We start from the raw sequence: 57,671 nt of genomic DNA on the forward strand, positions 1-57,671 counted from the left end.
TTCCCAAGCACCAACACAAACGCGCCCTCGTCTTAACGGCAAGAAAACTTGTGCGTCTGGTCGATGTGCTGCTACGCAACGACCAACTTTATACGCCACGGAGGAAGGTGAACAACGCGAAGGGATAACGCCTCCTTTGTCAAAGTCCTTCATGGATTCCCAGTAAAATTCTGGTAAAAAATCGGATTTTAGGCTGGGTCTGATTTGATGCGTCCATTTTTCCTGACTGATCTACTTTACGGCCAAGAAAATTTCCAATTCGATTGAATCAGGGACTTGACATCATACCGCTGGACTTTACAAGTATCCGTTCATCTGCCAGCCTTTCCAGTCAAAGTTTATCATTGCGTGAGTATGATTTCAAATGCAGGCGAATATGCCTCCTCTATGAAAAAGTTGCAGACGGAACGGGAACAACCGGACTTCACACACCTTACCGCACATATTTCCGGTAATCCCTGGGCGTCATACCTTCATGTGTTTTGAACAATTTCGTAAAATAGCTTTGGCTGCAAAAACCGGTCAGCTGCGCAATCTCGCCCGTCGACAGCTTTGAGGAAGCGAGCAGCTGCTTCGAGCGGGTCAGCCTGTACTTGTTGATATATTCGAGTACGGAATAGCCGGTAGACCGTTTGAACATCCGCGAAAAATAATACCGGCTCAAATGTACGGCATCGGCAATCTCCTCCAGCTTGACAGGAGACTGGTAATAATTTTCAATGTATCGGATCGCATCCCGTACCTCGCCGGGATAATCGGCATCGGCATGAGGCGACAGGACGGTATCGCGCTCCATCTTGGAAATGACCATTTCCGCCAAAATTCGGGTAATGAGTGCCGAAGCCGCTACCTCCATTCCGACGGGCCGCATCTGAAACAGCTCGTACAATTCGCGGAACATGGCGCAGACGGCTTGCGAATTTCTCGCCTGGGAGACAGACTGCTCCGCAGCGCCCAGCATGGCGAAATAATCAGCGGCCTGATTGCCGCCGAACCGGACCCAGAGCAGCTCCCACGGATCATCGGGATCGGCGTAATAATGATGCGGACCGTTCAGGTCGAGAAAAAACAGTTCATTCGCTCTCACCTTGTAGCTGCGGTCCTGTCCCATTACGTAGCCGGCGCCCCGAACGACATATTTAAGCTGATATGCATAGAAAAAGCTTCGGTTCACGGCATAGGTCGGGGAGCAGGCGAACCAGCCGACATCCTGGACGAAAAACAGGCAATTTTTGGCCGTCTCGCTTGGGGAGTGAGTGATGGTTTCATAAAAATACCGGTTTTCCGTCACGTTCGTCAACTCCATCGAATCGAGCAAGATTGTTATAAAAATAAGGCATGTTTACTCCAAAAGCTATGCTGCGGTTGCGATATACTTTCTTTATAATGATAGAAAGTATAGTTTTCAGCGGAGCTGAAGCTTTCAATCATTGCAAGAAAACCTACATTTAAATCGCGGTCGCTCATCCTTGAAAGGCCTCGATAAAGGTTTTCTTATAATGATAGAAAGTATAGTTTTCAGCGGAGCTGAAGCTTTCAATCATTGCAAGAAAACCTACATTTAAATCGCGGTCGCTCATCTTGGATAGGCCTCGATAAAGGTTTTCTTAATTATAGCATGTTTGGAAGTCCGGCGAATCAAGAAGCGTAGAGGACTGAATCGTTCCGGAACAGCGCACCGCCAGCGATTTGGCTGAACGAGCCGTCAGCGCAGCGGGTATGTATTCGCCAGGGCTTTTGGACACAATCCAGATAAGGAAAGGCGGTCTTCATGTTGAAGCAGCTTACTGCGGTATTGATAGGCGCGGGCGCCAGAGGCGCAAGAAGCTACGCGCCGTATGCGCTGGACTATCCGCATGAATTGAAGTTCGTCGCCGTTGCCGAGAAGGATGAGGCAAAACGGCGGCAATTTGCTCAAGCTCACGGCATAGCTGTCCAAGACTGCTACGAATCGTGGACGGAATTGCTGAATCAGCCGCAATTGGCGGATATCGCCGTTATTTGTACGCAGGACCGGATGCATTACGAGCCGACGCTTCAAGCGCTGGACCAAAAATATCACGTCCTGCTGGAAAAGCCGATGTCCCCCGACCCGTTGGAATGCATCCGGATGGAAGAGGCGGCAAGCAGGAACGGCCGGCTGCTTACCATTTGCCACGTGCTCCGGTATACGCCGTTATGGACGGCGATCAAACGGGTCATTGCCAGCGGCAGCATCGGCCGGATCGCCTCCATTCAGCTGAATGAAAATGTAGGCTACTGGCATATCGCGCACAGTTTTGTGCGGGGCAATTGGCGAAACGCCGAAGCGTCAAGCCCGATGATATTGGCCAAATCATGCCACGACATGGATGTTCTATGCTGGCTGATGGATCAGACCTGCAGCCGGATCAGCTCGTTCGGCTCGCTGATGCATTTCCATAAGGGCAATGCGCCGGACGGGGCGCCGGCTTACTGTATCGAGGGCTGCCCTGCCGAAGCGGACTGTCCGTATTATGCGCCGCGCTTTTACTTGGGGGAAGGGAAGAGCTGGGCGAAACACTTTACCCAAGAGCTTACGCGCGAGGCGATTGTTCAAGGCTTGAAGGATACGGATTACGGCCGCTGCGTATACCGGTGCGACAACAATGTGGTCGATCATCAGGTGGTCAATCTTGAATTCGCGGATGGGGCTACGGCAATGTTCAGCATGTGCGGCTTTACTCGGCACTCGGAGCGAAGAATTCAAATTATGGGCACGAAAGGCGAGCTGCGCGGCGAGGAGGACCGGATTGTATGGATGGATTTCCTGACGCATGAGGAGCATGAAATTAAAATTCCCGAACAGACGAGCGGACATGGGGGCGGCGACAGCGGTATTATGAAAAGCTTTTTGAACGAGGTGCGCGGTTACAGCGGCAAGGAAAGCTTGACCTCGGCGGCCGCATCCGTCAGAAGCCATTTGCTCGCATTCGCGGCCGAGGAATCGCGCCTGAACGGCGGCAAACCGATTGAGATCGACGCATTTTACCGGAAGCTGCTGCAGGGCTGACCTGTTGCCGGCCGAAAATGCTCTGCAGCGCCTGTTCCCGAATCAACGGCGATTGCGGAGCATTTTTTTGGCATGATAGCCGGAATTTGATCCGATATACATAAGAATAGTACCGGCTGCTCATCGCTGCGTACTGTACCAGTCGACCGCCTACGCACTACTTACGCGCCGTCGTGTTTATTCGATTACGACTTTATCGGGTTAAGACCCCCACCTCTAAGGTGGGCCTTGAATCAGGTGGGGTAGAGTCCCCATCTGATTCCCCGATGTTCAGCAAAGCTGAACGAGTTCACTCGAGTCGCTTGTCGCTTAAAAAGCTGCTGGGTGGGTAGCCCGTCATTTTTTTGAATACGCGGTTGAAGTAGGCCTGATCGCAGAAGCCGGTATAATCGGCGATTTCCCCGATCGACATGGAGGTGGAAAACATCAGCTCTTTCGATTTGTCAATCCGGACATGATGCAAATATTCGATGGGCGTTAATCCGGTTACCTCTTTGAAAATATTCGTAATATAGGTGGGCGTCCGCATAATATGCTCGGAAATATCGACCAGCTTGATCGGCTGCCGATAATGATCGACGATGTAGCTTTTGATCGCCTCGACCAGCCTCATTTTTTTCGACGGAATTTCCTCGTGGGTCAAATCGTGGTTCATGATGCCGAGCATTTCCAAAAGAATGGAAAAACAAAGCGCCGCCTGAAACGAGCTTTTCATCATCCAATGGTGGCACAGCAGGGAAAACCGCTGCTTGAAATAGTCCTCGCGGAGAATTCTGGTTTTGGCATAAGCCGGTTTTCCGAGAATAGGCAGCAATGCTTCCATTCCGCCGCTGCAGCTGAAATGCGTGGCGTACCTCTGATGTCCCTCCGAAGTTACGGATGCGCCTCCTCGAATCGAGCCGGCCGGAATCAGCAGCACATCTCCCCCTTCCAAGCGGACTGTCTCATCATTAACCCAGTAATCGATGCTGCCGTATGTAATGAAGACCAGGACATTATATTGGGATAAGGAATGCTCCATATGCCAATTATCTGAAAATGTATGCTGGTAGCATGAATGCAGCGTGAGCACAGCAACCCCCCCTAAATTTCCTGATTTCCCCGATCGAATTCAAAGCATCTTTTACCCAAGATATTCGGGATGCAACCGTTTTTTCCTCTTTCAGTTGAATAGAAATTATCCTGGGTTGAATAGAAAGCATAAGTTTTATGCTTTGCTTCGCACAACCTTGACAAACGTGCTCGTCCTATAAGGACGGCGAAGCCGTTTATCCTGGGTTAAATAGAAAGCATAAGTTTTATGCTTTGCTTCGCACAACCTTGGCAAACGCGCTCGTTCCCACGGGTAATCCTTGAATTGTCCAAAAGAACATTGATCTGTTAATGGTATTTGCCGGGGGTCCTTTTTACAATAGGGGTAGGCATTTCAACCAAATAAGGGAGATGGATGAGTATGCAGGCAGCGAATCGCGCGGAAATGCCGTGGTATCGGCGGACGTACCGCTGGGGACAGACAAATTTGACGGAGATGGATCCGGTATATTGCGAAATGGCGATGTGGAAAGAATACTGGCGGCGAACGCGTGTTCAGGGAATTATCGTTAATGCCGGGGGGATCGTGGCCTATTATCCGAGCTCTTTCGAGCTGCAGTACCGGGCCGAGGGCTTGGGCGAGCACGATTTGCTGGGCGAATTTGTCGCGGCGGCACGTGAAGAAGGGTTGGCCGTGTTGGCCAGAATGGATATAAACCGGGCGACGAAAGCATTTTACGAAGCGCATCCCGACTGGTTCGTCGTCAATGCCGAGGGTGTGCCGAGCACGGCGAACGGGCGGTACTTTTCCTGTATCAACAGCGGTTACTATAAGGAATACATTCCGGATGTGCTGCGGGAAATTATAACGCGATATCAGCCGGAAGGCTTTACCGATAACAGCTGGACAGGGGTATCCCGCCATACGATATGCCACTGCGTGAGCTGCAGGACGAAGTTTAAGACGGATAGCGGTTTCGAGCTGCCTGCGGCGGCGGATTGGAACGATCCCGTTTACCGGAAATGGATTAAATGGAGCTACAGCTGCCGAACGGAAAACTGGGATTTGTTTAACCGGGTGACACAGGCGGCGGGCGGACCCGATTGCCTGTGGCTCGGCATGATCAACGCGAATCCGGTAAAAACGCACAGCTCGTTCTGCGATTTGAAGGAGGTCGGCGAGCGTTTGCCGATCATGATGTGCGACCACCAGTCCAGGGACGAGCTGAACGGCTTCGAGCAGAACAGTCTGAACGGCAGCCTGCTGCATGGGCTCGCCGGCTGGGATGCGGTCATTCCCGAGAGCATGGCCAACTATATTCGCGGCGAGCGGAGCTTCCGGCTAGGCAGCAACCCGGCGAAGGAGACGCGGCTGTGGATGGTGGAAGGGATCGCCGGGGGCATCTCGCCATGGTTTCATCATATCGGGGCGGTTCACGAGGACCGGCGCCAGTTCAACAATGCGGTTCCGGTCATGCAGTGGCACGAACAGAATGACATGTATTTGTATAACCGGCAGCCTGTTGCGAATATCGGGGTCGTGTGGAGCCAGGACAATACCGAGTTTTACGGCCGTCACGACGCGAATGAGCGGGTCGCGCTTCCATGGCATGGAATAACCCGGGCATTGACCCGCAAGAGACTTCCGTTTGTACCGGTTCATGCCGATCATATCGCAAGGGATGCCGGCGGCCTCGATGTGTTAATTTTGCCCGACCTGGCGGTAATGACCGACTCGCAGTGCGAGGCGGTGCGCCAATTTGTGGAAGCGGGCGGCAGTCTGGTTTTTACCGGCGCCACCGCAACGCTTGACGAGTGGGGCGAGCCGCGCCAATCGTTTCCTCTCGAATCGGTTACAGGCATCCGGCATTTGAACGAGATCGCGGGGGCGGTCGGCAAGCAGCCGGCGGATTGGGCCTACTTTGATGCGCATAACTATTTCAGGCTGCCGGATGAAGGGCGGCATCCCGTATTGTACGGGTTTGAGGAAACGAACATTGTTCCGTTCGGCGGGCATATTCATCGTGTAGAACCGGCGGCGGGATCCGGGATGAAGGCGGTCGCTACGTATATCCCCGCATTTCCGATCTATCCGCCGGAATTCAGCTGGATGCGCGTGCCGCGAACTGATATCCCGGTGCTGCTGGCAGGGGAACATGCAGCGGGCGGACGCATTTGCTACTTTGCCGGTGATGTGGACCGCAGCTATGGCCGCACCCATCTGCCGGATTTGGGCGATCTGCTGGCCAATGCGGTGACATGGGCCGCCAACGGCCGTATTCTGCTTCGGGTCGAAGGGCCCGGCTATTTGGACTGCAAGCTGTACCGTCAGGAAGGGACATACATACTTCATTTGGTTAATCTAAGCGGAGCTAATCAAAGTCCCGGCTATGTGGAGGAGTATTTGCCGGTCGGGCCGATAACGGTATATGTCCGAACGGATGACCTGACTCCAGCGCAGGCGCGCTTGCTTGTAAGCGGTAAAGAACTGCAGCCCGAAGTGAAAGGAGGCTGGACTTCGATCCGGATTGAATCCGTGACCGATCATGAGTGTATCGTCTTGCAATAGAACGAATCATAAAATGCGGCTTCCGGCCGCGGAAGAAGCCCGTCGTAACGAAGCAGGACGGTGCAGGCGGGCTTCTTTCCACTTTTTTTAACAAATTGTTATGAAGCGCTTACATGCCTAAGGCGGGAAATCGTGTCTCCGGAATTTTGAAAAACGGCGAAAGCCGGAAACCTGCTATGGCGGCAAAACCTGAATAAGAGAGAAGCACTTCTACAGTTTTCCAACGCGTGCCAATCTCAAGCATGCCTTGGAAACTGCAAGGGGACGGTCTAACCCCGTTAGATGCGGCATTGATTCGGTCAAGGAAGGAACCTAACCTAAAATCGTATGAATATAGGGGGAGTTCTTTGTGATTTCGAAACGGCAATGGTCAAAAAAGTCAACTATTTGTACGGTCGCCGCCAGTTGTTTGCTGACCGCATTGGCGGGCGGCTGCTCCACTACCGGCGATGGCGGAAGTGCGGACAAAGGGGCTACCGGCGGCAAGCCTCTCGAGATTCAAATTTTCGGCGGTCTGTACAACGAGATGCCCGACATGAACAACCAGTTTTGGACGGAATATCAAAAACGGTTAAACGTCAAGCTGGACGCGAACTGGGTTCCGTCCGGAGACGTCATTACCAAGCTGGATCTCATTCTCGCTTCAGGCGATATTCCCGAGGTGATCGCATATCCGAATCAGGGGCTGACCGTTACGATGATCAACGCTATCCGCAGCGGGGCTTTCTGGGATTTGACGCCGTTCCTGGGCGATATGAGCCAATACCCGAACATTAAAAACAACACGCCGCCCAACTGGACGAAGTTCCTTTCTGTGGACGGCAAAATTTATGCATTGCCTCGGTCCAGATCGCTGATCGATAGTTCCATAAACATCCGCAAAGACTGGCTCGACAAGCTTGGTCTGGCGGTTCCGACGACGCTGGATGAGTACCGCAACGCCTTGAAGCAGATCGTAAACGGAGACCCGGACGGCAACGGCAAGAAGGATACGATGGGAATCGTCGGCACATCTGAAGGGGTGAGCACGTTCGAAGCGGCCTTTGGCGCCTTCACCCCTACCTACGACAGCGAAGGCGGGATGATCTGGCATGAGCTGACGAATCAATATACGGATTTGGTCGATTGGTTCAGACAGCTGTATCAGGACGGAAGCCTGCCGAAAGAATATATGACCATGAAGCGGACGCAAATGGAAGAAGCGATCGGCACCGGGCAAGCGGCGACGTACATCCGGAGCACGAGGTATCATTACGATTTTGAGGTACAGGCGAAAAAGGTGCAGCCCGAAGCGAAAATTATTGCTCTGCCTCCGCTGAAGGGGCCGGGAGGCTATGCCGCCGATTTATCGACCGGTGTGAACGGCGGTATTTTCATCTCGAAAAAGGTGCCAGAGGCGAAGCTCAAGCAAATGCTTCAATACTTTGAAGCGACGGCCTCGCAAGAGCTGACGGATTTTGGCTACAGCGGGATCGAGGGCGTACACTACAAGGTCGTTAACGGTGAAAAGGTACCGACCGAGCTATCCTTGAAGGAGGTTAACACAACGAGCCTCGGGGCGGCGGTGCTGGCCTATGTGAAATGGGGCAAGGTCGATAATCCGGGCGCTCCCAAAGAATACAACGAAGAAAAAAGAAAACAGGTAGCCGATTATGAAAAGCTCGGCGTGTATAACATTTTCACATGGCTTATTTCGGATACATGGGTCAAAACATGGCCGAAGTATACGAACGAATGGAAGTCGATGATGACGAAAGCGATCGTCGGGCAAATTTCGATGGATGAATATAAAGCCTATGTAGCCAAGCTGAACAATATGCCGGATATCAAACAAGCGTACAAAGAGTTTGCCAAAGCATACAGCTATTACAAATAAAAACGAAAAACGGAGGTAGATAGTATGGATGCAGCATGCTTGCAATACGGATTGACCGAGGAAGAACGCCGTACTTTTAACGAAACGGGCTATTTGATCGTCGAAAATGCGCTCGCACCCGAGCAGGTTGCGGCAATGACCCGGGAGGTCGACCGCATCTACGAGCAAAAACTAAACGAGGGCCACGACGCGAGTAAAGCGATGTTTTACACGGATTTCATCAAGGATCATCCGCTGTTTCTCGATCTCGTCGATTACGGAAAAATTTTGCCGAAGGTATGGGGAATTTTGGGCTGGAACATTTATATGTACCATACGCACATGATCGTCACGCCGCCGTCCGGCCAGGCCAAAAGCGATAAGTCGTTCGGATGGCATCAAGACAGCGGCAGAGCGAACCGCGAGATGGAATCTCCGCGCCCGCGCCTCTCGTTAAAAGTCGCTTATTTCTTGTCGGATCTGTCCGTACCGGACAGGGGCAATTTCTGGATCGTGCCGAACAGCCATCTGCAAGATACGATGCCGCTTTCCGCCGACGGTCAAGGTCAACCCGCAGGGGCGATCCCGGTCTGCGTCAAGCCCGGTACGGCCGTATTTTTCGACCGCCGGCTGTGGCATGCCGCCAGCCCGAACTGGTCGGACGTGACGCGCAAGGTGGTGTTCTATGGCTACGGCTATCGCTGGATACGCCGCAAGGACGACATGACAATGGTCGACCGTCTGCTGGAGCAAGCCGGGCCGATTCGCCGCCAAATGCTGGGTGACGGAACGAGCTGCAACGGCTACTACACCCCGACGGACGAGGATGTTCCATTGAGAGAATGGCTGAAGGAGCAAGGCTTGCCGGTGTAATCCTGGATTAACGGCAAGATGGCCCGAGAATGGCGCCGGAGCGAAGAAAGCTGTAAGCTGTTTGAGTAACCCCGCATCCTTCACTCCATACGCATTGCCGCATGAGCCGCAACAACCAAGCCTGGCGGAAAACCTTCCGCCGGGTTTTTCGTGCCCTTTAAGGTTTAAACGTCTGCACAAACCAATTGACGCCCAGAGGGCATGGGTCAAGGTTGTCGGGTTAAGTATTTTTTCAGAATGAACCAACCGGCGAGTAGACAACCCGCTCCGATAAGCAAAAACTTGGTATACTGCTCGACCAGATTGAAAACATACTGCCATTGCTCTCCGAATATATAGCCTATGCCGAAAAAGAAAAGCACCCATAAACCGGCGCCCGTGTAGGCATAGATTATTACGTTACGAAACGGAACGCGGATGATTCCGATGAAATATCCGATGAACTGTCTGATTCCGGGGACAAAGAAAATGAGCAGAAGCAGCTTGTCTCCATATTTGTCGTAATAACGCTTTGTTTTTTCGACTACAGTCGGCTTTAACAGGATGTATCTCCCGTACCGTTCAATCAGCGGCGTTCCCAGCCTATAGCCGAGGTAGTAAGTAACGGTTACTCCGATCATCGCCCCTGCCATCGCCAACATAATAGACGGTAACGTATCTAGCACACCTTGATAAGCCAAATAACCGGTATAGGTTAATGTGCTGTTTCCGGGAGGAATCGGCAAAGCGATAAAATCCAAAGGCAACCCGAGCAGCAGCACAAAGTATCCGTAATGTGCAAAAAGCTGTTCAACCACCTCTATCAGGTTCATATAAAGACCCCCGTAATCTGTGATTTTAAGCGCACTTGCTGTATAAGAAGAGTGGCGGAACCGCTGTCATGCAATGCCGCGCCTCGCGATGAATGCTGCTCGCGGTGCGAAACGTCATCCAGGTTTCTTTAGGCTGAAAAATAATTCGTCATTGCAACAACCAGCAAAGCGGTTCCGGCCCCGATGACTCCGCCGGCTATACAATCGGTCGGGTAGTGGTATCCCCAATAAACGCGGGAAAAGCCGACCAGTCCGGCAAGGGCAAGCAGGAACATAGCGATTCCGGGCGCCGCCGGGAACAGAAAAGGGATGACGAGTGCAAAGGCGGCAGTTGTATGACCGGATGGAAACGAGTAATCCTTAAGCGGAAACCTGCCCACTCTCGCATGCTTCATGATGTGAAACGGGCGGATTCTCCGCATCTTTCTTTTGATGATCACGGCAATGAAATGACTGATCGTCAACGCGGCCAAACTTTGCACGCCAACAGGTCTCCAATGATCCGGAGCAAGCCAAGCGGCCAATACGGCGCATACAATCGTAAATGTTGCGCCGCCCATATGTGTAATGATACCGAATAACCTGTCCAGTACAGAATTGCTTATCCTTTGATTGCACCAGACAAACAAGCTATGATCGACCTTCTTCAACCATTGCATGATTATCTTCCTCCATACGATTGCTTTTACGGTCGGTTGGCTTTTCCTCTAATTGGGCAACGGTCTGTTTAAGTTGCTTCCGATTTCGGATCCGGCGGACCAGCAGCCAGACTGCGGTGATGACGACGCCGGCTACCAGCAGTGTGATGCCAAGAGCCCGGTCAACCATATGTTCCGCCGCGCGTCCGTACATGTAGAATAAAATGCCTACAAGGTAAAATTTTACCGCTCGTCCGATGGCGGCATAGCCAAGCAGCTTCCATAACGGATAGTTCATGCATCCGGACATGATCGTGAATAGCTTGAACGGAATCGGAGTGAAAGATCCGATTAGGATGGCGCTCTCTCCGTGCCGCTGGAACAGCGAGGTGGCGGAATCCAGCCACTTCTTCTTCATGAATTTGCCGAGGACGAGATTTCCTGATGTTTTGCCGATGGCGTAGCCGATTGGCGTCCCGGCCAAACAACCGATGTAGCCAAGCGTAGCCAGCCAAATGGCGTTTTCGGGATTTAGAGCGCTCAAGGATACTTGTAGAAAAAAAGCTGGGATCGGGAAAATAATTGCATCAATCATGGCGTGAATAAATAATCCTGCTGAACCAAAGCTGCGTAAAAACTCCATTACTGCATCCATCAAACCGCTTGCCTCCTCCATAGTTCCGCCCCGTTTCGTTCACGGCTCAGCCTCTCTCCGTCAAGCAGCGGGTAGTCGAAGAGATAACCTTCGTACAACGTTTCAAATGCAGGGTGACGACGAATATCTTCCGGTGTTACCAGTGAGGACGGCCGGTCCCATAAAGAAAGTCCGGTGCTGCGCAATGCCTCCGCCACGAATTGGGAGCAGAAATAAGCATTTTTCTGTTCTATATCGAGATTCACTAGCACGCCTAACAACCCGATCAGGTTATACCGGTAAGCTTGCTGGTCATTCTGAAAAGATTGAATGATCCGAACCGCATTAGTGCGCTGCCGCTTCGAAACGTGCAAACGGAGAAGCTGGCAGCGGGTGCCGGGAAAATGCCGGAACGTGCCTTCGTATACATCTTCTTGGACAAAGCCTGCCGACCAAGGATTCGTCGCCTGCTTGCGGCCGAAGCTGAACAATTCGTTCAGTTCCGCGTCGAGCGCCAGAGAAGCGTGGTTGTAAGGAGCGGCTGTAAACTGTTTGATCAGCTTTGTGAACAAGGTGCCGGTATCGGTCAGCAGCACGTAGATGCTGTTCTCCGAATTTTGGTTTTTTATATATTCAATCATTTCGCTCACCTCATGATATTTGGTTGAATAATTCAGTCAATATATACCGATTTCTTAGCGTCCGCGCACCTGCACTTCCAGTTTCAGCCGGTTTCCCGTTGATTTCGTCCGGTACAAAACTGATTACACCAATTAATTTAACAGAAATGTGCAATATACTTACACTGTCCATGGTTTAGTTTTATACTGGACCTTGGTCTTGGTAGTGATTGCGAAACTATCCCGAACATAGAAGAAAAACGCCTTACGGCGTCCTTGGTGTAGGGTATACGTTTGTGTGCTTGCATTCGCATTCATGTCATCATCCGCTGATAAGGCGAGGCGATCGTTTGAGCGATATTTTGAATGGCCGGATCGGATTGGATGGAGGCGGAGTATACCATGTGGATGTGCCGGATCGGAAAGCGGGGACCGAGTTTCAGCAGCTGAAACGGAAACGGAGCATGGGATTCCAGCTGTAAAATATAGGAGGCAGGCAGCAGACTGTAGCCCATTCCGTTCGATACCATGCTCAGCAGCGCCCCAAGATCGTTAACCTCTTGAATGTCCCGAGGAAGATCGCCCCACAGGCTCGTCAAGATCGTATCCGCCAGCTTGCGCAGTGAAAACCGGGAATCGAACAATATAAACGGCTTGTGCAGCAGTCCTGCATTAGTAAAGCTTTCGCCGATCGTTTCGTCTTGTTTCGGCCCGAGTAAAAGCATTTCATCCTTAAAGATCGGAACCGAGATCAGCTCGGGCCGATTTTCCGTATGTGGCACAATCCCGATATCGATAGCTCCAACAGCTGCCAAATCGAGAATATAGTCGGTGAACTCCGAAATAATGTTACAGCGGAGCATCGGATAATTACGGTTCATTTCAAGTAAAATCGGCGTAACGAAGGAGGCGCATAACGGTCTGGAAATACCGATCGTCAATTTCCCGGGCTTTCTTTCTCCAGACGTATCGTCCGTGCTTTCTTCCCCTTCATAATGCTGGCCGAGCTTTTGCAGCAGCGTGATGCTTTCGTTCATTTCCTGCTTAATTTTGATCGCGCGTATTAGAAATAAGGCACCGAGCCGGTTTAATTCGATACCTTTCCAGTTTCGCTCCAGTAAATATACACCCAGCTCCTGCTCCAGCCTTTTTAACCTTGCAGTTAGCGTCGGTTGGGAAACATGAAGGATTTGTGACGCTTTGGAAATGCTCTTTTCCCGGGCTACCGTTATAAAAGCATGCAAATCGAACCAGTCCACTTCGCTTCACCCTCACTTTGCTATAACGTGCTTATGTCCATCTTATAATATGTTAGATAACCTAACAACATGATTCGAAAAAATGAAGCTTTTGATCTACGATTCACCTGTTTAACGACAAAATGGAACAAAATACTACGAAAAAAACCGATATAGAAATTTCCTATTACCTTTTTGCTGATTCGGGATGATAAAATATGTTACGTAATATGACATAAAAAGAAAAGGAGATGGAAGTTGTGGAGCTCATGCGAAAATCGATTCAACAATTGGCCCCTCTCATTCGAAAAAAAGAAATATCTCCTGTTGAATTGGTAAAACAATGTTTGCAAAGAATCGAGGAAACGGAACCGTCGATCAATGCCTATATTACGGTTATGGGAGACAAAGCGATGGACGATGCGGCGATAGCGGAGCAGGAAATTATGAATGGCGGTTACAAAGGCGCGCTTCACGGCATCCCTTACTCGGCCAAAGATTTGTTTGCGACCAGAGGAGTGAAGACGACCGCCGGCTCCCGTATATTAGCCGACTATGTCCCCGAATACGATGCGACGGCAGTACGGCGGTTGGCCGATGCCGGCGCTATTCTGGTCGGCAAAAACAATCTGCATGAATTCGCGTTCGGGGGAACCAACGAAAACGAGCATTTCGGACCGACTCGAAATCCTTGGAACCTGAACATGATACCCGGCGGATCGAGCGGCGGTTCCGGCGCGTCGGTAGCTGCATCGAGCTCTATCTTCTCGCTCGGCACCGATACGGGCGGATCGATCCGAATGCCGGCGGCCCTCTGCGGCGTCGTGGGCATCAAAGCCACCTATGGCAGGGTGAGCCGTCGCGGCGTGCTTCCGTTAAGCTCCTCGCTTGACCATGCCGGACCGTTAACGAAATCGGCCTGGGACGCGGCGGCCGTGCTCCAGGTCATTGCCGGCCGCGATCCGAATGATGCTTCTTCTTCGGATCGGGAGGTGCCGGATTACTTGGACGCGCTGAGCGAGACCGATACATTCCCGATGAAGGGGACAACGATCGGTATTTGTAAAGAGTATTATTTCGACGGGCTGGATGCCGATATCGAGCAGGCGATCCGGCAGTCGATAAGGCTGTTCGAAGAGCTGGGCGCCACGATTGTCGAGGTGAGCGTACCGTCATTGGCCGAAACGGTCCGACTGCAAGGACTCATTACGGTAGCGGAAGCCTATGCATATCATTCGGGCTATTTGAAGGAACGCCACGCCGAGTACGGCTCCAACATCCGTACAAGGCTCGAAATGGGACAGTATATACCGGCATGGGCATATGTGGAAGCCCAGCGCCTGCGGCAGCAGTATAAGAGAGAGTGGGCAGCCGTTTACAAGCGGATCGACCTTATGCTCGCACCGACGACGGCGATCCCGGCATTTGCGATTGGAGGCGAGACGATAACCCTTGGAGGCAAGGACGTGAATCCGCGGGATCTTGGCGTGTTGGGCAGAACGTCTCCCGGCAATTTCAACGGCTATCCTTCCATCTCCGTTCCATGCGGATTTACGTCGGCCGGTCTGCCGATCGGTTTGCAAATACAAGGCCGTCCGTTCGAGGAAGCGGCGGTGCTGCAAGCGGCGCATGTGTATGAGCAGGCGAGTATTCAGGCGGCGACAAGCAAGCTGGCAGTTTGATTGAATTGTAACATGGAGCAAGCACAAATGAAGAAAGGCGGGAGAGGAGCATGACCGACGTATTGAAAATCGAGAACCTGGTTACGGAGTTTGCCGCCAAGCAGGGGATGGTTGCGGCCGTCCGGGGCGTCTCGCTGAATGTGAAAAAAGGAAAAACGCTGGTCGTCTTAGGCGAGTCCGGCTCCGGAAAGAGCGTGATGCTGCGCTCGATTTTGCGGATCACGCCTCCCGGCGCCCGGCTTAGCGGGTCGATCCGGTTTAACGATGACGAGCTTCTGCAGAGCACGCAAAAGGAGATTCAGGCGATCCGGGGCAACAGAATTGCGATGATTTTCCAGGATTCGCTATCTGCGCTCGATCCTTTATACCGGGTTGGCGCACAGATTGAAGAAACGATACGGACGCATCAGAAGCTTCCGCGCAGCTCGGCTCGAAACCAGGTGGTCGAGCTTTTCGAGAAGGTCGGCATCCCTTCCCCCAAGGAGCGGTCGCGGGTATTTCCGCATGAGATGAGCGGCGGCATGAGACAGCGGGCGGTGATTGCCATGGCGCTGGCCTGCAAGCCTGATATTTTGCTGGCGGATGAGCCGACGACGGCATTGGATGTGACAATCCAGGCGCAAATTTTGAATTTGTTCAAGAAGATTCAGGCGGAATTCGGGATGTCGATTATTATGGTCACCCATGATATCGGTGTGGCCGCTGAAATGGCGGATGAAATTGCCGTCATGTACGCAGGGAAAATTGTGGAACACGGAGCGGCGGATCAAGTGTTATCGAATCCGGCGCATCCGTATACGAAAGGCTTGATGGCGGCAACACCGCGAAAAGGCCAGCGCGGCCGGTTGATGACGATTCCCGGGCAGCCTCCGCTCATCACGAAGATGCCGGCCGGCTGCGCCTTCGCCGAACGATGCCCTGAAGCGCATGCCTCCTGCAGCGATGGCACACCGGATCTCGTAGCCCTCCGGCAAGGGCACCAGGCTGCCTGCATTCATATGGAGCAGGGCGGCCGGACCGCCGTCCAAGCCGCTCAGCGAAAGTACGCCGGCACTCTCTGAACGTCCGGGTTGCCTGGGAGCTGCGCAGCCGTAAAACTCCGATTGCAATGGGCTCCTGTATGGCTGAACGGAGGCCGTCTGGCGGTTAGAGGTCGGAGCCAAGTGCCAGCGCCGGCGTTTCTCCGGACGATTCCGACCTCCGGCTGCATTTTCCCGATTTGAACGATGGCTGCTTGTACAACCGATCGGCAAAACAAACGATAAAAGGAGGTCGCATTCCATGCATCCCCGGACAAGCGGCGGCAATACTAACCGTTACATCAGTTTACTCATCGTTCTCATGCTTCTTTTGACAGCCTGCAGCAAAGCGAATACGACTTCGTCGGGCAAAACGAGCCAGCTCGTTATCGCCATGTCCGCTTCCAACATCCCGCTCCCCGACACGTCTCCGACCGAAGGCTTTGAAGGCTGGAGGTTCGTCGGATTTCAGCTGTATGACGGATTGACCAAGTGGAATCTGAAGCAGGGAGACAAACCTGCCGATGTAGGCCCGGGACTAGCCGAATCGTGGGAAGTTTCCAAAGAAGATCCGACGATCTGGACGTTCCATTTGCGTCAGGGCGTCACCTTCCACGACGGAACGCCGTTCAACGCGGATGCGGTCATTTACCAGCTTGACCGGGTGAAGAAGCAGGACTCGCCGCAATATAACGCACAGGCAGCCGCAGGCATCATCACCTATTTGAAGTATATCGATTCCTATAAAAAAGTGGACGATGCGACCATACAGATCAAAACGAAGGAACCTTACAGCTTCCTTCTGTACGACCTGGCCTTCATCGTATTTCCAAGTCCGCAATCCGTTAAAAAAAGCGGCGCCGATTATGCCAACCATCCTGTCGGAACCGGCCCGTTTCAATTCGTCAGTCTGAAGCAGGGGCAGGAGATGATTATGGAAAAGAACGACAAGTATTGGGGCGGCGCACCGAAGGTGGATCAAATCGTGCTGCGGCCGGTTCCGGATTCTTCTGCCCGCTTGGCGGCGCTGCAGTCCGGACAGGTGAACTGGGCGGAAATTCCTCCGCCGGAATCCGTCCATCAGCTTAAATCCGCCGGCTTCCAGGTACTACTCAACGATTATCCGCATATATGGCCTTACGTACTCAATGTGAAGGAAGGGCCGTGGGCCGATAAACGGGTTCGCCAGGCGGCCAACTATGCGATGGACCGCGACGGGCTGTCCCAATCGCTATTGAACGGCGTGGCCAAACCGGCATCACAGGTTTTGTATCCGGGTCATGCCTGGTATAACGATAAAGCGGTCAAATATACGTATGATCCGGAGAAAGCGAAGAAGCTGCTGGCCGAGGCGGGCTACCCGAACGGCTTCCAGACGACCTTCATCGTACCGACCAGCGGTTCGGGCAATATGTGGCCGCTGCCGATGAACGAGTTCATACAAAAAAATTTGAAGGCCGTCGGCATCGATGTGAAAATCGACGCGATCGAGTGGCAGACGCTGCTGACCCAAATCCGTAAAGGTTTTCCGGACGCGAAAACGGGGGCGTATAATATTTCGCTTGCCCCGGTCGCTCCATCGACGTTCGAACGTTTCTTTGCGACCAGTTCCTTCCTGCCGAACGGAAGCAACTACGGGCAATACTCGAATCCGAAGCTCGACGATTTGTTGGGCAAGGCGCGCCAGTCGTTTACGGAATCGGAAAGAGATGCGTATTTGAAAGAAGCGGGTGGTCTGCTGGCCGATGATTCGCCTTGGCTGTACGTCGTCTATGATTTGAATTTGCGCGTGCTCTCCCCGAATGTCAAAGGGTTCGTGCAGCCGCAATCCTGGTTCGCCGATTTAACGACCATCCATCTCGAGTAAGCGTATGCTTACGAAGCCAGTTTTGCTATGCAAAACTTAGCGTATGCTTACGAAGCCAGTTTTTGCTACGCAAAACTTAGCGTAAGCTTACGAAGCCAGTTTTGCTATGCAAAACTCTTAGGAGGGTTAACCAACCATGCTTCACTTTTTGTTAAGACGTGGGGCGCTAATCGTCCCGACCTTGTTCGGCGTCACGGTGATCGTGTTCCTGATGCTGCAGATCGTTCCGGGAGATCCGGTCAACAGCATCCTGCCGCCGGATGCGTCGCAGGTCGACCGGCAAAAAATAATCGAGCAATTAGGGCTGAACAAGCCGCTTTACATTCAATATTTCGACTGGCTGCTGCACGTCATGCATGGTGATTTCGGAAGATCGATCATCAAGCGGATAGCCGTAAACGAGCTGCTGTTCGAAGGCTTGCGGAATACGTTGATTTTATCGGCAGCCGCCGGCGTCCTGTCCTTCGGACTCAGTATAGTAATCGGGGTGTACAGCGCGTACAGGCCGAAATCGTGGATCGCTTCGCTGGCGAATATTATCGGCTTGACAGGTGTCACGATTCCGAATTTTTGGGCGGCGCTCATATTGGTCGGAGTGTTCTCGGTCATGCTGGGTTGGCTGCCGTCGTCAGGCATGAGCCGGATAGGCGGAGGCGATGCGCTTGATGTGATGTACCATCTGATTCTGCCATCCATTGCAGCCGGAATGACGACGCTCGGCATCATGACGCGAATGGTAAGGAGCACCGTATACGATATTTTGCAGCAGGATTTCGTTACTACGCTCAGAGCGAAAGGAGCGGGTTCGTATACGGTGCTGCTCCATGTGCTGAAAAACGGCGCGCCGACGATTTTGACCGTAGCCGGTTTGCAGTTCGGTTATTTGCTGGGAGGCTCGGTGCTGGTCGAAACCGTATTTTCATGGCCGGGTGTCGGCTCGTTGATTTACCAGGCGATCAGCCAGCGGGATTTTCCGGTCATCCAAGCGGGCGTTCTTGTTATCGCGGTTCTGTTTGTCTGCTTAAATCTGATCGTGGACATGATTCATGGGATGATCGATCCAAGGGTCAGGCATACGGCCTAGGGAGGTGACGCAAACGATGATCCAATCGAATACGGGCGCAGCCGCCAAAAAAACGTTATTCGTGATCAAACCAAGAGAAGAATCGCAGCTGCTCATGTTTTGGGAAGCCTTTTACCGCAACAAGGTTGCCTTTATTTCGCTTATCATTCTGCTGTTCATTATCGTGTCCAGCATCTTTGCGCCGATCATCGCTCCATATGATCCTTTGGCCGGCAAAGTGACGGATCGCCTGCTTCCGCTCGGTACGACCGGTCACTTTCTGGGAACGGACGAACAAGGGCGCGACATTTGGACGAGAATTTTATACGGCGGCCGGCTCAGCTTGTTTGCGGGAATTATGCCTGTGCTCATTGCGGCTTGCATCGGCGGGTTTCTGGGCGTGACGGCCGGTTACTTCGGCGGGTTGTTGAATACGCTCATTATGCGGACGCTCGACATCTTTTACTCGTTTCCGGCCGTGCTGCTGGCAGTAGGCATTTCCTCCGCGCTGGGCCAGGGGATCGATAATATCATCATCGCGATTTCGATCGTCTTCATCCCGCCGGTAGCGCGGATTGCCGAATCGGCTGTGAAGGGGGTGAGAACGGAGGAGTTCATCGAAGCGGCCAAATCGAGCGGGGCCGGCTCCTTTACGATTATCCGCTACCACATTGTGATGAATATTTTCAGTAAAGTGTTCGTTTACAGCACGACACAGATCAGCATCAGCCTCGTCCTCGCTTCCGGCCTAAGCTTCCTCGGGCTCGGGGTATCGCCACCGGCTGCCGAATGGGGCATTATGCTGAACAATCTGAAGCAGCAAATTTTCATCAATCCGATGGTTACGGTCATTCCCGGATTTTTCATCTTTCTTAGCGCGCTGACGATCAATCTGGTGTCCGACGGACTGAGGGATGCTTTGGAAGCGAAGAAATAAGCAAAGGAGTGTCGCCTAGTGGAACCGATCCTGGAAGTTGCAGCGTTAAGCAAATCGTTTCCGGTCAAAGGATTATGGGGAAAGGCTAAGGGAGAGGTGTCTGCGGTCAAGGAAGTTTCGTTCGCGCTGAAGGAGCAAGGGACGCTCGGCATCGTCGGGGAATCCGGCTGCGGCAAATCGACGCTGGCCCGCCTGATTTTGCGGCTGATCGAGCCCGACTTGGGCGAGGTGCGATTTCGGGGACAAAATATCGTAGGGCTGAAGGAAAACGAAATGCGGAAAATCCGGCAAAACATGCAAATGGTGTTCCAAAATCCGTACTCCTCGTTGAACCCGAAAATGACCATTTTGGATAATGTCGCCTTTAACCTGTGGGTGAACGGGGCATCGAAGCAGGAAGCGAGAAAACAGGCGCACAGCTATCTGGATGCGGTTGGCTTGCCCAAGTCGTATGCCGGACGGTACCCGCACAGCTTGAGCGGCGGACAGCGGCAGCGGGTGGCGATCGCGCGGGCGCTTATTGTCGAGCCGGACATTTTGATCGCCGACGAGGCGGTGTCAGCGCTTGATAAATCGGTGCAGGCGCAGGTGTTAAACCTGTTCCAGGATTTGAAAAAGCAATTTTCGCTGTCGCTCCTGTTTATATCCCACGATCTGAATGTCGTCGAGTATATGAGCGACGAGGTCATGGTCATGTACCTCGGTACGGTGGTGGAGAAAGGGCCTGCGGACCGGCTGTATTCGAACCCGTACCATCCGTATACGCAAGCTTTATTGAACTCGGCTCCTTCGATGGAGGTCGGCGTCACGACGCTGAACAAGCACACCCCGATTGCGGGGGAGCTGCCGAGTCCGCTTCACCCTCCGTCCGGCTGCCGCTTCCGCACACGCTGCAAATTTGCCGAGGAACGCTGCACGCACAACGTACCGCGGACAACCGAGGTCGGACAGGGGCATCAGGTCGCCTGCCTATTGTACGAAACCGGCCATGAGGCCCGGGTCGTTTCATAAATTTTAATTATCGGGAGGTAATGAAGGATGAACCAACATTTGGATCCACGGGAATCCGCATTGATTATCGTTGACGTGCAAAATGATTTTTGCCATGAGGAAGGGGCTTGCGCCTCAATGGGCAGAGATGTTTCGGGGGCCCAGGCGATTGTTCCGGCTATCGAAGCATTAATAGGCGAGGCAAGACGGCAGGACATCCCGGTCGTGTTTATCCAGATGACGCAGTCGGAGCATACCGTATCCGAGGCATGGGCAAAGCGTCCGCGCCCTTCGGGACATACGGACCCGCTCGCCATATGCCGGAAGGGCAGCTGGGGGGCTGAATTTTACAAGCTCGTTCCGCAGCCCGGAGACATCATCGTCGAAAAGCACCGGTACAGCGCATTTATCGGGACGGAGCTGGACATGATTCTCGGCAATTTGAACCGCAAATCGCTCATCATTACCGGCGTGGCGACCAACGTCTGCGTAGAATCGACGGCCCGGGACGGATTTATGCTCGATTATCATGTTACGGTAGTCAAGGACGGCTCCGCCGGCTACAGCCAGGAGCTGCATGAATCGACTTTCCAAAACATCGAGGCCTGCTTCGGGCTCGCGCTTCACTCCTCCGAGGTGCTCGAGTATTGGGCCGCTGCAGCCAAGCTGCCGGCCTAACCGTGCCGGGCGATAGGCGCCCACGCTTGTTTGGGAGACGGGTGTGTATCTTACGGACGCGAGAGCCGTTATCCGATTACGACTTTATCGGGTTAAGACCCCCACCTCTAAGGTGGGCCTTGAATCAGATGGGGTAGAGTCCCCATCTGATTCCCCATTTTAATATCGAAAGGATGCTGTGAATCTTATGAATCTTATGGAGCCTATGGAAGCCGAAACGTTGAAACGGTTAACGGAACAATGGAACGGACGCACGCTTTATCCGGAGCTGGAAGGCTGTTTTGCCCAATATGCGAAGGACTTGCACACGATGATGGACGGTGTCTTGAAAGCATCCCGCAGCTTTCCGCTGGATTTGGAGCCTGCACCGATCTTTACGCCGGAGGTCCGATAAGATGGAGATGACAGAGTGGCTTACGATAGCCGAAGCAGGGCGGCAGATCCGAAGCAGGCAGCTGTCCCCCGTCGAGCTGTTCCGCTATTGTATGGAACGGATTCACAGGTACGAAGCGAAGCTCAATACGTTCATTACCGTTCTGGAGGATGCCGCGCAAAAGCAGGCCGAGCAGGCGGAGCGGGATATAATGGCCGGCAATTACAGGGGACCGCTGCATGGCATTCCGATATCGCTGAAAGATATTATCGCATATGCCGGTTGTCCCATGACGAACGGCTCCAGAATCGCCCCGGAATATACGCCGACCGCTCATGCGACCGTTGCGCAAAAATTGGTCGATGCCGGAACCGTCATGATGGGAAAGGCCCATTTGAACGAATACGCGTTTAAAGCGCCTCACCCCCATTACGGCTGGACCCGAAATCCGTGGGACACGGAATCGATTCCCGGCGGCTCCAGCTCGGGATCGGGGTCTGCGGTGCAGGCGGCGCTCGTACTGTGTTCGATCGGTACGGATACCGGCGGCTCAATCCGCAACCCGGCGAGCTACTGCGGCGTCGTCGGCTTGAAGCCGACCTATGGTCTTGTAAGCCGATACGGCGTCAGCCCGTTATCATGGACGCTCGACCATATCGGCCCCTTGACGCGAACTTGCGAGGACGCCGCGCTGATGCTCGGCGCGATGGCCGGGTATGACGAGAACGACGATGGCTCCTGCGCCGCCCCGAATTGGAGCGAGTCGTCATTCGTCAAAACGGATTCCTTGCGGGGCAAAAAAATCGGCGTTCCGTCCAGTTACTTCTACGACAATTTGGCGCCGGACGTCGAAGCTGCAGTCCGCCGGGCATTAAACGATTTGGAGACATTGGGTGCGGAACTGATTCCGGTTGCGATCGAGTCGATGGATGAGCTGCTGGGCGCCCACAGGATTATATTAAACACAGAGGCTTACGCTTACCATCACAACAATCTGCAAGAGCAGCCCGAAGGCTATGGGCCGAAGCTGCGGCTGTCGTTTGAATTGGGTCAATATTTTACGGCGGAAGCATACATAGGAGCACAGAGACTGAGAACCCGTATGCGCGACCAATTCAGCGGCATTTTCGCCAAGGTGGATGCGCTCGTCACTCCGACGACGCCTACCGCAGCGAAAAAAATCAAGCAGTACGAAAATGAGACGTCGCTTGCCATGCAGAGCATGACCTCGACGGCGAACTTTCTGGGGCTGCCTGCTTTGTCGCTCCCATGCGGGTTTACATCGGAGGGCTTGCCGGTCGGCCTGCAGCTGATGGGGCGGCCGTTCGGCGAAGGGGACATTCTGACGATCGGACATTGTTACGAGCAGTATGCCGCCTTGTACAAGAAGCTGCCCGATGAAACGCATTGGGTCGCGTAGACCGGGTAAACCGATCAAACCGGACAGTGTAATGACGAAGAGGCTGTCCCAAAGATCATTTTTGGATTTTCATCCCCCCACTCTGATATGAATTTGCATGTAAAAGCCGCTTCCATCCCCACTTATGTAGTGGCATGGAGGCGGCTTTGCATTTTTTGGGGACCGTATCACCAGTTGATACCGTGGCGGAGAACGCGTCCAAGGATGAGTAGACAGTACAGACGATTGTTAAAAAGCTTCATCCGGGCCGAGGGGGTAGCGATGTACTTGAATCGGCTAACCGCAGCGCAAGCGGTAATCGGGATCAAACGACTTCATTTGTTCAGCAGCACAGATTTTCACGGTCGACTTGCGAAATAATTTAGGAGGTGCGCCAATTCGGTCGCCGCTTTTATTTAGTATGATGAAAACAGAAGAAGGCGCTTCATAACAACTGAATAAAGGTGGAAACGAATATGACATTAAGCGGCAAAAGGCAACGCGGAATTATCGATTGCGACGTACATCCTTACCCGGCTCATCTGGACGAGATCCGGCATTATTTGCGGGAGCCCTGGAAAAGCAGGTATAAAGGCGGCGGCCGGGGCATGTACGATAACCCGGTCAATAACGGAAGGATGGATGCCAGAACCCCGAGCGGAGGACCTGCAGGCTCCGATCCGGCTTATTTAAGGGAACATCATATCGATCTGTACGGGATCGAGCGGGCGATTTTGCTGCCCCGCGCCTTTTGCAATCTGTATCCCGATCCGGATTTCGCCACGGCCGTAGCTGCGGCATTCAACGATTGGCTTGCCGACAACTGGCTTGACCGTAACAACGAGGATAGCTTGTTTAAGGGCTCGATTACGATCGCTCATCAGGATCCGGCGGCTGCGGCCAAAGAAATCGAGCGATGGGCCGGGCATCCGCATTTCGTACAGGTCATGACCGATTCGGGGGCGAGAGCGCCATTCGGGCAGCGCCAATATTATCCGATTTACGAAGCGTGCGCGAAGCATGGCTTTCCCTTGGCGATCCATCCGGGCACGGACGGCGTCGGGATCAACATCCAGGCGACCCCCGGCTATCCGACCCATTTTATCGAATGGCATACGCTGCTGTGCACCAGCTTTATGTCGCATCTGGTCAGCTTTCTCACCGAAGGCGTCTTTGAACGGTTTCCCGAATTCAGGGTTGTGCTTGTCGAGGGCGGCGTTTCGTGGCTGCCGGGATTGATGTGGCGGCTGGATCAAAACTACAAGGCGCTGCGTTACGAAGTCCCGTGGCTGAAAAAGCTGCCGAGCGCTTATTTGAACGACCACGTGCGATTCGCTTCTCAGCCAATCGAACGTCCGAGCAACGACCAGCATTTGCTGCAAATTATGGAGATGATCGACGCCAAAACCATTCTGATGTTTGCGAGCGATTACCCGCATTTCGACTTCGACTCGCCCAAATATGCGTTTCCGAAGCTGCCCGAGGAGCTGCATCAGCGAATATTTAATGAAAATGCGCGTTCATTTTACAACTTATAAAAGGGAAGGATACCGGTTATGGGCAGACATGTGATTGCGAAAGCTGCGGAAATGCCAAAGGGCGCCAGAAAAATCGTTCAGCTCGAAGGGAGGTCGGTCGGCGTATTCAATGTGCATGGCAGCTACTATGCGATGAAAAATAGTTGCCCGCATCAAAACGCTCCGCTGTGCGTCGGCACAGTGACGGGGATGACCATGCCCTGCGAGCCGGGGCAGTACGTGTACGGCCGCGAGGGCGAAATCGTCCGATGCCCGTGGCATGGCTGGGAATTTGACATTACGTCCGGCAAATCGATTTTCGACCCTCATCAGTGTTATGTCAAAACATATGAGGTTGCGGTTGAAGCGGTTGAAACCGTAGCGGAGCCGGAGCCGCCGAGCGTCGAAACGTACCCCGTGAAGGTGGAGTCCGGCTGGGTTGTCGTTTATATATAAGCGATGTAAGCGCAAATGCGGGGCTGTGCCGGAAGCCGCGGTTGTTTTTTCAGCCCCTCGCTCTGAATGAATTTGGATGTGCAAAGCCGCCGCCATCCCCACTTATAGTGGCGTTGGCGGCGGCTTTGCACATTATGGGGGACTGTTTCAAAGGTCGATACCCATTTGGACCGCGCCCTTATGCCCGGGGCTATCCGCTTATTTTCAACCGTTTACAGATGAGCAGAAATTTGTAAACAAGCGCATCGTTAAATTTTTTCGGGTCCAGCTCGATGGTCTCGGACAGTTTCTCCAGCCGGTAAAGCAGCGTATTACGGTGCAGATGAAGCTTGTCGGCGGCTTCCTTCGTGTTCAGGTTCGATTCCAGGAATACTTCCAACGTCTCCTCCATCTCCGGATTCAAATGCTGTATAAATTCATAATGGCTGGTGAACTGCTCCCTGAGCTCTGCGGGGATGCTGTCGATCAGACTGATCAGCCCCCAATCGTCGATGTGGGCGCAGCGCGTGTCTTTATCGAGCTTCATCAGCAACCGCATGCTTTGCAGCGCTTGAAAGTAGGAGGTGCGCAAGCCTTTCATCCCGGCTTCCCGCCTGCCGATGCCGATATAAGCCTGCAATCCCGACAGCGCCAGGCTGCAGTGCAGCTGCTCGGCCAGCTTGCGCTCGGCATACGGATGGATGCCTTTCACATGAGCGCATAAAAACAGCAGACGTTCGCCCGTGAAGGAAACGATGGTATCCTGCTCCGTTTCCAGCTTGATTTTGCCGATAGCCTTTCGTTTCAATTCGTCGGTCCGGGGCTGCGAGACGATCTCATGAATGTGGATCAAAAATACGGTCCGCTGCTGGGCTGGATTGATATCGAGAGAAAGCGCCAGCTTCCCGAGCTTCTCCGGATCGAAATGATACGGATTGATCAAATCGGCCACGAACGAATCGACCGCTTCCTGTTTATAATTGAGGACCGCCTGCACGGCCAGCTGTCCCAAGGTCGCTTCGAGACTGATTTTCAATACTCGCAGCAGCTGATGCTTGAGCTGCGCGTTGTCGGCTATGCCATCCATGCCGATTGCCCCGACGACATGCCCTTCGTGCTCGACGAGCAAAAACAGCCGGTCGGGCGCTACCCGGTCCTCGCCGGCGGCAAGCGCTGTAACAGCGCTTTCATGAACCCGGTTGTGCTGATCCGGGCAGGGCGATGCGACGATGAGTCCTGTTTCGTCCGTTATGTAAGTCCTGCTGTCAATGGATGCTGAGAATTGATTAAGAAAAGGAGAAGCAATTTGGGCCGTCAATTTCATAACGCTCCATCAACCTCCAACGGGATCGTCTATTGACTATAATCGCGGGTCGATTATAATTAGTAACAAAAACGTTTTTGGAACCACTTTATTATAACACATATATATGAATCAACAAGATGGAGATGAGAAAATGTCTATACGGGAAATCGCGCAAAAGGCAGGCGTGTCCGTCTCGACCGTATCGCGGGCGTTGAACGGCTATTCGGATGTCAGCATGGAAACGAGAAAGCGGGTCATGGAGGTGGCCCGGGAGTTCAATTATTTTCCGAATGCGATAGCCCGCGGATTGGTGCTGCGGAAAACGCATATGATCGGCCTGTTTTTCGGCGACCGGATCAATTCCGGCTTCGATGACCCGATGTACCAGGAAGTTATTTCGGCCATTCGCATCGAGGCCGGGAAATCGGGTAGGGACCTGCTTATTTTCGCCAATTCAAACAAGGAATTGTCGACCTACACCTCGCTCAGCAAAGAACGCGGCGTCGACGGCGTGTTTCTGATCCTGAACCGGGAGGAGAAGCTGAAGAAGGATCAGATCCGCGAGCTGGAGAAATCGGGCATTCCTTGCGTGAGCATCAATTTTCAACTGCAGGGCGACCGCTGCACCTATGTCGAGTCCAACAACTACCAAGGCACGAAGGATGCCGTCACCCATTTAATCCGGCTCGGGCATAAGCGGATCGCATTCATCGGCGGGGACATCTACGGGAAAGCCGGAGTCGACCGGTTGAACGGATATAAGGATGCGCTGCTGGAGGCCGGACTTGCGTACGACGAGCGGCTGGTCGAATTTTGCTACTTCACGAACAAAGGGGCGCGGGATGCGGCGATCAAGCTCCAGGAGCGGGCGGATAATATTACGGGAATATTCGTAGCGAGCGACCGAATGGCCGTGATCGTGATCGATACGCTGCGGGAACGAGGCTTGTTCGTGCCGTCGGACATCTCGGTCGTCGGCTTCGACGATATCGCGGTGGCGGAAAGGTCGAATCCGGCGCTGACGACCGTTAGGCAGCAAAGATACGAGATGGGAAGGCTCGCGACGGAATTTTTAAACCGGATGATCGACGATCCGGACTGCAGGCCGGAGCCGACAACGCTGCAATGCGAGCTCGTCATCCGCAATTCCACAGCCAGCATCCGGGTTTGATCCGGACGCCGGCTTTTATTTTGATTCATTACAAAAACGTTTTTGTGCAGCGGAACAAAATGTTGTCGGCGGTTGCGCCAATTTTTAGTTCATATTTCTAATGTATTGAAAAAGCAAAAGTTGTTTAATGAAGTTGCAAGCAAACAGAAGGCTTTATAAAGCAGGCGAAAGGGTGGTCGAATGAAAGGTGCGGCTTATAAATGCAAGCGATTTCATATTAAAAGGAGGGGAACGGAATGAACAAACGAGCTATGGCTTTATGTGCGTCGATTGTTATGCTCTTGACCGCATGCAGCTCGACGCCTGCGGCTACGTCCACGACGAATTCGGGCGATAAGCAGCAGCCTGCCGAGGCAAAGGCCGATCCGAATAAAAAGGTGACGATCAAGTATTCTTTTTGGGGAGATACCGATACGAAAAATTTGCATATCGCGGTCATCGACGAATTTATGAAGCGGAATCCGAACATTACGGTCGAGCCGGTCTATATTCCCGCCGATTATTTGACGAAAATTCAAACCTCGTTTACGGGCGGCACCCAGCCGGACCTGATTAATTTTACGGCCAACGACCTGATCTCCTTCGCCGCATCCGGCGTGCTGGAGCCGCAGACGAAATGGATCAAGCAGGAGTGGGATAAGGAAAATTTCGGCGACATTTTCGAACGGCTGATGAAAGCGCTGGAATATAACGGCGAGCAGTGGGCGCTTCCGAGAAACTCGGCGGGCCGGACGCTGTTTTACAACAAGCGGATTTTTGACGAAGCCGGCGTCAAATATCCGGACAGCTCGTGGACATGGGATACGCTGATCGAGCAGGGAAAGAAGCTGACGAACAACAGCACCGATCCGAACAAGAAAATATATGCGATCGGCTTTCAGGGCGAAGTCTCCGACATCAGCGCCAGCTACATATGGCAGGCCGGGGGCGACTATTTGAGCCCGGACGGAAAAAAGTTCATTTTCAATTCCAATGAAAGCAAGCAGGCGCTGAAATATTTGCACGACCTGATTTATGTGCATAAAATAGCGCCGAATCCGAGCAATTATACGAACGCGGTGCCGTCGGCGATGTTTTTGAATGAGAAGGTCGCGATGCACTACGACGCGGGTTCGTTTATCGCAACGATGCAAAAGGCGAAATTCCCATGGGATATCGCGCTGTTCCCCGAAGGACCCAAAGGGCGCGACGGAGCGCTGTCTCCGACCGGACTGGCGATCCCGAAAGCGAGCAAGAACAAGGAAGCGGCCTGGCAGCTGGCCAAATTCATCAACGGCCCCGTCGGACAGGAAATATTGATCAGCACCGGATTTTCCGCCCCGGTACGCAAATCGATTCTGAACGACGAGAAAAAATATTTGCCGCCCGATAAGTTTAAGGTGAATCGCAAGGTTGCGCTGGAGGCATATACGGATCATGCTCGGGTCAAACCGAACCATCCGGCCTGGGTGCAGATGGATACGATCATCAAAAAATATTTGGGCCTCTATTTCCTTGATCCGAACGGGAAGCTGGACGATGCGATGAAGCAAATCGACAATGAGGTCAATCCTGTATTGGCGAAATAACGAATAGGCATAAAACGACTACGGATGCCCGGGAGGTGCAGCATGGCGAGGAGATTTTGGTTAGGCGATACGATGGTGGCGTATTATTTTTTGCTGCCGGCAGTGATCGGTTTTGCGATCTTTACCGCCATCCCTTTGATAGCTTCCCTCTGTATTTCGTTCTACGACTGGAATACGCTGTCCGATCCGAAATATATCGGCTTGGGAAACTATTTGAAAATTTTTACGAACGATCCGATCTTCATGACGGCATTAAAAAACACGTTCTGGTATGCGGTCGGCGTCGTCCCCTTCAGCATTGCGCTGGGCTTGGGGGCGGCGCTGCTGCTCAACCAGCAAATCATCGGCATCGCGTTCTGGAGAACGATCTATTTCATGCCGGTCATGACTTCGACAGTCGCAATTTCGCTCGTCTGGAAATGGCTGTATAACCCGGAGGTCGGCTTGATCAACGTCCTGCTGCGGGAAATCGGGGTGCAGGAGCCCCCGACATGGCTGACCAGCGTGACCTGGGCGCTGCCCTCGATCATTATCGTCACAATCTGGAAAACGATCGGCTACAACATGGTCATCTTTTTGGCGGGGCTGCAAAATATAGCGAAAGATTTGTACGAGGCGGCCGAAATCGACGGCTCCGGCAAATGGAACGGGTTCTGGTATATTACGCTCCCATTGCTGCGGCCGACGACGTTCTTTATTACAGTCATCTCGGTCATCCACTCGTTCCAGGTGTTCGGCTATGCGCTCGTCATGACCGAGGGCGGACCGGGCGTCGCGACCAACACGCTAGTGCTGTACATTTATCAGCAGGGCTTTAAATTTTTCAATATGGGCTACGCTTCGGCTATTGCCTGGGTGCTGTTCATCATTCTTCTGGTGTTCACGCTGATCCAAACCTATGTCAATCATAGAAGGGAGGCGGCGAACGCATGAACGCCGATCTGTCTGCGACCGGAGTTGTCGCCAGCGGCTTGAAGAAGTCGAGCATGGAGCGGATTACGCATTTCATTACGTATGTCATCCTCCTTTTTTTCTCGGGAATAATGGTGCTGCCGTTTATTTGGATGGTCTCGTCATCGCTGAAAAATTTGGAGGAAGTTTCGGAAATCCCGATCCGCTGGATACCGGAAACGTTCCGTTTCCATAATTATGTCGAAGTGTTTCAAAGCATCCCGATGGCCCGGTTTATGTTCAACTCGCTGTTCGTTTCGGTCTCGGTCATGATCCTGTCGCTGTTCGTTTCCTCGATGGCGGCCTACGCGTTCGCCAGAATGGATTTTAAAGGGAAAAATATATTGTTTATGTCGTTCTTAACGACGTTAATGATCCCGCAGCAGGTAACGATGATTCCGAACTTCCTGATTATGAAATATTTGGGCTGGCTCAATTCGTACAGCGCGTTAATTTTTCCCAGCGTGTTTACGGCGTTCGGCGTCTTTATGCTGCGGCAGTTTTTTCTGTCGATTCCGAAGGAGCTGGAGGAGGCTGCGAGAATTGACGGGTGCAGCCGCTTCCGCATTTATTGGAACATTATGATTCCGTTGGCGCAGCCGGCGTTTGTGACGTTAGGCATTTTCATTTTCCTCGGCGAATGGAACTCCTTTCTGTGGCCGCTGATCGTGATCGATTCCATCGAGTTTCAGCCGATCCAGGTCGGGCTTCGTTCCTTTCAAGGCGAGTTCATGACACATTGGCACTTGATGATGGCCGGGGCGTTTATTGCCGAAGCGCCGGTTCTGATCTTTTATATGTTTTGTCAAAAATATATTATCCAAGGTATCGCGACTTCCGGCATTAAAGGATAGCTGCTGTCGAATACCGCTACTTCATTCGGGAGGTTAGGGAAATGAAAATTACTGGACTGGAAGCGATTATTTTATATTCGGAAGTGAAAAATCCGGTTAAGGACGCGCTGCACACGTATGATGCGGGTACGACGGTCGTGACCAAGCTGCTTACCGACGAGGGGATTACGGGCTATGCCTCGAGCTATTTCGGCCGGGGCAAAGCGACGGCCTCCGTGCTAAAGGTGCTGCTGGAGCAGGAATTGGCGCCGCAGCTGATCGGCGAAGATCCGTTGTTTACGAAGCGCATCCGCAAAAAATTGTGGGGTGTCGCGGACTATCACGGCGTCGAAGGCTTGGCGCATTTCGGCATTTCGGCAATCGACATTGCGCTGTGGGATATCGTGGGCAAATCGGTCGGGCTGCCGGTGGCCAAAGTTTTGGGCGGCGTCCGCGATCGGGTACCCGCTTATGCGATGGCCGGGTGGTATTTTGACACGGAGAAGGAATATATCGAGAAATGCATCGCGACCGCGGAGGAAGGGTTTAAGGCGATCAAGCTGAAGGTCGGCCGCTATTCGCTGGAAAACGACGTTCAGCGCATTAAAGCGGCGCAGCGGGAGCTGGGCGAGCATTTCACCTTTCTGGTGGACGCGAACCAGGGGTTTGATGAAAGGGAAGCGATTCGCCGGGGGAGAGCGTACGAGCAGCTTGGCATCCGCTGGCTGGAGGAGCCGCTCATTCCGCAGCAGAAAGAAAATCACGCGCGGCTCGTGCAGGCGCTCGATATCCCGATTGCGATCGGCGAAAATTATTATGCCAAGCATCAATTTTACGATGCGGTGCAGGCCGGAGCGGCGTCCATTTACCAGCTGGACAACCGCAGAGCGGGCGGGCCGACGGAATGGATGGAAATCGGTGCTATAACCGATGCGGCCGGCCTTCAGCTGGCCAGCCACGGCGGCGGTCCGGCCAACGTGAATATGCTCTGCGCCATTCCGAATGCGATCTTCCTGGAGACAGGCAGCCTGAAGAAAGAAAACCATATGCTGAAAACGCAGTTGACCATGGTCGACGGGGAAGTGCTGCTGCCGGATACGCCCGGAATGGGTACCGATGTGAATGAAGATTATATTCGGGCGCACCGGGTAGACGGATAGCTCCCGGAAATAAAGAATGCCTAGACGCGTGGTGAATAAATCGCGAAGAGGGCGGAATCGTTCTGGAGAAGCGTAAGTGAAACGCCTTTGTCCCCGGATTTCTACCGCTAGCGCGGTATACATTCAAGAAATCCGGGGACAACAGCGATCGGAGGAATATTGGATGTGAGGCTGTCGATGAACCGGGATAAAGGCTTTGGAAAATAAGCTTCAGAGTCATCCCCAACGCCTGTTTCCGCAGTTCGTCGACAACTTCCGGGGTATTCCTATTTGCCGGGATGCGGTAAAATGGAAACAGGCATGTACTTGGATGAGGGGAGATGAAAGCGATGTCAAATCGCGCAGTTGCGGCCGTTGGGAACCTGATCGGCGGACAATGGGAAGCCGGAAGGGGGACGTTCCCGGTCTATAACAAATTTACGGGCGATGTGATCGCCGAGGTCGGCAAAGCGTCCAGAGAGGATGTGGAACGTGCGGTTTCCAACGCGTGGGACACGTTCCGAAAAGAACGCCTGACGCCTCAGCAGAGGTACGACATTTTATCGCGGGCGGCGGAGCTGTTCATGGAACGCAAGGAGGAGCTGGCACTGACGATTGTCCGCGAAGGCGGGAAGGTGTTGAAGGATGCGCGGATGGAGGTGGAACGCGGCATACAGACCTTCATCGCGTCGGCGGAGGAGGCCAAGCGATTGCACGGCAGCGAGGTGCCGATCCAAGGTCAGCCGGGAAGTGGCGACAAACTCGCTTTTACGATTCGCGTTCCTTTGGGCGTCATTTGCGCGATTACGCCGTTTAACTTTCCGTTCAATCTGGTCGCACATAAAATAGCCCCGGCGATTGCCGCCGGCAACGCGGTTGTACTGAAGCCGGCCGGCGTAACGCCGCAAACCGCAGCCCATATGGCTAATATTTTGCTTGAAGCCGGGCTTCCGCCCGGCTTTCTGAACGTCGTGAACGGACCGGGCAGAGAAATCGGGCAATATTTGCTCGGCGACCCGCGCATCGCGATGTATACGTTCACCGGCAGCTCGGAGGTGGGCAAGCAGATCAAGGCCGGCTCGGGTGTGCGTCCGGTGACGCTGGAGCTCGGCAGCAATTCGCCGAACATCGTTCACATGGATGCCCCGGATTTAGCCAAGGCGGCACAGCTGTGCGTGACGCGCGGGTTCTCGAATGCAGGTCAGGCGTGCATTTCCGTGCAGCGCATTTATGTGCACCGCGACGTCTATCCCGCCTTTCTCGAGATGGCGGTTGAAGCGGCTTCCAAGCTGAACGTCGGCAACCCCGAATCCGAACGGACGGATATCGGTCCGATGATTTCGGAGAAGGAAGCGGAACGGGCGGAAGCCTGGGTGCGGGAAGCCGTCGAAGGAGGCGCGGCCGTCGCATGCGGCGGCTCGCGGAACGGGGCGGTGCTGCAGCCGACCATCATAACCGGGGCGACATCGGACATGAAGGTGATGTGCCAGGAGGTGTTCGCCCCCATCGTCTGCATCGTACCTTACGAGGACTTCGACGAAGCGCTGCGGGCCGCCAATGATTCTGATTACGGACTGCAGGCCGGCTTGTTCACGTCCAGCCTGCAGCTGGCGCTGCGGGCGGCCCGGGAGCTGGAATTCGGCGGGGTCATTATCAACGACGTATCGACATTCAGGGCGGACATTATGCCGTACGGCGGGGTCAAGGACAGCGGCTACGGCAAGGAGGGCCCCAAATATGCGGTGGAGGAAATGACGAGCGAAAAGCTGGTCGTTATCGATATATAACGAATTTGTATCGAGAGGATGTATGCAGATGAGAAATACGTGGGAATATTTTCCATCAGGAACGATTATGTTCGGAAACGGCGCCATCCAGAAGCTCGGGCAGGTCGTCAGCCGCATGAATGCGCATCGCGTGCTGCTCATTACCGATAAAGGAATCGCCCGTTCCGGCATTCTCCAAACCGTGACCGGCCTGCTGGAGCAATCCGGCCGGCATGTTCAAGTGTTTGACGGCACGATACCGGAGCCGCCGGTTTCCCTGGTGCAGGAATGCTATGAGGCCGCTCGCGCCGGAGAGAGCCCCGATGTCATCATCGGTCTTGGCGGCGGCAGCAGCATCGATATGGCGAAAATCGTCGCTCTGCTCATGAAGCATGGAGGCAAGCCGCAGGATTACTTCGGCGAGCATTCGATTCCCGGCCCGATCCTGCCGCTGATTGCCATACCGACGACGGCGGGCACCGGCTCGGAGGTCACATCGGTCGCCGTAGTGAACGATACGGAGCACAGCATCAAGGTCGGCATATCCAACAATTATTTGCGTCCCCAGGTCGCGCTGCTCGATCCCGAGCTGACCATCGAGCTGCCGCCTTACGTAACGGCCTGCTCCGGCATCGATGCGCTGGCGCATGCGGTGGAGGCGTACCTGGCCAAGGACTATGCCTACATTCAGGCCGAAGGCGAGCTATTGTTTCAGGGCGCGGCGCCGATCAGCGATACGCTTGCCCTGGAAGCGATCGAGCGCATATCCGGCAGTCTGATCGCCGCCGTGCAGCAGGGCTCGAACATGGAGGCGCGGTCCCATATGCTGCTCGGCAGCCTGATGGCGGGACTCGCTTTCTCCAACGCAGGCACGGCGGCGGCCCACGCGCTGGCTTATCCGATCGGCGGCTTAACGAAATCGCCGCACGGCGAAGTGACGGGGCTGCTGCTGCCGTATGTAATCGAATATAATGCGATGGCGGCAGGCGCCGCCAAAATGCACAAGTTCGCGCAGGCGCTCGGACTGCATACGTCCGCGCTCAACGCGGCGGAAACGGCGCAGGAGGCTGTCGCCTGCATCTTCCGGCTGCTGGAGCAGATCGGCCTGCCCTCGCGGCTCAGCGACATCGGCGTCGCTCGCGAGCAGCTGCCGGAAATCGCCGCCAAGGCGGTCGGCATCGACCGGCTGATCCGCAACAATCCGCGCACACCGACCGTCGACGGCTTCCTGCGTCTGCTGGAACGAGCGTATTGACGGGAGAGGAGCGGAGCCGGATGAAGGTGGTCATAACGAGGAAAATACCCGAGACGATCAAACACATGCTGGACAGCGCTTGTACGACCTATATGTGGGCGGAGGAATTGGAGCCGATGCCGCGGCATTTGCTGCTGGAGCAGGCGGTCGACGCCGACGCAATCTTCACGAACGTATCCGACCGGATCGACAAGGAGCTGTTTCAAGCCGCGCCGAGGCTGAAGGTCGTAAGCACGATGGCGGTCGGCGTCGACAATATCGATCTGGCCGAGGCTTCGCGGCGGGGCATTCCGGTCGGACATACGCCCGGCGTGCTTTCGGAGGCGGTGGCTGACCTGACTTTCACGCTGATGCTTGCCGCGGCGAGAAAAGTGGTCGAAGGGATGGCCTACATCAGGGAAGGCCGGTGGAGAGGCTGGGGCCCGATGCTGTTCACCGGCCGGGATGTGTACCGGGCCACGATCGGCATCATCGGCATGGGAAGCATCGGCCGGGGGGTGGCGAGACGGGCGGCGGGCTTCGATATGCGGATATTGTACCATAACCGCAAGCCCGATCCGGAGGCGGAGAAGCAGCTGGGCGCCGAATACTGCGATCTGGACACGCTGCTGCGGCAGTCCGATTATGTGGTCATGCTGGCCCCGGCGACCCCCGAGACGCATCGAATGATCGGCGCCCGGCAGTTTGCGCTGATGAAGCCGAATGCGATATTCGTCAACACATCCCGAGGCGGCAATGTGGATGAACAAGCGCTGGTACGTGCATTGAAGGGCGGCACCATCTGGGGAGCCGGTCTTGACGTGTTCGAGCAGGAGCCGATCCGTCCGGATCATCCGCTGCTCGCGCTGGACAATGTGGTGACGCTTCCGCACATCGGCAGCGCCACGCTGGACACGCGGATGAACATGGCCGCCCTTGCGGCGCAAAATATTTTGCATGTTTTGAACGGGGAGCCGCCGGCGCATTGCGCCAATCGGGCGGCGCTCGGGCCGTAAACGGATCTTAATATGCAATAGATTGTCGTATAACGTCATACTACAGGGATAAATACGAATGAAACCGTCCGGTGAACCAGTTCCGGACGGTTTTTTCTGCCGTACACCGCGGTAACAAGTGCTCCCGTTCTAACGCGGTGCAAGACAATTGCGCCAAAACAGGAATATTTATTATCGATAATAGATAATAAATATTAAAGCGATTTTATCGCTCGACTCGACGATTTTGCCCTCCGGCATCCTGACGGCAAACATTAACGCTATACATCGGCAAGCACGAAACGGAATGGGGGAATGATGATGATACAACGGCCGTCCTTGCAGACGGATTCCATCGGCGAACAAGTCTACCTGTCGTTAAAAAAACAAATTTTGGAAGGCCAGCTTCAACCGGGCGCACGCCTGCTCGTGATGGACATCGCCGGCACGTTTCAAATCAGTCAAGGGCCGGTCAGAGAAGCGCTGGAGAGGCTGAAGCAGGAAGGATTGATTATTAGCAAGCCGAACAAAGGATCGGTCGTATCCGATATTACCTCCAAAGAAATTAAAGACATTTTCGTCATGCGGGAAATTATCGAAGGCTTTGCCGTCAAAGAATCGGTCCCTTTGCTGGATCCGGCGGATTTCGAATATTTGGAGCATACGATTGCGGAAATGGATAACGCGACACGGCGCAATGACATGATGCACATACTGGGGCTGGACCTGGAATTTCACGGTTTTTTTTACAAACGGTGCGGCAATCATGTAGCTCTCGATATGTGGAAGCAGATGAGCACGAAGGTGATGAGGTTTATGGCCATGCGCATCTCCATTCATTATTTGACGAATGACAAGCTCGTGGAAGAGCATTTCGACTTGATCCGGGTGCTGAAACAAGGCGACCCTCTCGCAGCCGAGCAAAGATTTATCCAACATATGAAAGCGTATAAAATGATTCAGATCACGTAACGATTTGCACCCGGGACATGTAACCTTTTTTGGAAAGGGGAAATCAGGTATGCATATGGAACTGCTGGTTACTAAAAACGAAGCGGTAGTCCAAATGATGCGGGACCGTTTTTTAATCGATCTGATCTCCGACAAGGGAAACAAGCTGAATCGCTGGAACGGGCAGATTGCCGGACTCAGCCTCGAACGGTACATGTCCTTTCCGGCTATTGCGCTGGTTGAGTGTGCAGGCTGTTCGGCCGATGCGCACGAAAAACGGCAGCATGCCGAGCGGTTGAGGGCCGCTCTCGAGCCGGAGCTTCGCGATGAGATGGCCGTTTTTTTGGATGGCGAAGGCCGGGTCTGTCTGCTGTTTCCATGGGCCGTGCGGGAGCTGCTCGAAACCGTTCAGCAGCGGTTCGGCGGCCGGTTTCCGTTCGCGACGAATATCGGGGTGGGCATCCCGCGCAGCCGGTTCGCGGACCTGCATCATTCGTATCGTCAGGCGGAGCAGTCGCTGCGCCATAAATTTTACAAGGGCAGCGGGCAGGTGATCCATTTCGCGGAGATCAAACCGTACCTTCCAACCGCCGAATACCCATATGCGATTGAGGAAGAGCTGGGCTACTGCGTCAAATCGGCCGATCATGCGGAGGAAATCGAGTGCAAGGTGGATTTATTTTACGAACGATTGCTGTGCCGCGGGCCTATCCGAATCGACGAGGTGTATGAAATGACGATCCGGCTGCTGATCGGACTGGAGAAAAAAGGGCTTGCCGATGCCGACAAAGAAAGCGCATACAAAAAATACGAAATTATGCCGATCGTGCATATGGAGACGCTGAACGAAATTAAATCGTATTTGAAATCGTATTTGACCGAGCTGTGGAAAAGCTTGCTGCAAAAAAACGGCCATCGCAGCATCATCGAGAAGACGATTCAATATATGGAGCAGGAATGCCAGCATGCGAGTCTGAACAGCGTGTCGCAAAAGGTGTACATGACGCCGACTTATTTGAGCTTGCTGTTTAAAATGAGTACGGGTAAAACGTTCATCGAGCAGCTGACCGACATCCGCATCGATAAAGCGAAGCATTTGCTGAAGCACTCGATGTTGAAAAATTACGAGATCGCGGAGAAGGTAGGCTATCATGATTCGCGCTACTTCAGCCAAATTTTCAAGAAAAAGGTCGGCTTGTCGCCCAGCGTGTACCGGGAATCGGCGGGAAAATGACGGCTGAGACGACCGTAGGCTTGTCAGGAAAATGGATTAAGCAGGCTTCGAACCTGAAATTTTTCGAACAAAAACATAAATATTTCGCCTATGAATCGGAGAACCGGATTTGGTACTTTTAAAATGGAGAAACGAGGGTCAGGGGTGATGTGTATGAGAAAGACCGCGTACGGCGAACCGGGGCAAAGCTCCGCGGTCAAGCTGGCCGGTACAGGCGAAAGGCTGCGATATTGGGCAAAAGAAATTTATAAAAACAGGGTTAATTATTTTTTTATTGCGCCTATGTATTTGTTTCTGATCGCCTTTCTCATCATTCCGACGATTCAGGGACTGTACTTGTCGTTTTATCAATTTACCGCCGATTCGGCCAAACGGTTTGTCGGGCTGCAAAATTTCATCGCCCTTTTTCGCGATCCCGTCTTTTGGATTGCCCTGAAAAATACGGCCGTGCTCGTCATCGGCGTGGTGCCTTCAAGCTTGCTCGTTTCGCTGATTATATCCGTCATCATTCACCGCCGCAGCCAAATTTTGAAGTCGTTCGTCCGGGGAGCTTTTTACTTGCCGTTGGTCGTCTCGAGTGTCGCGCTGTCGATTTCATGGAAATACATTTACGATCCGGCCATCGGCCTGGGCAACTATGTACTCGGCTTATTCGGACTTGATCCCGTCGTGTGGCTGGGGGATGCCCGGTACGTGCTCCCGGCGCTCATGTTCATTATTTTTACGTTCAGTCTGGGCAAGCCGATTATGCTGTATTTAGCCTCGCTGGGCGCGATTCCGGACACATATTATGAAGCGGCCCGCATCGACGGAGCCGGCTCGATCAGCCAGTTCGTTCATATTACGCTGCCGATGCTGAAGCCGACAACGCTGTATTTGGTCGTGACCGGAACGATCGGCGCTTTCCAGGTGTTCGTATTTGTCAAGCTGCTCACCTCCGGCGGACCGAACAATTCCTCGCAAACGCTCGCTTATATGCTGTACGAGAAGGCGTTTATTTTCGGCCAATTCGGCATTGGCTGCGTCATCGGCACGATCCTGTGCCTCATTTGTATGGGAATTGCAATCGTCGAGTATAAATTTTTGTCGTCGGATATCGAGTATTAGGGAGGAGGATGTCGATGAACCGCAACGCCGTCATTTCTATGAAAAGCGCGCGACTGCTCGGAATGCTGCTTGTCCTGGCCGGCTCGGTCATTAGTCTGATCCCGTTGTATTGGACGATTCTGAATTCGTTTCAGCCGAATGAAATTGCGATGAAGGTGCCGCCTGAACTCATTCCGGGCAGCTTTATCTTCGATAATTATACGTATTTGTTTACGAAAACGGGCGCCTTCCGCTGGTTTATAAACAGCGCCTGCATTTCCGCCGTGTCCGCCGCTCTCGTCGTCTACTTTTCCGCGATGGCCGGCTATCCGCTCGCCAAGAAGAAGTTCCCCGGGGTCAACGTGCTGTTCTGGACCGTGCTGGCGTTTATGACCGTCCCCCGCGAGGTGCTGCTGCTGCCGCTGTTTCTCATGATGAAAGAGCTGCATTTATTCAACACCTACCTCGGCATCCTGCTGCCGACGATCGCATGGCCGTTCGCGGTGTTTCTGATGCGGCAGTTTATTAGTACCGTTCCTTCCGAAATTTTCGATGCCGCTGCAATTGACGGCTGCAGTCCGCTAGCGATGTTTCATAAAATATTGCTGCCGATCATTAAGCCGGGCCTGGGCGCTCTGGCGGTATTTGCCTTCGTCAACAGCTGGAACGATTACATTTGGCATCTGATTATCATTTCCTCCGACAATATGAAAACGCTGCCGCTTGGCGTCGCATCCATGTCGCAGGAGCTTACGGCCAATTACGGATATTTGATGGCCGGCGCTTCATTCGGAGCGATTCCGTTAATTACGGTATTTTTGCTCTTCCAACGTTTTTTTACAAGCGGCATTACGCTTGGGGCTGTAAAAGGCTGACGTTCAATCTCAATCGATTCAAGGAGGGGATTAGCAATGAAACGTTCGACATCCAAATGGTGGGGCTCGCTGGGTACGTTGACGCTGAGCGCGACGCTTGTATTGACGGGCTGCTCGTCAGGCGAGACCGGAACATCGGCGGACGGGAAGGCGAAATTGTCACTGGAATTTTGGACGGCAACCGGGACGGATCAATCCAAATTTACTAACATCGTCAAGAGATACATGAAGGATGTGGATCCGGGCGTCGATATTAAAGTGACCTACGTGCCGACGACCGGTATCGACGAAAAAGTCAATGTCGCCATTGCCTCCAATCAGTTTCCGGACATATATTTCGATTCCTCTCCCCGGATGGTTCCACTGGCGATTAACGGCGTGCTGGCTCCGCTCGATTCCTATATAACCCCGGAGTACAATCTGGACGACTATTATAAAGGGATGCTGGATTTGAGCAAATACAAGGATAAGCTGTATATGCTGCCGACCTCGAACAGCCTGCAGGCGCTTGTGCTGAACAAAGCGCTGTTCAAGCAGGCCGGGGCGGAGGATTTGCTGCCCGATCCCGAGACGCGCTCCTGGACCCGGGACAAATTCGCCAAAGCGGTGGAAAAGGTCGGCAGCCTCGGCAACGGCGTATATGGGCTGGGCCTGGGCGCCGTGCAGATGGATCATGACAAATATACCGACGGCTTTATATTCAGCGACGGCGATGAGTTCGCCAACGAATCGTATACGAAAATGACGTACAACTCCGATAAAAACGTGAAAAACTTCGAATGGATCATTAATTTGACGAAGACGAAGGGAGCGCTGCCCGGAGCGGCCGGCAACAATATAACGAACATTCTGGGGCTGTTTAAGCAGGGGAAAATCGGCATGATGCAATATTATGGCGGCAGAGAGATCGAGCAGGTGCTGAGGGGCGTTAAGGACGGCACCGTTAAAATCCCGTTCGACATTATGTTCGCCCGTTTCCCGACCGATGATGGCAGCCCGGGTAAGCTGTACACCTACTCGACGTCATACGGCATTAAGCAGCAGCAGGATAAGGCGAAAATGGACGCGTCGGCGAAATTTATTATGTGGCTGACGGACGGCAAGGATAAGGAATTGAACGAATTAAGCTATGTCGAGGACGGTGCGCTGCCGGCCCGCAAATCGTTGAAAAGCTTCCTGACCGATCCTGAAAAGCAAAAACTGATGGATATGTCGGATAAGACGATCCGCAATGTGTTCCTCATTCCGAACTACCAGCAGGTTCGCAAAACGTGGTTCAACAACTTTCAGCCGGCCTATTCCGGCCAACTGACCGCCAAAGCCGCCCTGGACAATTACGTCAGGGACGCCCAGAAGCTGGTCGATGAAGGGTTGGCGAAGCAAAAGTGAACTCGTTCAGCTTTGCTGAACACATCGGGGAATCAGATGGGGACTCTACCCCATCTGATTCAAGGCCCACCTTAGAGGTGGAGGTCTTAACCCGATAAAGTCGTAATCGGATAAATTCCGATTGCCATCGGGCATGTATTCATCGAACGAACGAACGTGTGAGCAAATAACTATGAAAGTGCAGTTATTTTGAATAAATTTACTTTGATGAATCAATATTTCTGCGAATCTGCAGGAATTGCAGACGACTTCGCCTCAACTTGAGATTGGGCGGACGAAAACATGCGCTTTTGCAGGAATACGACCTATGGCGTAAAAAACCTGCGTAAGACATGTACTTTTGCAGGTACCGTGCGTGCGAGCTAGCGAGCAGTACCCCGCGCGGGCTTACGAGCAGGCTCGGTGGGGGCTAGCGAGCAGTGCCCCGCGCGAGCTTACGAGCAGGCTCGGTGGGGGCTAGCGAGCAGTGCCCCGCGCGAGCTTACGAGCAGGCTCGGTGGGGGCTAGCGAGCAGTGCCCCACGCGAGCTTACGAGCAGGCCCGGTGGGGGCTAGCGAGCAGTGCCCCGTGCGGGCTTACGAGCGGTGCCGCATGCGGGCTTACGAGCAGGCCCTTATGAATCTGTCGCCATACGAAAGCCTCCGTTCCGCTTGATGCGGTCGGAGGCTTCTTCGATTTCGCTATTTCCAGTTTCCCCGGACGACGCCCCGGATGTTACTGCCTAGATTTTCTCTCCGAGCTCGAGCACCGGTGAGAGAAGGGCTAGCAGGCGCATCCGGAAAAGCGGCTTTTCAAATCGCGCAAATCCCCAGGCGTGCGTTTGCGGCGCTGCATGGCAGGGATGCAGCTGCACCCGATAAACGGTCATCGCTTACGCTCTTGCATCGTTGGACGGCCCCTTCGCTTCCAAGGCGCGCGCTTCCTCAAGCTCCTCTTCCCAAGTAAGCGAGCGGAATTCCGCAGCTTCCGGAGACTGCTTCATCCAGCTGAGGAAGTCTTGCCAGATCGGCAGCGTCCAGGTAGAATCGATCTGCGCCGTCGAATAACGGCCTTCGTCCAGCCGCAGGAAGCCGAAAATGTCGCGTACCTGCGATTTTTCCGCCTGAACGACGGTCAGCTCCGCCAGATGCGGCGGAACGAAGGCGACGCCGGCCGGCGTGCCGAGCACGATATCGCCGGGCAGGCAGATGGCTCTGCCGATCTGGCAGGGCGCATTCATCCCGATCATCGTTACTTCCCGGATCGGCGTCGGATCGCTGCCTCTATAAAAAACGTTAATATTTTCGATATTGACGATCTGCTGCGTATCGCGGATTCCACCCCAAATGACCGCTCCGCCCCGCTTGGTGCGGGAAGCGATCGCCGTCGCCAGATTGCCGCCGATAAATGTCCCTTTATATACCTTATCAAACAAATCGACGACGACAACATCGTCCTCCTGCAGGCTGTCGATCACCCATTGATTGAAAAAGCCTTTCCGGTTCTCCGCTTCATGTCCGTGCTTCAACAACGTTTCATGCAGGTCGGGGCGCATCGGCGCGAAAATGGCGGTAACCGCCCGGCCGACCATCGTTTTATCCGGCTGCGTGCTTTTAAATTCGGTTTCCACCTGGTAGTCGTAATTGCGGTGCCAGAGCGGGCTCCACGCCTCCTCCAATGTAATGCGTCTCATTCTGCGCAAAATATCGTCCGGCACTTTGGGACGTCCGTTCGGGAACCGTTCCCCTTTCCACTCGGGCGTCAACTGAATAATATCTTCGGGATTGTCAAATTTCATAGGAAACCCTTCTTTCTGCTGGAATAGTTGATGTGCCGCAGCCGGTTAGCTCCACAACCGGTCGTTCGAACGGTAATGATCCCACGCTTCGGTCGATTCCCATAAGCCGGGGATGTCGGGGTGGATGTGCTGGGCGATCACTTCATCGTTCAATTGCTCAATGCCGAGACCCGGCGCGTCGGGAACCTGGATGAACCCGTTTTGTACGAGCGGCTTCGGAAGCTTGCTAATAATCAGGTCGTCCCACCAGCTGACGTCATTGGAGTGAAACTCCAGCGCGAGGAAATTTTCCGTCGCTGCCGCAGCGTGAACGGCAGCAAGACAAGCGATGGGGCTCTCCGCCATATGAATCGCCATGGCGATGCCATGGTCCTGGGCCATGTCGCCGATTTTTTTCGTTTCCAGAATGCCGCCGGTACTCAGCACATCGGGATGAATGACCGATACGCCGCCGGCTTCGATCAGCGGCTTGAAATGTTCCTTCAAATAAATATCTTCTCCGGTGCAGATCGGAGTCGTCACCGCACGGGACAGACGGACGTACTGCTCGGTATACTGCCAAGGCACCATATCTTCCATCCAGGCAAGATTATATTTGTCGATCCGCCGTCCGAGCCGGATGCAGTCTTCTACGCCGATGTGCCCGAAATGATCGACGGCGAGCGGCACTTCATAGCCGATCTCGGAGCGGACGTCGGCGACGTACTGCTCCAGCAGGTCGAGTCCTTTTTCCGTAATATGAATGCCGGTAAACGGGTGGGCGATATTGCTCACATCATAGAGACGGCTGCGCAGCTCGCGCTGCTCCTCCGGAGACAATCCGAGCTGGCTGCGGTTGCGCCATTTGGCGAAAATCTCCCGCATCTCCTCGACAAAGCCGAGCGGGCCGCTCAAAGCCCCGGGCTGATGGGCGATTTGATTGATGCCCAAATCCATTTTCAAAAAGGTGAAGCCTTTCTCCATTCGCTTCTTCAAAGCTTGGCCCATCGCCGCGCCCGTATCCTTGCCGTCGACGTCGGTATCGCAATACATCCGGATTTTATCGCGGAATTTGCCGCCGAGCATTTGATAGATCGGGATGTTGTAGGCTTTGCCGGCCAAATCCCACAAAGCAATTTCGATACCGCTGACGCCTCCGCCCTGCCGGGCATGGCCGCCGAACTGCTTGATCCGCCGGAACAGCTTATCGATATTGCACGGATTTTCGCCCAGCAGGCGGCTTTTCAGCATTAAGGCATACAGCTTATCCGCTCCGTCGCGGACTTCGCCGAACCCGACCAGCCCCTGGTTGGTATATACTTTGATCAGGCTGCAATGCATCGGCGCCCCGTGAATGTCGGCAAAGCGAATATCGGTAATGCGGAGCTCGGATGGTTTCGAGTTCGTATTGACATGGGCTAATGTGTTTTCGTAGGTCTCTTTATTGATCATGGTTCCATCCTCCTTGTCGTTAAACATAAAATCACCGCAGCAGCTTGGTATGTCGTTGCATGGTCAATGCGCTGCCGTCTGCGAACGTCCGGTCGCTGTCAGGCCGCTCCCCGAATCGCTGACGTAAACCGCCGTCCGGGCGGATTTTCACCGGCAGCGGATTGCGGAGTCTCTCCTTTCGTTGGAATAGGCAGTTCGTTCGTCTGTGTCAATGGATTGTAAAGCACCGCTGCATACCTTCATAGTATACTGAGCGGGTTATGATCCTTCGACGAGGTAAATTTATGATTTTGTTTAATTTTTTTCTAATATCGACATTTATCCATCAGGCAGCGCGAAAGCATTTCATGTTTTTCCGGTCGTTCTCAAGCCCATAAAAAAATCGAACACGATCATAAAAACGTCCTCTATGAAGTTTCGGTTGGCAGCGTTAAGTTTAATGGATAGAGCGTTTCAGCAATGAACACGAGCGCTTTTCAACAGGTTCGCAAAAAAAGGCATTAGAGCAAACTTGTTGTGGCGAGGAGCGTATCGGACCATTCAAGGAGGGATTCGGATGACACGCAAGATCGTTTCTTTAAAGGCAATCAGTCCCGTTCACGAGGAGCGGATCCGGAGCGTCGCACCCCAATGGGAGTTGATTAACGGAACGGATAAGGACGTCTGGCTGCCGCATATCGGCGAGGCGGAGATTGTGCTGGGCTGGAGTGAGGAGGCTGCCGGGCACTGCCTTTACCCCGGCACGCGGCTGCGTTGGGTGCAGAGCTGGGGCGCCGGTGTGGACCGGTTTCCGCTGGAATCGTTCGAGAAAGCAAACGTCGTTCTGACGCATACGAGCGGTATCCATCCGAACCCGATATCGGAGCATGTGTTTGCAATGATGCTGTCGCTAACACGCAAAATTCATCTGTCCATTCACAACCAGCGGGAGCAAAAATGGCAGCTTGTCGGCGCGCCGGGTGAAATGCATGGCAAAACGGTCGGAATTATAGGAGTCGGTGCGATCGGCACGGAAATCGCCAGATTGGCCAAAGCGTTCGGGATGAAGGTGCTTGGCGTCAAACGGACGGTCGCAACCGCGCCCTATGTGGATCGCATGGTCGGTTTATCGGAGCTGGATGAGGTGCTGCGCGAAAGCGATTATATCGTGGTGACGCTCCCGCTTACGAAACAAACGGTTCATGTATTCGGCCGCCGGCAATTTCAAGCGATGAAGCCGGGCGCCTATTTTATCAATATCGGCAGAGGCGGGACAACGGATACGGAGGCATTGATCGAAGCGCTGCATAGCGGCGCTATCGCCGGCGCCGGACTGGACGTCTACGAGACGGAGCCGCTGCCTCGGGATCATCCGCTATGGCTGATGGACAATGTCATGATGACGCCGCATAACTCCGGCTCCACCGAGTATTACGACGATCGTGCGATGGACATATTTTTGCAAAACTTGCGCTATTATATTACGGGCAAGGAGCTTCGGCTCAACCGCGTCGATCCGGTTAAGCAGTATTAAGCAATCGGCGGCGAGCCGAAGTTCCTTGTTCACAATACGTTTGAGTCCGTCCGGTCCTTCATCCGTTTACGGAAGGAGAATGATCGCCGGTCGGCGAATATTACCATAATCAGGAATATTGATTTGAAATTAACCGAATTTACAGCAACGCGAACGAAAGAAGGGACGCTGTGACGGAATCATCTCGAATGCATGAGCTGTTGACGCTCAAGACGATCGCGGAGACGCTGAATCAGTCCAACGAGCTGGAGCCCATGCTCAACACGGCGCTGGCAAAGCTGCTGGAATTGACAGGGCTGACGACAGGCTGGATTTTTATCGTCGATGGCGCTGCAAGACATGAGAGTGCGGCCGAATACGGCCTGCCTCCGGCTTTACTGTACAACGATAGAGAGCCGATGGCATGCAGCAGGTGCTGGTGTCTGGACCGATACAAGGACGGAAGGCTGAAAAATGCGGTTAACATTTTAGGCTGCAAAAGGCTGGAGGATGCGGCGGAGCTGAGGTGGGGCGATACGAACGGCATCACCCATCATGCAACCGTTCCGCTATGGTCCGGAGAGCGCCGGATCGGCTTGTTGAATGTTGCGGCACCAGGCAAAAACCGATTTTCGGACGGGGAGCTGGCGCTTTTGCAGGCGGTCGCCTTCCAAATAGGCGGGGCGATCGAGCGCATGCGCCTTTATGCGGAGGAACAGCGAAGAGCCGACCGATTCGCCAGACTTGGCGAGTTCAGCCGCGCTCTCGGCGCTGCGGCAAGCGCCGTCCAGGCTCCGCGGGAGCTGGCCGATCGGGCGACCGCTCTGATCGGCGAGCATTTCGATTGGCCGGTGGCGGCCGTTTTCGACCGGGTCGGCAGCGATCTGGTGCTGCGCGCCGTTCACGCCGCAGGCGGGAGCGGTTCAGTGGCAGCCGGCCTGCGGCTGCCGCTTAAGCAAGCAGGCTGGCTCGAGGAAGCGGTGCGGGACCGGCACTATTGCGCTGCGACGCCGGCGGAGGCCGCCGCGTTGGCGGACCGCGGCCTGCCTCCGCTGGCGTCGGCAATGGCGGCCTCCATTCCGGCAGCGGGCTCCGGCCCTGCGAGCATCCTGCTTGTGGGCGAATTCAAGGCGGGAGATGCGCACCGCGCCGACGGCGAGGTGCTGGAGGCGCTGGGCGAGCACATCGCCGCTGCGCTCGAAAGCGCGCGCCATGCGGAAAACCGGCGGGAATTGGCCCGCCTGGAGGAGCGCAACCGGCTGGCCCGGGATTTGCACGATTCCGTTAGCCAAATGCTGTTTTCGCTTTCGATGACGGCGAAAGGAGCGGAGAGCATGCTGCGCGTCCCCGATCCGGAGGCAGCCCGGCATGCGGTAAATGCGGTACGGGATATGCAATCGCTTGCGCAAAGAGCCTTGAAAGAGATGCGCTCGCTCATTATGCAGCTGCGGCCTGCCGGTCTTGAAGCGGGCATTGTCACTGCGCTGAAGGACTACGGCGAGAAGCTGGAGCTTCGCGTCCGCACGCAGGTCGCCGGCGTACGGGAGCTGCCCCGCGCCGTGGAGGAAGCGCTGTGGCGCATCGGGCAGGAGGCGCTCAACAATGTGAGCAAGCATGCCGGAACCGGCGAAGCCGAGATCGCGCTGCAGCTGACTTTGGATCAGGCGGTGCTGAGGATAACCGACCGCGGACCCGGTCTGGCGAAGCCCGCCCCTTTAACGCAGCAGCAATCATACGGTCTGCTGACGATGCAGGAACGAGCCGAATCGCTGGGCGGAACGTTGTCGGTGACAAGCGGCTCCGGCCAAGGCACGGCGATCGAGGCGGCCATTCCGCTGCCCGAAACGGGACAACAAGAGGTGAGCGATTCATGAAAATCAAACTGCTGCTTGCGGACGACCATGCGATCGTCCGCAAAGGGCTGCAGGTGTTTCTGTCAACCCAGGCCGATATCGAATTGGTCGGGGAGGCGGCGAGCGGTCATGAAGCGCTCGCTCAGGTGGAAGCGCTGCAGCCCGATGTCGTCCTGATGGATTTGAACATGCCCGTCTTGAACGGTATTGAAGCGACGCGAAGGCTGAAGCTGTCGCATCCGCATGTAAAGGTGATCGTACTCACGTCGTTCTCGGATCAGGATCATGTGCTGCCCGCGATTCGCGCCGGCGCCAAAGGGTATTTGTTGAAGGATATCGAGCCCGACGCGCTTATAAGCTCGATCCGGCGGGTGTTCGCCGGTCAGGTGGAGCTTCACCCCGAAGCGGCAGGGTTGCTGATGAGCAGTGTGGCCGAAGGGGAGTCTGCCGTTTCTCCGTCGTACCGGAACGGCGGAGAAACGGTGCCGGACCGGCATGACCCGCTGTCCGAACTGACCCGAAGAGAGCGCGAGGTGCTCGGCCTGATTGCGCTTGGAAAAAGCAACAAGGAAATCGCGGAGGCGCTTGTGATTACGGAAAAAACGGTAAAAACCCACGTTAGTCACCTGCTGGACAAGCTTGCCGTCGCCGACCGTACTCAGGCGGCCATCTTCGCATGGAAGCACGGTATGGGCGGGTAAGCCCAGCCAGAGGCGGCGTAATATAATGAAAGTGACGGTCTGAGGAGACAAATGCCGGTGAAATGCCTTAACTATGCAGCTGGAGGTGGAGGAAGCGATGTATTTCGGATTGCAATCGATGTACTACAAGTATGCTTGGGGTGTCAATTATTGGGATCAAAATGATAAGGACACGTCCGTCAAGCATATGAATATGGTAAGCTGCCGCAACGATTCCGCCGCCATGCAGGTGGTCGTCGGCGCAGATCACGATCTGCTGCTCACGGTCAGTGAAGAGCCGCTGTTCTGGAAAGGAGGTCCGATGCAGATTGCGCGGATCAAGGTGCGGATGAACGAGGCCGATGCGCCGGAAGCAAGCGCGCAGTGGATCGGGCTTATGAAGGACGACGACGGCGCTGAAAAAGCCGATGTGCTGCAGGACAGTCATCATGTGTTCGTTCCGCGCCGCAAGCTTCAGCCTGTATGGGTGGAGTGGAGCATTGGCAAGCGGGCGCGCCCCGGTATTTATACCGGCACCGTGATGCTGTACACCCATACGATGTTCGACGATGAGCTGCCCGCCGGAGAGCTCAGCTTCACGCTTAAGGTACTGGAGCATACGCTGCCGGATGCGCAAGATTACCGCTTCTATTTGGACCTGTGGCAGCATAATGCAAATATCGCGCGGAAGTATGACGTGCCGCTCTGGTCGGAGGCGCATTTCAGCGTGATGAAGGTTTATTTGGAAAGCTTGGCGCGGCTCGGGCAAAAGGCGGCGTCGGCCGTCGTGTCGGAAATACCGTGGTCGGGGCAAAAATCGCATATTGACGCGGAGCCGTCCGATTTGTTCGAGTACAGTATGATTCAGGTAACGCGTGATGCGAACGGAGTATTCCGTTATAATTACGCGGCTTTGGACCGGTATATCGAGCTTGCCGCAGCATGCGGCATTACCGAGGAAATCGAGCTGTTCGGCCTGCTCAGCATTTGGCAGCCGAAGGATGGCGTGTACGGTTCCCCGCTGCAGGATTACCCTGACGCAATCCGTGTCCGTTATTATGACGAAGCTACGGCCAACTATAAATTCATTCGCCAAGCAACGGATATCGAACAATATATCGGGTCGCTTCATAACCACCTGACGGCCAAAGGCTGGATACATAAGGTGCGGATTATGGCGGACGAACCGGATAACGTGGAGCTGTTCCAGGAGCGGGTCCGCGCGCTGCGTCGCGTCGCTCCTTCTTTCAAGTTCAAGGTGGCCATCGACAGCGCCGACTTGATTGAGGCAAAGCTGGAAGGCATCCATGATTACGTGCCGAAGCTCGACTGCGCGATGCGGCAGTTTGCGCGGATTCGCGAGCTTGCGCCCGAGGTGCCGGGGCGGATGCTGTTTTATGTATGCGGTTCGCCGAAGCGGCCGAACACGTTCATCGGCTCGCCCGGCATCGAAGCGCGCATCATACCGTGGCTGGCGGAATGGCTCGGGCTGGACGGCTTTCTGCGTTGGAATTACACGGCATGGCCGGATCGGCCGCTGGAGCGGATCGGCTACCGTCCGACCAACTGGCCGGCGGGGGACATGAACTTCGTGTACCCGGGCCCGGCGGGGAAGCCGCTCCTGTCGCTGCGCTACAAATGGCTGCAGCGCGGCGTGCGCGACGCCGAGTTGATGCGGCAGCTTCGCGAGGCGGGATTATCCGGGCAAGTGGATGAGCTGCTCGACGGGGTATTCCGGGCGGATGCCGGCCGCGGTCCGGAAAGCTTTAATCCGGAACGGCCGGCGCATGAATTGTACAGCCTGGAGCCGGCTGATTACGATCGGCTGTTCCTGCTCGCCCAGTCCATGGGGGAGCCGGAGGCGCCATAAAGCATCCGGTGGCGGGTTTCGCCGAGGGAACTAAATATCGAATAAATTCAGTGCTTATGCAATCGATAAGATTCGCTTATAATGGAAACCGGATGGATGTGCGTACCTTTATAATCCATCATGAGGAGGGCGATTATGATCTCGATCGCAGGCAACAGCGAGGCGGCCTTCGATGACAGCGTATTATCCCATATGGAGCGGAATGTGTACAGGCGCAAAAAAAACAGCAGCGTCCTGTACAGCTACGAATCCGCCGATGAGCTATTGTTCGAGCTGCGCATGCGCAGCCGTATTATCGAGGAGTCGCGGGCGTTAGACCAAAGCGGCGTGACGTTTGCCGGATTTAGAGATTCCAGATGCAATGAAGACTATTGGGAGCGGGATGACCTGGGGGGCTTCCGATTGATAAGCGGGAAATCCCCGAGCGAGGCGATTAGCGATATTTTTACGAACGGTCAGTTTTATACGTTTGAATGCGCAACGGCTGTTACTATCATTTTGTATAAATCGATTTTGGATATGATGGGCGCGGAAAAGTTTGACAGCTTATTTTCAAACCTCATATTATATGACTGGCATCAGCACAGAAACCTGCGGATCAAAACCGAAAGAAGCAGATCGGAAGCGGTCGCAGCCGACATCGTATATTTTGAAAATCCCGATTTTTTGCCATCGGCTCCTTGGTGGAGGGGGGAAAATGCAATCAAGCTCGAGGGCGGCTTATACTACGGGCATGGCGCCGGCATTCAAACGGAAGATACGATTATTGGCGTATTGAACCGGACACGCACGCCCGGCAGTACGACACCCGCATTTCTGAGCGACCGCTTGACGCGTCCGGACTTCGCATATTTGTATAAACTGCAAACCGATGCGGGCAGCCGCGGCGGCCGCGGTCGCCGGATTGTCGCAAAAATCGGATCGATCGTTTACGTTTCCTGAACACGGTATGCATAAGACAAGGCATAGCGGCGGATACTATATTTAGATTAGCGTGGGAATACGGAAAAAGACTGCCGGAACGCCGGCAGTCTTTTGAATATCGATTTCAACTATTAATTTGCAATAAATTCCTGAACCCATTCTCCGTTATAATAGGCAACCCCTATTTTCGTATAGTTCGGGCTAAGAATGTTTTGCCGGTGGCCTGCGCTGTTCATCCAGGCGTTCATGACCTCTTGCGGATTGCGCTGCCCCATTGCGATGTTTTCGCCCGCGTAGGTGTAGCGGATACCATACGATTTCATCATATCGAACGGGGATCCGTAAGTCGGCGACGTATGGTCAAAGTAATGATTGTTATACATGTCTTTCGCTTTGTCCAATGCCATCCGGTTCAAGGAGCTGTCACTCGTTAACGGCTTGAGACCCGCTTTTGCACGCTCCTGGTTTACGATAGCCGCAACCTGATTGGCATAATCGGACACGGCTGCCGAGTCGGAAGCCGTTGTTCCGGTTGAAGGCTTGGTCGGAGTCGTGTATCCTCCGTTTGTTGTACCGGGAATATTCAATACAAGTCCTGGCCAAATGATGTTCGGGTTGGAGATCTGCGGGTTTGCCTTAATCAAGGAGGTCAAGCTAATTCCATGCTTCTGTGAGATTGTCCACATCGTATCGTTGCCCGATACTTGATAAGGAGCCGCAGAAACCGCGGTAGCGCCAACAATAGTACCCACTGCAAGTAGACCGGTTAATACGGATTTCTTGAAACGCATAAAAACAATCATTCCTCTCTTTTGGATGGCCTGCGGAGTTAGCTGACGGATTCGGGTCAAAGAGCAATCACCCGGCCGCAAAATTGCGGCTTCACCCCAATAGGTGGTTTCCCCGCGCTTTATGGAAGCTTTGGCCTCGTTGTTATCTCATAACGAAAAAGTAATTAACTGGTTATTCGTCTGAGATGTACATAATCATAACATGTGAAAAAGCGGTGTTCATTGCGTAAATATTACCAGTGAACTCGTTCAGCATTGCTGAACATCGGGGAATCAGATGGGGACTCTACCCCATCTGATTCAAGGCCCACCTTAGAGGTGGGGGTCTTAACCCGATAAAGTCGTAATCGGATAAACAAGAAGAATCCGGGCTGACCATATTAATTGATCAAATCCTGGAATGGAGCTGGGCACCCCCGCAACGTGGAGTGTCCATTTTTTATCATATTTTACAAGCAAAAAGGAAAAAATAGTGGAACCGCCCACGCTACTTTTTAAAAGGAGTTTTTACCAAATGGAACTGTTTATTTTGATACTGATTTTCCTTGCCCTGATCGGGGTATCCAATGTGATTAACCATCAGCTCCCATCCATTCCGGTTCCGCTGATTCAAATTGCACTGGGAAGTGCCGTAACGTTTATTTCTCCGCATTTCCATCTCCATCTGGAGCCGGAGCTTTTCTTCGTATTGTTCATTGCCCCGCTTCTATATAACGATGGAAAGCATACGCCGAGAAGCGAGCTGTGGCGGCTTCGAGCGCCTATTTTTTTACTTGCCGTCGGCCTTGTTTTCGCAACCGTATTTGTCGTAGGCTATTTCATTCATTGGATGATTCCTTCGATACCGCTTCCGGTCGCCTTTGGGCTCGCAGCGATCTTATCTCCGACGGACGCTGTTGCCGTCGGCGCATTGGCCGGCCGAATTCATTTGCCTAAAAGCTTGATGCATTTGCTGGAAGGCGAAGCTTTGATGAATGACGCTTCCGGCCTTGTAGCGTTTAAGTTCGCCATTGCCGCTGCTGTCACAGGTGTTTTTTCATTATCGAAGGCCAGTGTCAGCTTCCTCGTTATTTTCATTGGCGGCTTGGCCGTCGGGGCTATATTGGCTGTAGTCATAACCGGGATACGCTCGCTGCTACGCCGTTCAGGGCTCGAAAACGAGACCTTGCATATGCTGATACATATCCTCACTCCGTTCGCATTGTTTTTGACAGCCGAAGAGCTTGGTTTATCCGGTATTTTAGCCGCGGTTGCCGGCGGAGTGATGCACGCCATCGAACGCGATCATTCCCACAAAATTAAATCCCGTCCCAACGAGCTGGCGGATAATACGTGGTCGATCATCGTTTACTTGTTAAACGGGCTTGTATTTGTCATTCTCGGGGTACAACTTCCTAATGTATTCAGCGCCGTCTTCAAGAGCTCTGCCTTTAACAATTTCGTAGTCGGCGGATATGCGTTAGCCATTTACATTCTGCTGATCGTATTACGTTTTTTGTGGGTGTTTGCGTATGCCCGTTTCAACGGTGCCAAGAAACCGAACGTTTCATTCAAGCTTTTAGCCATGACCTCACTGTCAGGTGTTCGTGGCGCGCTGACGTTGGCAGGCACCTTGACGATCCCGTTATTTATCGACAATGGCGATCCTTTTCCGGAACGAAGCCTGGTCATATTTCTGTCGGCTTTCGTTATCGTGCTTTCCCTGCTTGCGGCAAGCATCTTTTTACCGTTACTGGCAAAAAATAAAGGGATGCATAGTGAAGAAGAGAGTGCCAGGCAGCAATATGAAGGTCAGCTCAGGTCGATGCGTTCCGCCATGCAGGCGGTTCGTCATGCAACAACCGAAGAGAATGAAAGCGAAGCCGCGGTTGTCATCTCTCAATATGATCGATGGATTAGACAATCTCAGCTGAATGAGCGAAGACAGCGAAAACAGCGAAGGCAGCAAGACGTCGTATTGCGGATTAAAGCTGTTGAAATAGAGCGTGATAGGGTACGCCAGCTGCTGAACGGCGGAGAAATAAGCGGACGGCATGCCGAGTTATTGCTAAAAAACCTGGAGGAGATTGAACTTATAGAGTCGGGGCGAAGACAATTCTGGGTCGTTGTCTTGAAGCGGTTAACGAATGGAATTAAACGTTTCTTGTCCGGGAAGCCATCTAAAATATCCGTTTCCGATTGGGAGGCGCTGAGAAAGATTAAACTTCAAACTACCGGCGCTGTAATCGAAGCTTTTGAAAGCAATGGCGCCGGCTCTGATGAGAGTGAAGCAACAGACGTGATCAATCATTACCGGTTCATTCGAGATCAATTGTCAGCCCCTTTCCCCGTATCGCAAGGAAATGAACATATTAAAAGAGATCTGCAGTGGATAGCCATTCAAGCGGAAAGAAATGAGGTGCAATCGCTGTACGAGCAAAATGAAATTACGCGGGAAGTCGCCAATGGGCTTAGACGGAATATTCGCGGCCGGGAGGCTTCAATTCTTGAAAATGAATGGAAGTGATAAGCCCCTGAAACGACAATGGGAGCAATTGCGATAAACGGAAAGGAATTTCAGACCGTACGTAGAATGGAGATAAGGAGGCGTTGAAGGAAGCAAAAGTTATGGAGGCGATTGTTGCATGTGGAATCCCGACGAGTATATGAAATCTTTGTATGACAGCGTCAAGCCGACCGAACGGTTTCAGGCCGGTTCGCGGCAGGAATGGAGCGAGTGGCGGGAACGGCTGCGCGGCCGATTTATTGAAAAGCTTGGCGGCTTTCCGGCCGAGGCGGCGGACTTGACTCCTGTCGTCATGGAATCGGACGATTGCGGAACGTATATTCGGCAGCGCGTACAGATTCAAACCTACCCAGGGCTTCATATGCCGGTATATTTGCTTATTCCGAAGCGGCGCAGCGGACCGCTCGGAACGGTCGTCGCCTGCCACGGCCACGGCTATGGGAGCAAGGATATTGTAGGATTGACGCCGGAGGGTCAGGTCAAAACGGGCGATCCCGGCTACCAGAAAAACTTTGCCGTCGAGCTTGTAAACCGCGGCTTTCTTGTCGCCGCTCCCGAGCTGTTCGGCTTCGGAGACCGCAAGCTGCAAGAGGATGCGAAGGGGCCGAATTCCTGCAGCCGGCTGTCGTCGTTTCTGCTGGCGATGGGCCAAACGATGGCCGGCTACCGCGTGTACGAGACGATGCGCTGCATCGATTACTTGCTGACGCGCGAAGAGACGGACGCGCAGCGGATCGGCATCATGGGCATTTCCGGCGGCGGGCTCGTCTGCTCGTTCGCGGCCGCCCTCGACGACCGGATCGCGGCCGCCGTCGTCAGCGGGTTCGCCAATACGTTCCAGGCGAGCATTCTCGGCATGCATCACTGCATCGACAACTATGTGCCCGGGCTGTCGCAGCTCGCGGAAATGCCGGATTTGCTCGGCCTGATCGCGCCGAAGCCGATGTTGATCGAGGCAGGGACGCAGGACCCGATATTTCCCGTTCACGCTACGCTTGAGGCGTATGACCAACTGCGGGCGATTTATCGCTTATTGAACGAGGAAGAGCGGCTCGCGCTGGATCTGTTCGAGGGCGGGCATCAAATTTCGGGCGGCATGGCCTACGACTGGCTGAGCCGGGCGCTGGCCTGACAATTCATATGCCGGAGCAAAGCTTAATTCGATCGTGCTGCATTTATTAGGGATCGTATGTTCTTGTATCTGCCCAAAAGAGGGACCCCGAAAGGTCCCTCTCTGATTCAGTACGCCCGGCAGGGCCTTTTGTCACCGGAATTGAAGGATTCAACCCCCGTTCCAACCGGCGATCATGCCTTTGGCCATCTCCATATCCGCCTCTTTTCCGGTCATAAGGGCAAACTTGGCTACCAGAGCCGGATAAGCGGCCCATTGCTCCGCAATATGCTCCTGCATCCGAGGCCATACCCGGCCTCCATAGGTTTCATATCGTTTGAGGAAACGTTGAAGGCCGTCCGCGCCGAAAAGCGCATAGAAAATGACGAAATCTTTCCCCGGATCGCCGAACTCCGCTTCAGTCCAGTCAATCAAGCCCGTTACACGCTGCGTCCCGTCAACGAGTATATGAGGAGGGTGCAAATCGTCGTGGTTAAACGTCGCATGTCCGGGCCAATACGAGTCTGTTGTCAACCATGCCTCCCACCTGGCCTGGAGCTTGTCGGGAATCGCAAAGCTGCGCTTTATTTCTTCGATATTACTGGAAAAAGCTTCACGCGCTTCCACTGCACTTTGGATGCGAAGGCCGGCTTTGGCGGCTTCGTCACGATCCAAGCTGTGCAGCGAGGCCAAGGCTTCCGCGAGAGAATCAAAGAAAACATCCGGTAATGACGATGGCTCCATCCGCCAGGCATAGCCTCCCGCTGCAAGATCGACAGTCGCAACCGGGTGTCCGCCGAGCAGAGGATATGCGATAAGGTCGGGAGTAAAGATACGCCATTCCGGCACGTCCGCCGGCAGCTTGCCGCGAAGATGCCGCAGCACCTTGCGTTCGTTTTCTGCCCGCTCCCATACATCGTGACGTCTCGGCTTTCTCAGCACCCACGCTGTACCGGCATCGTCAACCGCAAAAGCGACGAGAAAATCCATCCCCGACTCATTGATTTCCACTCGTTCGGGGCTCAAGATTAAACCGTTTTGATTCGCTATGTTTAACATGTCTTCAACAACAGATTGATGATCGTTTGAATATGGTATTGTCATTGGCAAAGCACTCCTTTTTTTTATAATATCAGAATTTATAAGTTTTCAGCGAAGCTGAACAATTCTGATATTGCAAGAAAAGCTACATCAAAAACACGAATGTATCTTCGTCGAAAGGGCTTCGATCATAAGCTTTTCTTATCAAATCAAAAAACACAGGCGCGTCTATGCCTGTGTCATTGTAATCGATATGGAATGCCGTATGATTCAATATGCAAAGAGATGACGAATTCCGAACGATAGATCGGAAAAGTCACATTCGCACAACCTTGACAAACGCGCTCGTTCTCTAAGGAGGGCGAAACTGTTTATCTTAGGCATAAATTCATAAGGGCATACGCGGACAGGCAGACCTATCCCGATTACTCTGCG

Annotated in this window: 47 protein-coding genes and 1 riboswitch; of the genes, 35 read left to right on the plus strand and 12 right to left on the minus strand. The window is 53.7% G+C overall.

Features of this window, described 5'->3' with window-relative positions:
- Nucleotides 1-433: 433 nt before the first annotated feature.
- On the minus strand, nt 434-1,291 hold the full coding sequence (locus E1757_RS29345) for an AraC family transcriptional regulator (protein WP_165972341.1): 858 nt from the start codon (nt 1,289-1,291) through the stop codon (nt 434-436).
- A gap of 483 nt (nt 1,292-1,774) precedes the next feature.
- Here E1757_RS29345 and E1757_RS29350 point away from each other — a divergent pair, with 483 nt between their 5' ends.
- A complete protein-coding gene (locus E1757_RS29350) occupies nt 1,775-3,031 on the plus strand; it encodes a Gfo/Idh/MocA family protein (RefSeq protein WP_133235203.1) in 1,257 nt (418 codons plus the stop codon).
- A gap of 289 nt (nt 3,032-3,320) precedes the next feature.
- Here E1757_RS29350 and E1757_RS29355 read toward each other — a convergent pair whose 3' ends face one another.
- The gene (locus E1757_RS29355) at nt 3,321-4,103 is read right to left on the minus strand and encodes a helix-turn-helix domain-containing protein (RefSeq protein ID WP_133234979.1); all 783 of its coding nucleotides are present in this window, start codon (nt 4,101-4,103) and stop codon (nt 3,321-3,323) included.
- Nucleotides 4,104-4,484: 381 nt separating this feature from the next.
- On the opposite strand from E1757_RS29355, the gene E1757_RS29360 reads away from it, so the two are divergent.
- The 3 genes from E1757_RS29360 to E1757_RS29370 all read left to right on the plus strand — a co-directional run bounded on the left by E1757_RS29360 (nt 4,485) and on the right by E1757_RS29370 (nt 9,360).
- Nucleotides 4,485-6,632, plus strand: a complete 2,148-nt coding sequence (locus E1757_RS29360; RefSeq protein ID WP_165972342.1) for an alpha-amylase family protein — start codon at nt 4,485-4,487, stop codon at nt 6,630-6,632.
- Between the two features lie 349 nt (nt 6,633-6,981).
- Nucleotides 6,982-8,508, plus strand: coding sequence for a type 2 periplasmic-binding domain-containing protein (locus E1757_RS29365; protein WP_246079630.1), 1,527 nt, complete (start codon nt 6,982-6,984; stop codon nt 8,506-8,508).
- Between the two features lie 24 nt (nt 8,509-8,532).
- Nucleotides 8,533-9,360 (plus strand): phytanoyl-CoA dioxygenase family protein, encoded by an 828-nt coding sequence (locus E1757_RS29370; RefSeq protein ID WP_133234983.1) that lies wholly within the window; start codon nt 8,533-8,535, stop codon nt 9,358-9,360.
- A gap of 206 nt (nt 9,361-9,566) precedes the next feature.
- Here E1757_RS29370 and E1757_RS29375 read toward each other — a convergent pair whose 3' ends face one another.
- From E1757_RS29375 to E1757_RS29395, 5 genes are all read right to left on the minus strand, one after another.
- Nucleotides 9,567-10,172 carry a DedA family protein gene (locus E1757_RS29375; protein ID WP_133234985.1) on the minus strand — a complete coding sequence of 202 codons (606 nt, stop codon included), beginning with the start codon at nt 10,170-10,172 and terminating at the stop codon, nt 9,567-9,569.
- Nucleotides 10,173-10,300: 128 nt separating this feature from the next.
- The gene (locus tag E1757_RS29380) at nt 10,301-10,831 is read right to left on the minus strand and encodes a phosphatase PAP2 family protein (protein WP_181956704.1); all 531 of its coding nucleotides are present in this window, start codon (nt 10,829-10,831) and stop codon (nt 10,301-10,303) included.
- On the minus strand, nt 10,803-11,453 hold the full coding sequence (locus tag E1757_RS29385) for a YqaA family protein (protein WP_133235207.1): 651 nt from the start codon (nt 11,451-11,453) through the stop codon (nt 10,803-10,805). Before E1757_RS29385 ends, E1757_RS29380 begins: the two co-directional genes overlap by 29 nt.
- Before the next feature lie 11 nt (nt 11,454-11,464).
- Nucleotides 11,465-12,085 carry a C40 family peptidase gene (locus E1757_RS29390; RefSeq protein ID WP_133234989.1) on the minus strand — a complete coding sequence of 207 codons (621 nt, stop codon included), beginning with the start codon at nt 12,083-12,085 and terminating at the stop codon, nt 11,465-11,467.
- A 293-nt stretch (nt 12,086-12,378) separates the two neighbouring features.
- A complete protein-coding gene (locus E1757_RS29395; protein WP_133234991.1) occupies nt 12,379-13,323 on the minus strand; it encodes a LysR family transcriptional regulator in 945 nt (314 codons plus the stop codon).
- Nucleotides 13,324-13,571: 248 nt separating this feature from the next.
- Between E1757_RS29395 and E1757_RS29400 the strand changes: the two genes are divergently transcribed.
- The 11 genes from E1757_RS29400 to E1757_RS29450 all read left to right on the plus strand — a co-directional run bounded on the left by E1757_RS29400 (nt 13,572) and on the right by E1757_RS29450 (nt 25,283).
- On the plus strand, nt 13,572-14,984 hold the full coding sequence (locus tag E1757_RS29400; RefSeq protein ID WP_246079640.1) for an amidase: 1,413 nt from the start codon (nt 13,572-13,574) through the stop codon (nt 14,982-14,984).
- Between the two features lie 50 nt (nt 14,985-15,034).
- Nucleotides 15,035-16,045 (plus strand): ABC transporter ATP-binding protein, encoded by a 1,011-nt coding sequence (locus E1757_RS29405; protein WP_133234995.1) that lies wholly within the window; start codon nt 15,035-15,037, stop codon nt 16,043-16,045.
- A 220-nt stretch (nt 16,046-16,265) separates the two neighbouring features.
- Entirely contained in the window at nt 16,266-17,870 is a 1,605-nt protein-coding gene (locus E1757_RS29410) for an ABC transporter substrate-binding protein (protein WP_133234997.1), read from the plus strand.
- A gap of 136 nt (nt 17,871-18,006) precedes the next feature.
- Complete coding sequence (locus tag E1757_RS29415) at nt 18,007-18,954, plus strand: ABC transporter permease (protein ID WP_133234999.1); 948 nt, start codon at nt 18,007-18,009, stop codon at nt 18,952-18,954.
- Nucleotides 18,955-18,970: 16 nt separating this feature from the next.
- A complete protein-coding gene (locus tag E1757_RS29420; protein ID WP_133235001.1) occupies nt 18,971-19,870 on the plus strand; it encodes an ABC transporter permease in 900 nt (299 codons plus the stop codon).
- A gap of 18 nt (nt 19,871-19,888) precedes the next feature.
- A complete protein-coding gene (locus tag E1757_RS29425) occupies nt 19,889-20,881 on the plus strand; it encodes an ABC transporter ATP-binding protein (protein WP_133235003.1) in 993 nt (330 codons plus the stop codon).
- Nucleotides 20,882-20,908: 27 nt separating this feature from the next.
- On the plus strand, nt 20,909-21,538 hold the full coding sequence (locus E1757_RS29430; RefSeq protein ID WP_133235005.1) for a cysteine hydrolase family protein: 630 nt from the start codon (nt 20,909-20,911) through the stop codon (nt 21,536-21,538).
- Nucleotides 21,539-21,725: 187 nt separating this feature from the next.
- Complete coding sequence (locus E1757_RS29435; RefSeq protein WP_133235007.1) at nt 21,726-21,932, plus strand: hypothetical protein; 207 nt, start codon at nt 21,726-21,728, stop codon at nt 21,930-21,932.
- Nucleotide 21,933: 1 nt separating this feature from the next.
- Nucleotides 21,934-23,331, plus strand: coding sequence for an amidase (locus E1757_RS29440; protein ID WP_133235009.1), 1,398 nt, complete (start codon nt 21,934-21,936; stop codon nt 23,329-23,331).
- 455 nt (nt 23,332-23,786) lie between these two features.
- Entirely contained in the window at nt 23,787-24,848 is a 1,062-nt protein-coding gene (locus E1757_RS29445; RefSeq protein ID WP_133235011.1) for an amidohydrolase family protein, read from the plus strand.
- An 18-nt stretch (nt 24,849-24,866) separates the two neighbouring features.
- Entirely contained in the window at nt 24,867-25,283 is a 417-nt protein-coding gene (locus E1757_RS29450; protein WP_133235013.1) for a Rieske (2Fe-2S) protein, read from the plus strand.
- 190 nt (nt 25,284-25,473) lie between these two features.
- Here the strand turns inward: E1757_RS29450 and E1757_RS29455 are convergent, their stop codons facing one another.
- On the minus strand, nt 25,474-26,586 hold the full coding sequence (locus E1757_RS29455; RefSeq protein WP_133235015.1) for a PucR family transcriptional regulator: 1,113 nt from the start codon (nt 26,584-26,586) through the stop codon (nt 25,474-25,476).
- A 133-nt stretch (nt 26,587-26,719) separates the two neighbouring features.
- On the opposite strand from E1757_RS29455, the gene E1757_RS29460 reads away from it, so the two are divergent.
- The 13 genes from E1757_RS29460 (at nt 26,720) to E1757_RS29520 (ending at nt 41,760) form a co-directional block, all read left to right on the plus strand.
- Entirely contained in the window at nt 26,720-27,739 is a 1,020-nt protein-coding gene (locus E1757_RS29460; protein ID WP_165972344.1) for a LacI family DNA-binding transcriptional regulator, read from the plus strand.
- 236 nt (nt 27,740-27,975) lie between these two features.
- The gene (locus E1757_RS29465) at nt 27,976-29,307 is read left to right on the plus strand and encodes an ABC transporter substrate-binding protein (RefSeq protein ID WP_133235019.1); all 1,332 of its coding nucleotides are present in this window, start codon (nt 27,976-27,978) and stop codon (nt 29,305-29,307) included.
- A 42-nt stretch (nt 29,308-29,349) separates the two neighbouring features.
- Nucleotides 29,350-30,240 carry a carbohydrate ABC transporter permease gene (locus E1757_RS29470; protein WP_220446552.1) on the plus strand — a complete coding sequence of 297 codons (891 nt, stop codon included), beginning with the start codon at nt 29,350-29,352 and terminating at the stop codon, nt 30,238-30,240.
- On the plus strand, nt 30,237-31,112 hold the full coding sequence (locus tag E1757_RS29475) for a carbohydrate ABC transporter permease (protein WP_246079631.1): 876 nt from the start codon (nt 30,237-30,239) through the stop codon (nt 31,110-31,112). Before E1757_RS29470 ends, E1757_RS29475 begins: the two co-directional genes overlap by 4 nt.
- Nucleotides 31,113-31,153: 41 nt before the next feature.
- On the plus strand, nt 31,154-32,251 hold the full coding sequence (locus E1757_RS29480; RefSeq protein WP_133235023.1) for a mandelate racemase/muconate lactonizing enzyme family protein: 1,098 nt from the start codon (nt 31,154-31,156) through the stop codon (nt 32,249-32,251).
- A 320-nt stretch (nt 32,252-32,571) separates the two neighbouring features.
- Nucleotides 32,572-34,017, plus strand: coding sequence for an aldehyde dehydrogenase family protein (locus tag E1757_RS29485; RefSeq protein WP_133235025.1), 1,446 nt, complete (start codon nt 32,572-32,574; stop codon nt 34,015-34,017).
- 28 nt (nt 34,018-34,045) lie between these two features.
- A complete protein-coding gene (locus E1757_RS29490; RefSeq protein ID WP_133235027.1) occupies nt 34,046-35,251 on the plus strand; it encodes an iron-containing alcohol dehydrogenase family protein in 1,206 nt (401 codons plus the stop codon).
- A 20-nt stretch (nt 35,252-35,271) separates the two neighbouring features.
- On the plus strand, nt 35,272-36,246 hold the full coding sequence (locus E1757_RS29495) for a 2-hydroxyacid dehydrogenase (RefSeq protein ID WP_133235029.1): 975 nt from the start codon (nt 35,272-35,274) through the stop codon (nt 36,244-36,246).
- A 294-nt stretch (nt 36,247-36,540) separates the two neighbouring features.
- Nucleotides 36,541-37,197 carry a GntR family transcriptional regulator gene (locus E1757_RS29500; protein WP_246079633.1) on the plus strand — a complete coding sequence of 219 codons (657 nt, stop codon included), beginning with the start codon at nt 36,541-36,543 and terminating at the stop codon, nt 37,195-37,197.
- Between the two features lie 49 nt (nt 37,198-37,246).
- Nucleotides 37,247-38,410, plus strand: coding sequence for a helix-turn-helix domain-containing protein (locus E1757_RS29505; protein ID WP_133235031.1), 1,164 nt, complete (start codon nt 37,247-37,249; stop codon nt 38,408-38,410).
- A gap of 153 nt (nt 38,411-38,563) precedes the next feature.
- Nucleotides 38,564-39,517: a carbohydrate ABC transporter permease gene (locus E1757_RS29510; RefSeq protein ID WP_165972345.1), complete on the plus strand. Its 954-nt coding sequence runs from the start codon at nt 38,564-38,566 to the stop codon at nt 39,515-39,517.
- Nucleotides 39,518-39,531: 14 nt separating this feature from the next.
- On the plus strand, nt 39,532-40,371 hold the full coding sequence (locus E1757_RS29515; protein WP_165972346.1) for a carbohydrate ABC transporter permease: 840 nt from the start codon (nt 39,532-39,534) through the stop codon (nt 40,369-40,371).
- Between the two features lie 36 nt (nt 40,372-40,407).
- Nucleotides 40,408-41,760 (plus strand): ABC transporter substrate-binding protein, encoded by a 1,353-nt coding sequence (locus tag E1757_RS29520; RefSeq protein ID WP_133235037.1) that lies wholly within the window; start codon nt 40,408-40,410, stop codon nt 41,758-41,760.
- Between the two features lie 871 nt (nt 41,761-42,631).
- Here the strand turns inward: E1757_RS29520 and E1757_RS29525 are convergent.
- Both E1757_RS29525 and E1757_RS29530 read right to left on the minus strand, forming a co-directional pair.
- Nucleotides 42,632-43,537: an RraA family protein gene (locus E1757_RS29525; protein ID WP_133235039.1), complete on the minus strand. Its 906-nt coding sequence runs from the start codon at nt 43,535-43,537 to the stop codon at nt 42,632-42,634.
- Between the two features lie 45 nt (nt 43,538-43,582).
- Nucleotides 43,583-44,968, minus strand: coding sequence for a mandelate racemase/muconate lactonizing enzyme family protein (locus E1757_RS29530; protein WP_133235041.1), 1,386 nt, complete (start codon nt 44,966-44,968; stop codon nt 43,583-43,585).
- 556 nt (nt 44,969-45,524) lie between these two features.
- Between E1757_RS29530 and E1757_RS29535 the strand changes: the two genes are divergently transcribed.
- From E1757_RS29535 to E1757_RS29555, 5 genes are all read left to right on the plus strand, one after another.
- Nucleotides 45,525-46,481, plus strand: a complete 957-nt coding sequence (locus E1757_RS29535; protein ID WP_133235043.1) for a D-2-hydroxyacid dehydrogenase — start codon at nt 45,525-45,527, stop codon at nt 46,479-46,481.
- A 170-nt stretch (nt 46,482-46,651) separates the two neighbouring features.
- On the plus strand, nt 46,652-48,334 hold the full coding sequence (locus E1757_RS29540; RefSeq protein WP_342774610.1) for a GAF domain-containing sensor histidine kinase: 1,683 nt from the start codon (nt 46,652-46,654) through the stop codon (nt 48,332-48,334).
- On the plus strand, nt 48,331-49,014 hold the full coding sequence (locus tag E1757_RS29545; RefSeq protein ID WP_133235045.1) for a response regulator: 684 nt from the start codon (nt 48,331-48,333) through the stop codon (nt 49,012-49,014). The genes E1757_RS29540 and E1757_RS29545 overlap by 4 nt, the downstream gene beginning before the upstream one ends.
- Before the next feature lie 97 nt (nt 49,015-49,111).
- Nucleotides 49,112-50,863, plus strand: coding sequence for a DUF4091 domain-containing protein (locus E1757_RS29550; RefSeq protein ID WP_133235047.1), 1,752 nt, complete (start codon nt 49,112-49,114; stop codon nt 50,861-50,863).
- 135 nt (nt 50,864-50,998) lie between these two features.
- Nucleotides 50,999-51,805 (plus strand): protein-glutamine gamma-glutamyltransferase, encoded by an 807-nt coding sequence (locus tag E1757_RS29555; protein WP_165972347.1) that lies wholly within the window; start codon nt 50,999-51,001, stop codon nt 51,803-51,805.
- Nucleotides 51,806-51,918: 113 nt separating this feature from the next.
- Here E1757_RS29555 and E1757_RS29560 read toward each other — a convergent pair whose 3' ends face one another.
- Entirely contained in the window at nt 51,919-52,578 is a 660-nt protein-coding gene (locus E1757_RS29560; protein ID WP_133235051.1) for a CAP domain-containing protein, read from the minus strand.
- Between the two features lie 11 nt (nt 52,579-52,589).
- A riboswitch (cyclic di-AMP (ydaO/yuaA leader) is annotated at nt 52,590-52,724 on the minus strand.
- Between the two features lie 368 nt (nt 52,725-53,092).
- Between E1757_RS29560 and E1757_RS29565 the strand changes: the two genes are divergently transcribed.
- Both E1757_RS29565 and E1757_RS29570 read left to right on the plus strand, forming a co-directional pair.
- Nucleotides 53,093-55,084: a Na+/H+ antiporter gene (locus E1757_RS29565; RefSeq protein ID WP_133235053.1), complete on the plus strand. Its 1,992-nt coding sequence runs from the start codon at nt 53,093-53,095 to the stop codon at nt 55,082-55,084.
- A 118-nt stretch (nt 55,085-55,202) separates the two neighbouring features.
- Nucleotides 55,203-56,216, plus strand: coding sequence for a dienelactone hydrolase family protein (locus E1757_RS29570; protein ID WP_133235055.1), 1,014 nt, complete (start codon nt 55,203-55,205; stop codon nt 56,214-56,216).
- Nucleotides 56,217-56,366: 150 nt separating this feature from the next.
- Here E1757_RS29570 and E1757_RS29575 read toward each other — a convergent pair whose 3' ends face one another.
- Complete coding sequence (locus E1757_RS29575) at nt 56,367-57,299, minus strand: macrolide 2'-phosphotransferase (RefSeq protein WP_133235057.1); 933 nt, start codon at nt 57,297-57,299, stop codon at nt 56,367-56,369.
- Nucleotides 57,300-57,671 lie beyond the last annotated feature (372 nt).

Origin of the sequence: Paenibacillus piri (assembly GCF_004354045.1) — a bacterium.
Taxonomy (GTDB): domain Bacteria; phylum Bacillota; class Bacilli; order Paenibacillales; family NBRC-103111; genus Paenibacillus_S; species Paenibacillus_S piri.

Coding starts and splice junctions, on each gene's coding strand:
- E1757_RS29360 (WP_165972342.1), top strand. CDS start 4,485: ATGCAGGCAGCGAATCGCGCGGAAATGCCGTGGTATCGGCGGACGTAC.
- E1757_RS29370 (WP_133234983.1), top strand. CDS start 8,533: ATGGATGCAGCATGCTTGCAATACGGATTGACCGAGGAAGAACGCCGT.
- E1757_RS29375 (WP_133234985.1), bottom strand. CDS start 10,172: ATGAACCTGATAGAGGTGGTTGAACAGCTTTTTGCACATTACGGATAC.
- E1757_RS29380 (WP_181956704.1), bottom strand. CDS start 10,831: ATGCAATGGTTGAAGAAGGTCGATCATAGCTTGTTTGTCTGGTGCAAT.
- E1757_RS29385 (WP_133235207.1), bottom strand. CDS start 11,453: ATGGAGTTTTTACGCAGCTTTGGTTCAGCAGGATTATTTATTCACGCC.
- E1757_RS29390 (WP_133234989.1), bottom strand. CDS start 12,085: ATGATTGAATATATAAAAAACCAAAATTCGGAGAACAGCATCTACGTG.
- E1757_RS29400 (WP_246079640.1), top strand. CDS start 13,572: ATGCGAAAATCGATTCAACAATTGGCCCCTCTCATTCGAAAAAAAGAA.
- E1757_RS29405 (WP_133234995.1), top strand. CDS start 15,035: ATGACCGACGTATTGAAAATCGAGAACCTGGTTACGGAGTTTGCCGCC.
- E1757_RS29410 (WP_133234997.1), top strand. CDS start 16,266: ATGCATCCCCGGACAAGCGGCGGCAATACTAACCGTTACATCAGTTTA.
- E1757_RS29415 (WP_133234999.1), top strand. CDS start 18,007: ATGCTTCACTTTTTGTTAAGACGTGGGGCGCTAATCGTCCCGACCTTG.
- E1757_RS29420 (WP_133235001.1), top strand. CDS start 18,971: ATGATCCAATCGAATACGGGCGCAGCCGCCAAAAAAACGTTATTCGTG.
- E1757_RS29430 (WP_133235005.1), top strand. CDS start 20,909: ATGAACCAACATTTGGATCCACGGGAATCCGCATTGATTATCGTTGAC.
- E1757_RS29435 (WP_133235007.1), top strand. CDS start 21,726: ATGAATCTTATGGAGCCTATGGAAGCCGAAACGTTGAAACGGTTAACG.
- E1757_RS29440 (WP_133235009.1), top strand. CDS start 21,934: ATGGAGATGACAGAGTGGCTTACGATAGCCGAAGCAGGGCGGCAGATC.
- E1757_RS29445 (WP_133235011.1), top strand. CDS start 23,787: ATGACATTAAGCGGCAAAAGGCAACGCGGAATTATCGATTGCGACGTA.
- E1757_RS29450 (WP_133235013.1), top strand. CDS start 24,867: ATGGGCAGACATGTGATTGCGAAAGCTGCGGAAATGCCAAAGGGCGCC.
- E1757_RS29455 (WP_133235015.1), bottom strand. CDS start 26,586: ATGAAATTGACGGCCCAAATTGCTTCTCCTTTTCTTAATCAATTCTCA.
- E1757_RS29460 (WP_165972344.1), top strand. CDS start 26,720: ATGTCTATACGGGAAATCGCGCAAAAGGCAGGCGTGTCCGTCTCGACC.
- E1757_RS29465 (WP_133235019.1), top strand. CDS start 27,976: ATGAACAAACGAGCTATGGCTTTATGTGCGTCGATTGTTATGCTCTTG.
- E1757_RS29470 (WP_220446552.1), top strand. CDS start 29,350: ATGGCGAGGAGATTTTGGTTAGGCGATACGATGGTGGCGTATTATTTT.
- E1757_RS29475 (WP_246079631.1), top strand. CDS start 30,237: ATGAACGCCGATCTGTCTGCGACCGGAGTTGTCGCCAGCGGCTTGAAG.
- E1757_RS29480 (WP_133235023.1), top strand. CDS start 31,154: ATGAAAATTACTGGACTGGAAGCGATTATTTTATATTCGGAAGTGAAA.
- E1757_RS29485 (WP_133235025.1), top strand. CDS start 32,572: ATGAAAGCGATGTCAAATCGCGCAGTTGCGGCCGTTGGGAACCTGATC.
- E1757_RS29490 (WP_133235027.1), top strand. CDS start 34,046: ATGAGAAATACGTGGGAATATTTTCCATCAGGAACGATTATGTTCGGA.
- E1757_RS29495 (WP_133235029.1), top strand. CDS start 35,272: ATGAAGGTGGTCATAACGAGGAAAATACCCGAGACGATCAAACACATG.
- E1757_RS29500 (WP_246079633.1), top strand. CDS start 36,541: ATGATGATGATACAACGGCCGTCCTTGCAGACGGATTCCATCGGCGAA.
- E1757_RS29505 (WP_133235031.1), top strand. CDS start 37,247: ATGCATATGGAACTGCTGGTTACTAAAAACGAAGCGGTAGTCCAAATG.
- E1757_RS29510 (WP_165972345.1), top strand. CDS start 38,564: ATGAGAAAGACCGCGTACGGCGAACCGGGGCAAAGCTCCGCGGTCAAG.
- E1757_RS29515 (WP_165972346.1), top strand. CDS start 39,532: ATGAACCGCAACGCCGTCATTTCTATGAAAAGCGCGCGACTGCTCGGA.
- E1757_RS29520 (WP_133235037.1), top strand. CDS start 40,408: ATGAAACGTTCGACATCCAAATGGTGGGGCTCGCTGGGTACGTTGACG.
- E1757_RS29525 (WP_133235039.1), bottom strand. CDS start 43,537: ATGAAATTTGACAATCCCGAAGATATTATTCAGTTGACGCCCGAGTGG.
- E1757_RS29530 (WP_133235041.1), bottom strand. CDS start 44,968: ATGATCAATAAAGAGACCTACGAAAACACATTAGCCCATGTCAATACG.
- E1757_RS29535 (WP_133235043.1), top strand. CDS start 45,525: ATGACACGCAAGATCGTTTCTTTAAAGGCAATCAGTCCCGTTCACGAG.
- E1757_RS29545 (WP_133235045.1), top strand. CDS start 48,331: ATGAAAATCAAACTGCTGCTTGCGGACGACCATGCGATCGTCCGCAAA.
- E1757_RS29550 (WP_133235047.1), top strand. CDS start 49,112: ATGTATTTCGGATTGCAATCGATGTACTACAAGTATGCTTGGGGTGTC.
- E1757_RS29555 (WP_165972347.1), top strand. CDS start 50,999: ATGATCTCGATCGCAGGCAACAGCGAGGCGGCCTTCGATGACAGCGTA.
- E1757_RS29560 (WP_133235051.1), bottom strand. CDS start 52,578: ATGCGTTTCAAGAAATCCGTATTAACCGGTCTACTTGCAGTGGGTACT.
- E1757_RS29565 (WP_133235053.1), top strand. CDS start 53,093: ATGGAACTGTTTATTTTGATACTGATTTTCCTTGCCCTGATCGGGGTA.
- E1757_RS29570 (WP_133235055.1), top strand. CDS start 55,203: ATGTGGAATCCCGACGAGTATATGAAATCTTTGTATGACAGCGTCAAG.
- E1757_RS29575 (WP_133235057.1), bottom strand. CDS start 57,299: ATGACAATACCATATTCAAACGATCATCAATCTGTTGTTGAAGACATG.